At 65.9% G+C, this 56,797-nt stretch carries 50 protein-coding genes and 2 tRNA genes (2 of these 52 running past the window's edge); 20 read left to right on the top strand and 32 right to left on the bottom strand.

Features of this window, described 5'->3' with window-relative positions; translation table 11 throughout:
- Positions 1 to 1,461, bottom strand: partial view of a dihydroxy-acid dehydratase gene (gene ilvD / locus M1D32_RS08120; protein ID WP_458781736.1) — the 5' portion only. It extends 261 nt beyond the left edge of the window; 1,461 of the gene's 1,722 nt are visible here — the first part of the coding sequence; it begins with the start codon at positions 1,459 to 1,461; the stop codon falls past the left edge of the window.
- Positions 1,462 to 1,791: 330 nt separating this feature from the next.
- Between ilvD and M1D32_RS08115 the strand changes: the two genes are divergently transcribed.
- The gene (locus tag M1D32_RS08115) at positions 1,792 to 2,877 is read left to right on the top strand and encodes a sunset domain-containing protein (RefSeq protein WP_458781735.1); all 1,086 of its coding nucleotides are present in this window, start codon (positions 1,792 to 1,794) and stop codon (positions 2,875 to 2,877) included.
- Between the two features lie 319 nt (positions 2,878 to 3,196).
- Positions 3,197 to 3,272: transfer RNA gene (locus M1D32_RS08110), tRNA-Lys, on the top strand.
- Positions 3,273 to 3,473: 201 nt separating this feature from the next.
- Here M1D32_RS08110 and M1D32_RS08105 read toward each other — a convergent pair.
- Positions 3,474 to 3,932: a MarR family winged helix-turn-helix transcriptional regulator gene (locus M1D32_RS08105; protein WP_458782136.1), complete on the bottom strand. Its 459-nt coding sequence runs from the start codon at positions 3,930 to 3,932 to the stop codon at positions 3,474 to 3,476.
- Between the two features lie 96 nt (positions 3,933 to 4,028).
- Here M1D32_RS08105 and bcp point away from each other — a divergent pair, with 96 nt between their 5' ends.
- The 8 genes from bcp to M1D32_RS08065 all read left to right on the top strand — a co-directional run bounded on the left by bcp (position 4,029) and on the right by M1D32_RS08065 (position 14,034).
- The gene (gene bcp, locus M1D32_RS08100; protein WP_458781734.1) at positions 4,029 to 4,502 is read left to right on the top strand and encodes a thioredoxin-dependent thiol peroxidase; all 474 of its coding nucleotides are present in this window, start codon (positions 4,029 to 4,031) and stop codon (positions 4,500 to 4,502) included.
- Positions 4,503 to 4,618: 116 nt separating this feature from the next.
- Positions 4,619 to 4,700, top strand: a tRNA-Leu gene (locus M1D32_RS08095).
- Positions 4,701 to 4,964: 264 nt separating this feature from the next.
- The gene (locus tag M1D32_RS08090) at positions 4,965 to 5,639 is read left to right on the top strand and encodes a fasciclin domain-containing protein (RefSeq protein ID WP_458781733.1); all 675 of its coding nucleotides are present in this window, start codon (positions 4,965 to 4,967) and stop codon (positions 5,637 to 5,639) included.
- 158 nt (positions 5,640 to 5,797) lie between these two features.
- Positions 5,798 to 7,468 (top strand): ABC transporter substrate-binding protein, encoded by a 1,671-nt coding sequence (locus M1D32_RS08085; protein WP_458781732.1) that lies wholly within the window; start codon positions 5,798 to 5,800, stop codon positions 7,466 to 7,468.
- Positions 7,469 to 7,547: 79 nt separating this feature from the next.
- The gene (locus tag M1D32_RS08080; protein WP_458781731.1) at positions 7,548 to 9,050 is read left to right on the top strand and encodes a malate:quinone oxidoreductase; all 1,503 of its coding nucleotides are present in this window, start codon (positions 7,548 to 7,550) and stop codon (positions 9,048 to 9,050) included.
- A gap of 70 nt (positions 9,051 to 9,120) precedes the next feature.
- Positions 9,121 to 12,339: an efflux RND transporter permease subunit gene (locus M1D32_RS08075; RefSeq protein WP_458781730.1), complete on the top strand. Its 3,219-nt coding sequence runs from the start codon at positions 9,121 to 9,123 to the stop codon at positions 12,337 to 12,339.
- 115 nt (positions 12,340 to 12,454) lie between these two features.
- Positions 12,455 to 13,564 (top strand): LLM class flavin-dependent oxidoreductase, encoded by a 1,110-nt coding sequence (locus M1D32_RS08070; RefSeq protein ID WP_458781729.1) that lies wholly within the window; start codon positions 12,455 to 12,457, stop codon positions 13,562 to 13,564.
- Entirely contained in the window at positions 13,564 to 14,034 is a 471-nt protein-coding gene (locus M1D32_RS08065) for a MarR family winged helix-turn-helix transcriptional regulator (protein WP_458782135.1), read from the top strand. Before M1D32_RS08070 ends, M1D32_RS08065 begins: the two co-directional genes overlap by 1 nt.
- A gap of 16 nt (positions 14,035 to 14,050) precedes the next feature.
- Here M1D32_RS08065 and M1D32_RS08060 read toward each other — a convergent pair whose 3' ends face one another.
- Complete coding sequence (locus M1D32_RS08060) at positions 14,051 to 14,857, bottom strand: transglutaminase-like domain-containing protein (RefSeq protein ID WP_458781728.1); 807 nt, start codon at positions 14,855 to 14,857, stop codon at positions 14,051 to 14,053.
- A 74-nt stretch (positions 14,858 to 14,931) separates the two neighbouring features.
- Positions 14,932 to 15,213, bottom strand: coding sequence for a hypothetical protein (locus tag M1D32_RS08055; protein ID WP_458781727.1), 282 nt, complete (start codon positions 15,211 to 15,213; stop codon positions 14,932 to 14,934).
- Between the two features lie 177 nt (positions 15,214 to 15,390).
- Here M1D32_RS08055 and M1D32_RS08050 point away from each other — a divergent pair, with 177 nt between their 5' ends.
- The gene (locus M1D32_RS08050; protein ID WP_458781726.1) at positions 15,391 to 16,050 is read left to right on the top strand and encodes a DUF1684 domain-containing protein; all 660 of its coding nucleotides are present in this window, start codon (positions 15,391 to 15,393) and stop codon (positions 16,048 to 16,050) included.
- Positions 16,051 to 16,126: 76 nt separating this feature from the next.
- Here the strand turns inward: M1D32_RS08050 and M1D32_RS08045 are convergent, their stop codons facing one another.
- Genes M1D32_RS08045 through M1D32_RS08025 form a run of 5 tightly spaced genes read right to left on the bottom strand, consistent with a single transcriptional unit; the run spans position 16,127 to position 22,098 of the window.
- Positions 16,127 to 17,281: a cysteine desulfurase family protein gene (locus M1D32_RS08045; RefSeq protein WP_458781725.1), complete on the bottom strand. Its 1,155-nt coding sequence runs from the start codon at positions 17,279 to 17,281 to the stop codon at positions 16,127 to 16,129.
- A 6-nt stretch (positions 17,282 to 17,287) separates the two neighbouring features.
- Complete coding sequence (gene nadC / locus M1D32_RS08040; protein ID WP_458781724.1) at positions 17,288 to 18,220, bottom strand: carboxylating nicotinate-nucleotide diphosphorylase; 933 nt, start codon at positions 18,218 to 18,220, stop codon at positions 17,288 to 17,290.
- Positions 18,213 to 20,069, bottom strand: a complete 1,857-nt coding sequence (gene nadB / locus M1D32_RS08035; RefSeq protein ID WP_458781723.1) for an L-aspartate oxidase — start codon at positions 20,067 to 20,069, stop codon at positions 18,213 to 18,215. The genes nadC and nadB overlap by 8 nt, the downstream gene beginning before the upstream one ends.
- Before the next feature lie 17 nt (positions 20,070 to 20,086).
- Positions 20,087 to 21,391 carry a quinolinate synthase NadA gene (gene nadA / locus M1D32_RS08030; RefSeq protein WP_458781722.1) on the bottom strand — a complete coding sequence of 435 codons (1,305 nt, stop codon included), beginning with the start codon at positions 21,389 to 21,391 and terminating at the stop codon, positions 20,087 to 20,089.
- On the bottom strand, positions 21,388 to 22,098 hold the full coding sequence (locus M1D32_RS08025; RefSeq protein WP_458782134.1) for an NUDIX hydrolase: 711 nt from the start codon (positions 22,096 to 22,098) through the stop codon (positions 21,388 to 21,390). The genes nadA and M1D32_RS08025 overlap by 4 nt, the downstream gene beginning before the upstream one ends.
- 264 nt (positions 22,099 to 22,362) lie before the next feature.
- Between M1D32_RS08025 and M1D32_RS08020 the strand changes: the two genes are divergently transcribed.
- The 3 genes from M1D32_RS08020 (at position 22,363) to M1D32_RS08010 (ending at position 25,498) form a co-directional block, all read left to right on the top strand.
- Positions 22,363 to 23,742 (top strand): amino acid permease, encoded by a 1,380-nt coding sequence (locus M1D32_RS08020; protein ID WP_458781721.1) that lies wholly within the window; start codon positions 22,363 to 22,365, stop codon positions 23,740 to 23,742.
- Positions 23,743 to 23,921: 179 nt separating this feature from the next.
- Complete coding sequence (locus M1D32_RS08015; protein ID WP_458781720.1) at positions 23,922 to 24,749, top strand: alpha/beta fold hydrolase; 828 nt, start codon at positions 23,922 to 23,924, stop codon at positions 24,747 to 24,749.
- A 101-nt stretch (positions 24,750 to 24,850) separates the two neighbouring features.
- A complete protein-coding gene (locus M1D32_RS08010; RefSeq protein ID WP_458781719.1) occupies positions 24,851 to 25,498 on the top strand; it encodes a phosphoribosyltransferase in 648 nt (215 codons plus the stop codon).
- 88 nt (positions 25,499 to 25,586) lie between these two features.
- Here the strand turns inward: M1D32_RS08010 and M1D32_RS08005 are convergent, their stop codons facing one another.
- Entirely contained in the window at positions 25,587 to 26,918 is a 1,332-nt protein-coding gene (locus M1D32_RS08005) for an MFS transporter (protein WP_458781718.1), read from the bottom strand.
- 286 nt (positions 26,919 to 27,204) lie between these two features.
- On the opposite strand from M1D32_RS08005, the gene M1D32_RS08000 reads away from it, so the two are divergent.
- Positions 27,205 to 27,939, top strand: a complete 735-nt coding sequence (locus tag M1D32_RS08000) for an IclR family transcriptional regulator (protein WP_458781717.1) — start codon at positions 27,205 to 27,207, stop codon at positions 27,937 to 27,939.
- 7 nt (positions 27,940 to 27,946) lie between these two features.
- Here the strand turns inward: M1D32_RS08000 and M1D32_RS07995 are convergent, their stop codons facing one another.
- From M1D32_RS07995 to M1D32_RS07980, 4 genes are all read right to left on the bottom strand, one after another.
- The gene (locus tag M1D32_RS07995) at positions 27,947 to 29,272 is read right to left on the bottom strand and encodes an MFS transporter (protein ID WP_458781716.1); all 1,326 of its coding nucleotides are present in this window, start codon (positions 29,270 to 29,272) and stop codon (positions 27,947 to 27,949) included.
- Positions 29,273 to 29,361: 89 nt separating this feature from the next.
- Positions 29,362 to 32,436, bottom strand: coding sequence for an AAA family ATPase (locus M1D32_RS07990; protein ID WP_458781715.1), 3,075 nt, complete (start codon positions 32,434 to 32,436; stop codon positions 29,362 to 29,364).
- Positions 32,433 to 33,623: an exonuclease SbcCD subunit D gene (locus tag M1D32_RS07985; protein ID WP_458781714.1), complete on the bottom strand. Its 1,191-nt coding sequence runs from the start codon at positions 33,621 to 33,623 to the stop codon at positions 32,433 to 32,435. Before M1D32_RS07985 ends, M1D32_RS07990 begins: the two co-directional genes overlap by 4 nt.
- Before the next feature lie 56 nt (positions 33,624 to 33,679).
- Positions 33,680 to 34,597, bottom strand: a complete 918-nt coding sequence (locus M1D32_RS07980; protein ID WP_458781713.1) for an MIP/aquaporin family protein — start codon at positions 34,595 to 34,597, stop codon at positions 33,680 to 33,682.
- Between the two features lie 160 nt (positions 34,598 to 34,757).
- Here M1D32_RS07980 and M1D32_RS07975 point away from each other — a divergent pair, with 160 nt between their 5' ends.
- A complete protein-coding gene (locus M1D32_RS07975) occupies positions 34,758 to 35,846 on the top strand; it encodes an ADP-ribosylglycohydrolase family protein (protein ID WP_458781712.1) in 1,089 nt (362 codons plus the stop codon).
- Here M1D32_RS07975 and M1D32_RS07970 read toward each other — a convergent pair.
- Together M1D32_RS07970 and M1D32_RS07965 are read right to left on the bottom strand one after the other, a co-directional pair.
- Positions 35,827 to 36,306 carry a DUF4395 domain-containing protein gene (locus M1D32_RS07970; protein ID WP_458781711.1) on the bottom strand — a complete coding sequence of 160 codons (480 nt, stop codon included), beginning with the start codon at positions 36,304 to 36,306 and terminating at the stop codon, positions 35,827 to 35,829. The two genes, M1D32_RS07975 and M1D32_RS07970, sit on opposite strands and share 20 nt — an antisense overlap.
- A 99-nt stretch (positions 36,307 to 36,405) precedes the next feature.
- Positions 36,406 to 37,416 carry a 3'-5' exonuclease gene (locus M1D32_RS07965; RefSeq protein WP_458782133.1) on the bottom strand — a complete coding sequence of 337 codons (1,011 nt, stop codon included), beginning with the start codon at positions 37,414 to 37,416 and terminating at the stop codon, positions 36,406 to 36,408.
- A gap of 148 nt (positions 37,417 to 37,564) precedes the next feature.
- Here M1D32_RS07965 and M1D32_RS07960 point away from each other — a divergent pair, with 148 nt between their 5' ends.
- Positions 37,565 to 38,341 carry a DedA family protein gene (locus M1D32_RS07960; protein ID WP_458782132.1) on the top strand — a complete coding sequence of 259 codons (777 nt, stop codon included), beginning with the start codon at positions 37,565 to 37,567 and terminating at the stop codon, positions 38,339 to 38,341.
- Positions 38,342 to 38,420: 79 nt separating this feature from the next.
- Here the strand turns inward: M1D32_RS07960 and rdgB are convergent, their stop codons facing one another.
- The 6 genes from rdgB to clpS form a co-directional block, all read right to left on the bottom strand.
- Complete coding sequence (gene rdgB, locus M1D32_RS07955) at positions 38,421 to 39,077, bottom strand: RdgB/HAM1 family non-canonical purine NTP pyrophosphatase (protein WP_458781710.1); 657 nt, start codon at positions 39,075 to 39,077, stop codon at positions 38,421 to 38,423.
- Positions 39,074 to 39,832, bottom strand: a complete 759-nt coding sequence (gene rph / locus M1D32_RS07950; protein ID WP_163162542.1) for a ribonuclease PH — start codon at positions 39,830 to 39,832, stop codon at positions 39,074 to 39,076. Before rph ends, rdgB begins: the two co-directional genes overlap by 4 nt.
- Before the next feature lie 71 nt (positions 39,833 to 39,903).
- Positions 39,904 to 40,701, bottom strand: a complete 798-nt coding sequence (locus M1D32_RS07945; RefSeq protein WP_458781709.1) for an MBL fold metallo-hydrolase — start codon at positions 40,699 to 40,701, stop codon at positions 39,904 to 39,906.
- Positions 40,698 to 41,696 carry a glutamate racemase gene (murI, locus tag M1D32_RS07940; RefSeq protein WP_458782131.1) on the bottom strand — a complete coding sequence of 333 codons (999 nt, stop codon included), beginning with the start codon at positions 41,694 to 41,696 and terminating at the stop codon, positions 40,698 to 40,700. Before murI ends, M1D32_RS07945 begins: the two co-directional genes overlap by 4 nt.
- Before the next feature lie 123 nt (positions 41,697 to 41,819).
- Positions 41,820 to 42,386: a DUF2017 domain-containing protein gene (locus M1D32_RS07935; protein ID WP_458781708.1), complete on the bottom strand. Its 567-nt coding sequence runs from the start codon at positions 42,384 to 42,386 to the stop codon at positions 41,820 to 41,822.
- A complete protein-coding gene (gene clpS, locus M1D32_RS07930; RefSeq protein WP_458781707.1) occupies positions 42,379 to 42,759 on the bottom strand; it encodes an ATP-dependent Clp protease adapter ClpS in 381 nt (126 codons plus the stop codon). Before clpS ends, M1D32_RS07935 begins: the two co-directional genes overlap by 8 nt.
- 169 nt (positions 42,760 to 42,928) lie before the next feature.
- Between clpS and M1D32_RS07925 the strand changes: the two genes are divergently transcribed.
- A complete protein-coding gene (locus M1D32_RS07925; protein WP_458781706.1) occupies positions 42,929 to 44,257 on the top strand; it encodes a nicotinate phosphoribosyltransferase in 1,329 nt (442 codons plus the stop codon).
- A gap of 9 nt (positions 44,258 to 44,266) precedes the next feature.
- Positions 44,267 to 44,905, top strand: a complete 639-nt coding sequence (locus tag M1D32_RS07920; protein WP_458781705.1) for an isochorismatase family protein — start codon at positions 44,267 to 44,269, stop codon at positions 44,903 to 44,905.
- A 56-nt stretch (positions 44,906 to 44,961) separates the two neighbouring features.
- On the opposite strand, the gene M1D32_RS07915 is transcribed toward M1D32_RS07920, so the two are convergent.
- The 9 genes from M1D32_RS07915 to M1D32_RS07875 all read right to left on the bottom strand — a co-directional run bounded on the left by M1D32_RS07915 (position 44,962) and on the right by M1D32_RS07875 (position 54,652).
- A complete protein-coding gene (locus M1D32_RS07915; protein ID WP_458781704.1) occupies positions 44,962 to 46,752 on the bottom strand; it encodes a DEAD/DEAH box helicase in 1,791 nt (596 codons plus the stop codon).
- Positions 46,752 to 47,093, bottom strand: a complete 342-nt coding sequence (locus M1D32_RS07910; protein ID WP_458781703.1) for a DUF3039 domain-containing protein — start codon at positions 47,091 to 47,093, stop codon at positions 46,752 to 46,754. Before M1D32_RS07910 ends, M1D32_RS07915 begins: the two co-directional genes overlap by 1 nt.
- 120 nt (positions 47,094 to 47,213) lie before the next feature.
- A complete protein-coding gene (gene nagB / locus M1D32_RS07905) occupies positions 47,214 to 47,996 on the bottom strand; it encodes a glucosamine-6-phosphate deaminase (protein WP_458781702.1) in 783 nt (260 codons plus the stop codon).
- A 16-nt stretch (positions 47,997 to 48,012) separates the two neighbouring features.
- Positions 48,013 to 49,584: a transporter gene (locus tag M1D32_RS07900; RefSeq protein ID WP_458781701.1), complete on the bottom strand. Its 1,572-nt coding sequence runs from the start codon at positions 49,582 to 49,584 to the stop codon at positions 48,013 to 48,015.
- Complete coding sequence (locus tag M1D32_RS07895; protein ID WP_458781700.1) at positions 49,566 to 50,360, bottom strand: ABC transporter ATP-binding protein; 795 nt, start codon at positions 50,358 to 50,360, stop codon at positions 49,566 to 49,568. Before M1D32_RS07895 ends, M1D32_RS07900 begins: the two co-directional genes overlap by 19 nt.
- A 134-nt stretch (positions 50,361 to 50,494) precedes the next feature.
- Positions 50,495 to 50,782: a DUF3253 domain-containing protein gene (locus tag M1D32_RS07890; RefSeq protein WP_458781699.1), complete on the bottom strand. Its 288-nt coding sequence runs from the start codon at positions 50,780 to 50,782 to the stop codon at positions 50,495 to 50,497.
- A gap of 14 nt (positions 50,783 to 50,796) precedes the next feature.
- On the bottom strand, positions 50,797 to 51,894 hold the full coding sequence (locus tag M1D32_RS07885; protein ID WP_458781698.1) for an NADH:flavin oxidoreductase/NADH oxidase: 1,098 nt from the start codon (positions 51,892 to 51,894) through the stop codon (positions 50,797 to 50,799).
- Positions 51,894 to 52,886, bottom strand: a complete 993-nt coding sequence (locus M1D32_RS07880; RefSeq protein ID WP_458781697.1) for a co-chaperone YbbN — start codon at positions 52,884 to 52,886, stop codon at positions 51,894 to 51,896. Before M1D32_RS07880 ends, M1D32_RS07885 begins: the two co-directional genes overlap by 1 nt.
- A gap of 53 nt (positions 52,887 to 52,939) precedes the next feature.
- Positions 52,940 to 54,652: a hypothetical protein gene (locus M1D32_RS07875; protein ID WP_458781696.1), complete on the bottom strand. Its 1,713-nt coding sequence runs from the start codon at positions 54,650 to 54,652 to the stop codon at positions 52,940 to 52,942.
- Positions 54,653 to 54,843: 191 nt separating this feature from the next.
- On the opposite strand from M1D32_RS07875, the gene M1D32_RS07870 reads away from it, so the two are divergent.
- Positions 54,844 to 56,154 carry an AI-2E family transporter gene (locus tag M1D32_RS07870; RefSeq protein WP_458781695.1) on the top strand — a complete coding sequence of 437 codons (1,311 nt, stop codon included), beginning with the start codon at positions 54,844 to 54,846 and terminating at the stop codon, positions 56,152 to 56,154.
- 39 nt (positions 56,155 to 56,193) lie between these two features.
- Here M1D32_RS07870 and M1D32_RS07865 read toward each other — a convergent pair whose 3' ends face one another.
- Positions 56,194 to 56,797: the 3' portion of an alpha/beta hydrolase gene (locus M1D32_RS07865; protein WP_458781694.1), read on the bottom strand. Its footprint extends 197 nt past the window's final position; the window shows 604 of its 801 coding nt (coding positions 198–801); its start codon lies off the right edge, out of view; it ends in the stop codon at positions 56,194 to 56,196.

Below are 56,797 nucleotides of genomic sequence, written 5' to 3'. Positions count from 1 at the left end.
GCGGCCGTCGGTGAGCAGCAGGACGTCCTTGCCCAGCCCGGCGCCCTTGATGGCGCCGGTGATGGCCAGCATTTCGCGCATGCCCGGGCCGCCCTTGGGTCCTTCGTAGCGGATGACCACAACGTCGCCGGCGTGGATCTGGCCGTTGTCCAGCGCGTCGAGGGCACCCTGTTCGCGCTCGAAGACACGGGCGGTGCCTTCGAAAACGTCGGCGTCGAAGCCTGCGCTCTTCACGACTGCGCCCTCGGGGGCCATGGAGCCGTGCAGGATGGTGATGCCGCCGGTCTTGTGGATCGGGTTGTCCAGTGCGCGCAGGATCTTGCCGTCAAGGTCTGGCGGGTTGATGGCTTCAAGGTTTTCGGCAACCGTCTTGCCGGTGACGGTGAGGCAGTCGCCGTGCAGCAGGCCGGCGTCGAGCAGTGCGCGCATGATGACGGGCACGCCGCCGATCTTGTCGACGTCGGTCATCACGTAGCGGCCGAAAGGCTTCAGGTCACCGAGGTGCGGGATGCGGTCGCCGATGCGGTTGAAGTCGTCGAGGGTCAGCTCGACCTCTGCCTCGCGGGCGATGGCCAGCAGGTGCAGCACGGCGTTGGTGGAGCCGCCGAATGCCATGGTGACGGCGATGGCGTTTTCGAAGGCCTTCTTCGTCATGATGTCTCGGGCGGTGATGCCCAGGCGCAGCAGGTTTACCACCGCTTCGCCGGACTTGCGGGCGAATTCATCACGACGGCGGTCTGCCGAGGGCGGGGCGGCCGAGCCGGGCAGGGACATACCCAGGGCCTCGCCAATGCAGGCCATCGTGTTGGCCGTGTACATACCGCCGCAGGCGCCTTCGCCCGGGCAGATGGCCTTTTCGATGCGCGTCAGGTCTTCCATGCTCATCTTGCCGGCCGCGCAGGCACCGACGGCCTCGAAGGCGTCAATGAGGGTGACTTCCTTTTCGGAACCGTCCTCCAGCTTTACCCAGCCGGGCATGATGGAGCCGGCGTAAAGGAAGACGCTGGACAGGTCCAGGCGGGCGGCGGCCATAAGCATGCCCGGGAGGGACTTGTCGCAGCCTGCCAGCAGGACTGAGCCGTCGATGCGCTCGGCCTGCATCACGGTTTCAACGGAGTCGGCAATGACTTCGCGGGAAACGAGCGAGAAGTGCATGCCTTCATGGCCCATGGAGATGCCGTCCGAAACGGAGATGGTGCCGAACTGCATGGGGAACCCGCCGCCGGCATGAACGCCTTCCTTGGCGCCCTGCGCGAGCCGGTTAAGGGAAAGGTTGCAGGGAGTGATTTCGTTCCAGGAGCTGGCGACACCGACCTGGGGCTTGGCGAAGTCATCATCGCCCATGCCAACGGCGCGGAACATACCGCGCGCGGGGGCAGCGTGGATGCCGTCAGTTACTACCCGGCTGCGGGGCTTGATGTCAGGCTTGTTGTCGGTCGTGATCAGGGTGTCCTCACTCATACGGGAAATTCTATGGCTCCGCGGAAGGACCCAGCGACAGGGCGGTGTCCGTTAAGCGGAAAACCGGGAATATTTCAATCAGATAGTGGACTGCTATCTCGAATAATGAGATCCCAGGTTCCAGCGCACCCTCGGATCTGTGGCACACATCATCTCCATTGCCTCCATGGAGTTTCAGCCCGAGCCCGAGCAGGGTTTCCGACCAGGAAACGGAGCTCCCGCTGCCGGGCGCAGCCGAGCGTCCGGGCAGGTCAAAGAGCTAGACAGCGCTGTGGAGCCGACGTAGCGTCGGGGGAAAGTGCACCCTGCCATCCGACCGAAGGACCCGCCATGGATTTTGTCTTCTGGATCATTCTGCTCGTTGTGATTGCCGGCGTTGCCTGGTGGTGGTTCAACCGGAGAAAGTCGTCCTCGACATCCGGTGGCGGCGGGCATGCGGAGGGCAGCCGCCCTGACGGAGGCGTCCGGGCGGACGGCGCCCTTGCCGGCGGCGGCGCAGCAGCAACCGCCGAAGCGGCCGCTACAACGGGAATTGCCGGTTCCGCCGGATTCGGTGCCCCGGCGGAGCCCGCAGCGCCGACCACTGCAGATGAACCGGCGGAGACAAAGGCGCCGGCGGCAAGCACTCCGGCCGCACCGCAGGGCCACAGCCGGGCGGGTGCAACCGCCGTCGGTACCGGAGCCGGGACGGACCGTGCAGAAGCAACGGCACGGGATGAAGGCCGGGTACAGGATGACAGTGAGTGGGAAACCCAGTGGTCGGAGGCGTCTGGCTCCCCCCACGCCCATGAAGGAGCCAGCCTCCGGGAAAGTTCGGCAGCGGCATCGCCTGCCGGCGCGCAGCCCAACGGCGCGCCGTCGGCAGTTGCGGCTGATGGCACCGGGGCGTCACGGCCGGTCCACCACCCCGAGTACACGGAACCCCATGCCCCCACCCTCCCGGGCGCCGAGACAGCGGCTGTGGAAGACGTGGACGACGCCGGCACCGCAGTTTCCGCCCCCGTCCCCTTCGGCAGCACATCCGGCTCCGAAGACAGTGGAGAGAGTGGTGCTGCCACCGGCCTCCGCCTCCCCAGCGATGCCGGAGCAACAGAAACCCAAGAGCGCGCGCAGTCCTCGGCGCTGGTGGAAACCGAGGCCAACCATAGCCAGGACACAAGGGGCGGTTCTTCCCCGGGCGCGCAGGAGCCTGCAGGGCACCTGGCAGCGGAAGAGCCGTATGGTGCGGGTTCGGCGTCCGCGGGGGCCGACGGCAGCGGACCGGCCGACTACACCGTCAAGGGGGACGCCGGTGCCATGGTCTATTACGAGGAGGGACACCCCGAGCATGAGCAGGTCCGGGCAGACGTGTGGTTTGAATCGGCTGCCCACGCTGAGGCGGCAGGGTTCCGGGCGCCACGGCGGAAGCGGATCTAGCTGTACTTCCAGCGCAGCAGGCCCGGCGGCCGGCGGATGTGGCCGCTGGCTCCCGCCTGGAAAAGCGGCCGGCACCCCTGTGGCCCGTTTCACACGGCAGTGTGGGCGGACCCGGGACGCAGTTTGCACGCCCGAGGTCGGTTTTTGACTGTTGACGAACAGCAAAAACCCCGACTTTCTGCTGGTTTTGCCCCCTTCGGGATAAGCCGGAAGTGCTGGCGGCCGCCGATTTCACATGCACCAAAAGTTCGTGTAGAGTTTCATGTCGTTGCGGAGATCAACCGGGAAATAAAAAGCCCAAACGATTGAAACAAAAGATGCACCTCTAGCTCAATTGGCAGAGCAATTGACTCTTAATCAATGGGTTCCGGGTTCAAGTCCCGGGGGGTGCACCACTGGGAAAACAGCCCCCGGCTCGCGGAAACGCGGGCCGGGGGTTGTTTTGTTTTGCCGTGTACCTGCCGCGCTCATTCCGCCAGCACTCCGTTGGCTGCCATTAATGGCGTGCAGGCAAGAGAAAGGCGCGACCCCGGCTTCGAAGGAAGCTGGGATCACGCCTGGGTGCCGTTAGTTCCGGCGGTACGGTCAGCGACGTTTCAAGGGGTCATGGACGGGTTGTCCAAAAGTGCTCCGGTTGCGGGCGATCCAAACTGGCTTGCCAGCTCCCTGACAACTGCCTGAAGTTCCTGCCGCAGGACATCGGGGTCGATCGTGGCTGCCGCAAGCACCGAGCGCTCCATCTCCACGGCAGCTGCAACGGCTTCCTTGCCCCGTTCGGTGAGCGACACCACGTGACTCCTGCGGTCCGACGTGCTGCGGACCCGGGCAATGTGGCCGTGGGACTCCAGCCTGCTGAGGGTTTTGCCCATGGTCTGCGCCTGAACGCGCACGTACTGGGCAAGCTGCGCCTGCGTCATGGGGCCTTGAGCGTTGAGAACCTCAATAGCGATAACACCTGCATGGGTGAGGCCTATAGCCCCGAGTTTTTCATTCCATGAGTGTTCGACGAGGCGCGCAGCAGTGGACAAGAGGCGCCCTGTGGGCCAGTGATCCATATCAGGCATAGCAGCAAGTATAGCCAAGTGTCGATTAGCACTCCTCCAGACTGCTTACTAGGCTGGTGTGTCCCGCCTGCGACAAGGAGAAAAACATTGGCTGACAAACTCGTAACCGGTGACGACGCGCCCGCGTTCACGCTCAAGGATTCAGCCGGTAAGGACGTCAGCCTGGCACCGCGCCCAGGCCGCCACACCATCGTCTACTTCTATCCTGCAGCGTCAACACCGGGGTGCACCAAGGAGGCCTGCGATTTCCGCGACAACCTGGCCTCACTGCAGTCTTCGGGATATGACGTGCTGGGCATCTCGCCGGACCCGGTGGAAAAACTGGCCAAATTCGCCGCCCAGGAAGAGCTGAGCTTCCCGCTGCTCTCGGACGGGGACCACACCGTGGCCGAGGCCTACGGGGCATGGGGCGAAAAAAAGAACTACGGCAAGACCTACCAGGGCCTGATCCGTTCCACCATCGTGGTTGATCCGGACGGCAAGGTGGCGCTTGCCCAATACAACGTCCGCGCCACGGGACACGTGGCCAAGCTGCGCCGGGACCTGAAGCTGGAAGCCTGACGGGCTGCCGCTGACCCAGGCCCCGCCTGCGCGACGCTACAATAAAAACTGGCATCCGGCGTCGTACGTTTAGCAGCCTTGTTATTGACGGACTGAAACACACGATGCCGGGCCACGCGCGAGTGGTGAAATTGGCAGACACGCAGGATTTAGGTTCCTGTGCCTTCGGGCGTGGGGGTTCAAGTCCCCCCTTGCGCACACTGAAGAGAAAAGATCCTTGGCTCCGGCCGGGGATCTTTTCTCGTTAAGGCCCGACGCCCTCACGCACTCTGCCGGGGCCGGAAACGCCGCACCGTCGGAGCCCGCCGAAAACTCCTGGACCTTTGACCCATCCGTTGTCGCGCAACTGCCGAATACCCATTGAGACACCAGCCAAGGGCAGGTGCCCACCAGCCAGACGCAGACACTGCCCAGGACATCCTGTCCGTGGCAGGCGAAACGCTAAACCCAAGGAGAACCGAAATGCAGACCATCAAGCGCACAACTTTCACCGTCGCAGGCGTTGCCGCTGCAGCTCTGCTGAGCCTTACGGCCTGCGGTGGCTCGGCCAGCACCTCAAGTTCGTCCGCCCCCGCAGCCGCGCCCTCCGCTACCAGCATGGCTCCTTCACCGTCAGCCAGCTCCTCCGCCGGCACCATGGACCCGGCCGCAAACCTGGTTGGCCCCGGCTGCGCAGGCTACGCCGAGCAGGTCCCCACGGGTGCGGGATCCGTTGAAGGAATGGCGCTGGATCCCGTGGCTGTCGCAGCATCCAACAATCCGATCCTCACCACCCTGACCTCCGCGGTTTCCGGCAAGTTGAACCCGAAGGTGGACCTGGTGGACACGCTCAACGGCGGTGAATTCACGGTCTTCGCACCGGTCGATGACGCCTTCGCAAAGATCGATGCGGCCACCATCGAAACGCTCAAGACGGATGACGCCCTCCTGAGCAAGATCCTCACCTACCACGTGGTTCCGGGCCAGATCACCCCCGACAAGATCGCCGGCACCCACGCCACCGTCCAGGGCGGTTCCGTCACGGTTACCGGCAGCGGCGACGCCCTCAAGGTGGATGACGCCAGTGTGATCTGCGGCGGCGTCCAGACGAAGAACGCGACCGTTTACCTGATCGACTCGGTGCTGATGCCCAAGTAGCCCGTAAACGTGGCCGGGGCCTGGTCCGTCTGGACGGGCCCCGGCCTTTTTACGTTTCCCGGGCCCGGCGCGGGCCCGGGAAACGGGAGTATCAGGTCAACTAGACTGGGCTTCGGCCCGCAGATGGCGGGGCCGCAAGATCCAGAGGTGATAAACGAGTGCCCAGCAGTCCATCGCGGCGGACGGTCATCACGACCGGCGCCGTCCTCCTGGCGTTGAGCGTCACCTCATGCACCGGCGTTCCAGCCCCCTCGCCGTCGTCAACCCCGCCAACCCCCAGCGCCTCTGCCGAACCCAGTGCAACGTTCAACTTCGGCACCGCAGTGCAGCCGCTGGGCCTGGACCCCGCCCTCTCCAGCGACGTTGAATCACAGCGCATCACCCGGCAGATCCTCGAGGGACTGGTGGGCGTGGACCAGACCACCGGGAAGCCCACCCCGTTGCTCGCCACAGAGTGGAGTGAGTCCAACGAGGGCCGGTCCTACACCTTCAAGCTGCGCAGCGGCGTTACATTTTCGGACGGCACCCCGTTCAACGCTGACGCGGTCTGCACGAACTTCAACCGCTGGTTTGCCTTCTCCGAAGACCTGCGCCGGCAGGCTCCCGGCAGCTCCTTCAAGGGCGTTTTCAAGGCGCACTCCGATGAGCCGGGGCTGTCGATCTTCAAGAGCTGCACCGCGTTGTCCCCGGACACCGTGCAGATCGACCTCACCCAGCGCTTTACCGCGTTCCTTCAGGCCCTGACCCTGCCTGCTTTCGCCATCGCCTCCCCCGCCGCGCTGGCTGCGGGCACCGCGGATGTACTGGACCAAAACCGCGGCGGCCAGGCCGTATCCGCTTTCGGCACCAATCCCGTGGGAACCGGGCCCTTCAGCCTGAAGTCCTGGGACGAAGGAAGCGTCACCCTCATCAGTAATGCGTCCTACTGGGGAGACCGCGGACAGATCGGCATCATCAACTTTGTGGCCTACAACCATCCCCAGGCGCGTCTCCAAGCACTGCTGGACGGCAAGATCGACGGGTACGACGCCGTCACGGTGGGCAACTTCGACCAGCTGGTAAAGCGCGGAAAACAGATTGTGCAGCGCGATCCGTTCTCGGTGATGTACTTAGGGCTCAATCAGGAGATCCCGGTCCTGCAGAACCAGAAAATCCGGCAGGCCATCGAAATGGCGATCGACAAAGAAACGCTGATCCGGAAATTCTTCATCGACAACACCGCCGTGGCCACCCAGTTTGTCCCGCCGAAAATCAGCGGATTCAACAATGATGCCCCTGCCCTAGGCCACGACCCCGCCAAGGCCAGGGAGTACCTCAAGGAGGGCGGATACGCCGGCGAAGCGCTGAGGTTCTACTATCCGATGAGCGTCACCCGGCCGTACCTTCCAACGCCGGAGAAGGTTTACGCTGAAATCAGCCGCCAGCTCACGGCTGTGGGGCTCAACATCCAGCCTGTGCCCGTCGACTGGTCTGACGGTTATCTCCAAAAGGTCCAGTCCCCGGGGGACCACGCGCTTCACCTGCTGGGCTGGAATGGTTCCTATTCGGACGCCGACAACTTCGTTGGACCCCTCTTCGGGGAGAAAAACGGCGAGTTCGGATACCAGGACCCGCAGGTCTTCTCGAAGATCAACCGCGCGCGGGGGCTGCCGGAGGGAGAGGAACGCGATGGGCAATATCACACCATCAACGCCCAGATCGCGGCGTCCGTGCCTGCGGTCCCCATAGCGTTCCCCATTTCGGCGCTGGCCCTTTCAGACCGCGTAGTGAACTATCCGGCGTCGCCTGTCTTAAATGAAGTTTTCACTAAAGTGCAACTGAAGCCTTGACGGGCCCGCCCAATTTCAGTAGTAGGGCTGCCCGGGGATATTCTGTGACAGCCAGAGCCGCTGCAATCGGAGACTGATCGTGACCTTCATTTCCAAGACCCCACATGCCGACGTCGTCCTGATTGGCGGCGGCATCATGAGCGCCACGCTGGGGGCATTCATCAAGCAGTTGGAACCGGACTGGACCATCTCCATGTTCGAGCGGCTGGACGAGCCCGGGCTGGAAAGCTCCGGCCCGTGGAACAACGCCGGAACCGGCCACGCCGCCCTCTGTGAACTCAACTACTCCCCCGCAGCCAAAGACGGCTCCGTGGACCCCACCAAAGCATTGCTCATTAACGAGCAGTTCCAGCTTTCCCGCCAGTTCTGGTCCCACCTCGTGGACCAGTCCCTAATCGGTTCGCCCAAGGGCTTCATCAACACCGTGCCGCACATGAGCTTCGTGATCGGCGAGGAGAACACAAGGTTCCTTAAGACCCGCTACGAGGCGCTTAAGCCGCACGCCCTGTTCCGCAGCATGGAGTACTCGGAGGACCACGGCCAGATCGGCAAGTGGGCTCCGCTGATCGTCAAGGGGCGTGATCCCAAGCAGCGGATCGCCGCCACCCGCGCCACCGAAGGCACCGATGTGGACTTCGGTGCACTCACCCGTGAGCTGACCACGTACCTGGGGAACAACGGCGTCGAGATCAACTACGGCCACGACGTCACCGGTATCTCCCGGGCGTCCGACGGCGGCTGGAACCTTTCGCTGAAGTACCCCAAGTCCGGGGAGCACGGCAAGATCCACGCCAAGTTTGTCTTTGTGGGGGCCGGCGGCGGCGCACTCCACCTCCTGCAGGCCTCCGGCATCCCGGAAAGCAAAGGCTACGGCGGGTTCCCGGTCTCCGGCCAGTTCTTCCGCTGCACCGACGAAACCCTGGCGGCACAGCACAGCGCCAAGGTGTACGGACAGGCGTCGGTGGGAGCTCCCCCAATGTCCGTACCCCACCTGGACACCCGTTACGTCAACGGCAAGCGTTCCCTGCTCTTCGGCCCTTACGCCGGCTTCTCCACCAACTTCCTGAAGAGCGGCTCCTACCTGGACCTGCCGCTGTCCATCCGGCCCAGCAACATCATCCCCATGCTGGCCGTGGCCAAGGACAACATGGACCTCACGGCCTACCTGGTTAAGGAAGTGGCCAAGAAGCACACCGACAAGGTGGAGGCGCTTCGCGAGTACTACCCGGAAGCCAAAGCAGGCGACTGGGAACTGATCACGGCCGGCCAGCGTGTACAGATCATCAAGAAAGACCCGCAGAAGGGCGGTGTCCTCCAGTTCGGCACGGAAGTGATCGCCGGCCGTGACGGCTCCATCGGCGCACTCCTCGGTGCTTCGCCCGGAGCCTCCACAGCGGTGCCCATCATGATCGAGCTCCTGCGGAAGGCCTTCCCGAAGAATTTCAAGGGCTGGCAGTCCAAGCTGAAGGACATGATGCCCGGCTACGGCGTCAAGCTTGATGACAACCCGGAACTTGCAATGGAGCTCGAAAGGGCAACGGCCAGGTCCCTCCAGCTGGAGACTGTTTCCGCCAACCACTGACCCCTGAGGGGTGTGTTGGCCGGCTTCCGGTACCGCAACAGTAAGTTAAACCCCACAGGAGACCGATTCGATGTTCCGGCTGGCACAACTCTCACTGGCAAACCGGGCATTGATCGCTCTCATCACCGTGTTCGCTTCCGTCTTCGGCGTGATCACCATGTCGTCCCTGAAGCAGGAACTCATCCCTTCGATCGAGTTCCCCCAAATCACGGTGCTGACTGCCATGCCCGGCGCCTCCCCGGAGGTGGTGGACAAACAGGTCAGCGGGCCGCTGGAAACCGCACTGAACGGCGTGGAGGGGCTGGAATCCACCTCCTCCACGTCGCGCAACGGCGTCTCGCAGATCACCATGGTCTTCACGTACGGGTCCAACCTGGACAGGGCCCGGAACCAGATCGACCGCGCCATCTCCAACGCCAAGCGGTCCCTGCCCGAGGACGTCCAGCCGCAGGCCTTCGCCGGCAGCATCAATGATTTCCCCATCGTGTTCCTGGCGGTGTCCTCGGACAAATCCCTGAGCGAACTCAACGCGGACCTGCAGCGCCTGAGCGTGCCCCGGCTGCAGAAGATCGACGGCGTCCGGGGCGCCGACGTGACCGGCGGGGCCACCCAGCACATCGAGATCCTTCCCCGCCCGGAAGCCATGGCTTCGGCCGGCGCCACCATCACCGCCATCCGCGATGCCTTGGGCAACAACGGCACCCTGGTTCCGGCCGGGACCCTTGAAGAGCAGGGCAAAACCCTGTCCCTGCAGATCGGCAGCCCGGTGGATTCACTGGATTCGATCAAGGCACTCCCCCTCGCCGGGGCAAAGAACGCCGCCACCATCGGCGCGGTGGCCGACGTCTCGCTCAAAGACGACGAACGCACCTCCATCACGCGGACCAACGGCGAGGAGACGCTCGCCGTCTCCGTCATCAAGAAGCCGGAAGGCGACACTGTTGGCATCTCGCATGCCGTCCGGGACACACTTGCCGAGCTTGAAGCCGAACTGGGTTCGAACGCGAAGTTCACGCCGGTATTCGACCAGGCCCCTTTCATCGAAAAATCCATTAAGGACCTCACCACGGAGGGCCTGCTGGGACTGGGCTTCGCCGTGGCAGTCATCCTGGTGTTCCTGATGTCTGCCCGCTCCACGCTGGTGACGGCCGTTTCCATCCCGCTGTCGCTCCTGATCACCTTCATCGGCCTGTCGGCCACCGGCTACTCGCTGAACATCCTGACGCTGGGCGCCCTCACCATAGCCATCGGCCGGGTGGTTGACGATTCGATCGTGGTCATCGAAAACATCAAGCGGCACCTCAGCTATGGGGAAGACAAAGTCACTGCCATCCTGACGGCGATCAGGGAAGTGGCCGGCGCCATCACAGCCTCCACCCTCACCACTGTGGCCGTATTCCTTCCCATAGCCTTCGTAGGCGAACTGGCCGGCGAACTGTTCAGGCCGTTCGCACTCACCGTCACCATGGCACTGCTGGCCTCCCTGCTGGTCTCGTTGACCATAGTTCCGGTGCTCGCGTACTGGTTCCTGCGGAATCCCGGCAACACCCCGGGCAGCGACGCAGCCCGGCAGAGCGCAGCCGAAGCCCGCGCCAAAGCCCAGGAAGCGGAACAGCGCAGCAGGCTCCAGCGCGGGTATCTGCCCATCCTGTCCAGGACCCAGAAGCATCCGGTGATCACCCTCGTGGCCGCCGGCCTGGTCCTCGGCGCGACCGCCGCCATGACGCCGCTGCTGGCAACCAACCTGCTGGGCAATTCCGGCCAGAACAGCCTGACCGTCCGCCAGGTGCTCCCCGCGGGCACCGGCCTGGCGGACACGAACGCCGCGGCGATCCGGCTGGAGGAGGTCCTGCGCGGAATCGACGGCGTCCGGGACGTCCAGGTGACGTCCGGCAACGCCCAGGCCGGTTTTGCCGCGCTGACCTCCACCGGGTCCTCCAACTCAACGTTCACGGTAGTGACGGATGAAAAGGCAGACCAGGAGCAACTGCAGGAGACGGTGCGGAACGAACTGGCAAAGGTGCCCGGCTCGGGGAAGGTTTCCGTGGGCACCCAGCAGGGCGGCTTCGGCACTTCCTCCACGGTGGACATCACTATCAAGGCCGCCAGCACGGCCGACCTGCAGGCCGCGAGCGACACCATGGTCCAGGCCATGAGCGGGGTTCCGGGCACCAGCGAGGTGGCCACCAACCTTGCATCCAGCCAGCCGGTGGTTCAAGTGAAAGTGGACCGGGCGAAAGCCGTCGCTGCCGGACTCAACGAAGAACAGGTAGCCGGCGTCCTCGCCTCAACCATCAGCCCCATCCCCGCCGGAACGGTTCGGATCGACACCGACGATTTCCCGGTCCAGATCGGCCAGGGCACCAGGTTCACGAGCATCGACGCTGTCCGAAGCATCCCCCTGCCTGCCGCCCGCGGGCCCGTTCCGCTGGCCAGCATCGCTTCGGTGGAACAGGTGGACGTACCGGTATCCATTACTGCCAGCAACGGCCAGCGCACAGCGCGTGTCTCCGTGACGCCGTCGGAATCAAACCTGGGTGCAGTCAACGCGGAGGTCCAGAAACGCCTGGCGGAGGTGCAGCTCCCGGCCGGCGTCACCGCTGAACTTGGCGGCGCCACCACCCAGCAGCAGGAGTCATTCCAGCAACTCGGCTTGGCACTGTTGGCCGCCATCGCCATCGTCTACGTGATCATGGTGGCCACCTTCAAGTCATTGATCCAGCCGCTGATCCTGCTCGTCTCGGTGCCGTTTGCGGCCACCGGTGCCGTTGCCCTGCTCCTGGTAACCGGGGTTCCGCTGGGACTGCCCTCTCTGATCGGCATGCTGATGCTGGTGGGAATCGTGGTCACCAACGCCATTGTGCTCATCGACCTCATCAACCAGTACCGGCAACCCCACGACGGCCGGCCGGGCATGAACGTCGCTGATGCCATCACGCATGGTGCCCGCCAGCGGCTCCGCCCGATCCTCATGACCGCCCTGGCCACAGTCTTTGCCCTGACCCCTATGGCGCTGGGCCTCACGGGCGGCGGCGGCTTTATCTCGCAGCCCCTGGCCGTGGTGGTGATTGGCGGTCTCATCTCTTCCACCGCCCTGACCCTGGTGCTGGTGCCTGTGCTCTACCGTCTGGTGGAGGGCCGACGCGAAAGGAAGACTCTGCTCCGGGAGCTGCAGGAACGCCCGGAGTTTGGCCACGGAGCAGACGTGGACGAGGAATTCCGCGACTGGACCACCGGGATGGTCCCCAAGGTCAGCGGGCGCCGGGCCGCACCCGGAAGTCCCGAATAACAAAAGCGGAATAATTTCCGGCGGGCAGCGTTGTATCCGGCGATAGATGCAAATGCATCTAAATTGGCCTATACTTGAACCAAGGCCAGCAAGTCCAGCAACGGAAAGGCACATCATGCAGATCGGTGTTTTCAGCGTCAGCGACATCACCACGGACCCCACCACGGGCCGGACCCCCACCGAGAACGAACGCATCAAGGCCTCCGTGGCTATCGCCAAAAAGGTCGAGGAAATCGGCATGGATGTCTATGCCCTGGGCGAGCACCACAACCGGCCCTTCTTCTCCTCCTCCCCCACTACCACCCTTGCCTACATCGCGGCGCAGACCGAACGCATCACTCTGTCCACGGCCACCACGCTGATCACCACCAACGATCCCGTGAAGATCGCCGAAGACTTCGCGATGCTCCAGCACCTCGCCGACGGCCGGGTGGACCTGGTCCTGGGCCGCGGCAATACGGCTCCCGTCTACCCGTGGTTCGGCAAGAACATTCAGGACGGCGTTGAGCTCGCGATTGAGAACTACAGCCTGCTGCGCAAGCTGTGGGACGAGGACACCGTGAACTGGTCCGGAAAGTTCCGCACGCCGCTGCAGAACTTCACGTCCACCCCCCGCCCGCTCGACGGCGTCGCCCCCTTCGTGTGGCATGGTTCCATCCGCACCCCGCAGATCGCCGAAGTGGCGGCCTACTTTGGGGACGGCTTCTTCGCCAACAACATCTTCTGGCCCAAGGAGCACTACCAGCAGCTGATCGGTCTCTACCGGGAACGCTACGAGCACTACGGCCACGGTACGGCAGACCAGGCAATCGTGGGCCTGGGCGGGCAGTTCTTCATGCGGAAGAACTCGCAGGATGCCGTCAAGGAGTTCCGCCCGTACTTCGACAACGCTCCCGTATACGGCCACGGGCCCTCCCTGGAGGACTTCACTTCGCAGACGCCGCTGACCGTCGGCAGCCCGCAGGAGGTCATAGAGAAGACCCTGACGTTCCGGGAGTACTTCGGTGATTACCAGCGGCAACTGTTCCTCATCGACCATGCAGGCCTTCCGCTGAAAACAGTACTGGAGCAGCTGGACCTGTTTGGCGAGGAAGTCCTACCCGTCCTGCGCAAGGAGTACGCGTCCCGCAAGCCGGCCCACGTTCCCGAACCGCCGACCCACGCCGGCCGGGTGGCTGCCTTGCTGGCGGCCCAGGACGCCGAAAAGTCCGCTGCGGAGGCATGATGGCTGCCGGCAATGCAGAGTCACCGGTACGCCTCGCGGCGGAAACCTGGGAATCGCTGTTCCGGGCCCAGGTGGCCGTGATGCGCAAGCTGCAGTCCGGCCCGGCCTTCCGGAAGCTCGCGGTGAACGAGTATGACGTCCTGTTTACGCTCTCACGGTGTCCAACGGGATGGCTCCGCCTCAACGAGCTCAACGACAACGTCCTGCTGAGCCAGTCCAGCCTCAGCAGGCTCGTGGAGCGGCTCGAGAAACGCGGGCTCGTGGCCAGGATGCCCGCGCCGGAGGACGGCCGGGGCGTGCTCCTGCAGCTGACGGACGCCGGCCGGGAACTGCAGAAGGAGATCGGGCGCGAGCATGTCCGGGACATCTCCACCCTGATGGGTCCGGCACTGACCCCGGCTGAGCAGAAGGAGCTGCGACGGCTTACCGAGAAGCTCCGGAGCTCGCTGGGTCCCCGCCCCCTGCGCTAGAGATACCCTGCGCCGCCTAGCCCAGCTGCAGCAGCCGGGCAGGGTCCTCAACCGGCAGGGCGCCGTTGACCACCGCGGTGACCTGCAGCTGGTTCAGGATGAGGCTTCCCCCCACCGTGGAGAGGAAGGCTGTATCGGCAGAGTCTCGGCCGGCCGTGATGCGCAGCATCGATTCCCGCGGGGCAAGGCCCGTGGGATCGATGACGTGCCAGGCCCCTTCCACGTAGGCCTCTGCCACGGCGTGGAAATCCATGGGGCTCAGGCCCGGAGCGTAGACGGCGGCCAGCCTGGCCGGGATGTCCTTGGACCTCAGCAGCGCGATGGCCAAGTGGGCAAAGTCCCGGCAGACCCCTCGGCGGCTGAGGAGCGTCTCCACCGCACCGTCCGTGCCCCGGGAGGACCCACTGAGGTACCGCAGTTCCCCGTTCACCCAGTTCCGCACGACGTGCAGCAGCTCGCCGCCCTGGACTCCTTCGAACTCTGCATAAGCCGTGGGCAGGAGGCGGTCGGATTCGGCGTAGCGGCTGGGACGGACGTAGCGGATCCTGTCGGCGAGCCCGGCGTCCTCGGGCTCCGCCTTACCGGCCACCGTGGCCGAGTATTCCACCGTTACCTCCGCCGGCTCGGCGAACTCCATGTAATGGAACCTGCCCCCGTGGTGGTCCGATACCTCGGTGAGGGGAACATCGCCTCCCCCGGCTGTCACGGACAGGGACTCCTCGAACGAGGAGTAGCCGTTGTTCCGCGCTGCGGCGATGGCCATGGCCACCTTGGTGTTGGCTACGGTCTTGAAGACCAGTCGTGCGGAAACACTGCGTTCCATGGCTCTCCGGGGGTGTTCGGCGGCGGAAGATAAGTCCCCGCTCTGCCCGGCGCATGGTGGGGCCGGAAACGGGACTAGTTTTTGATCTCCAGAGACATTAGCATCCGCTGGACGTTGGCGAATTCATTGCCTTCCGAGGCGTACCGGGCGGCCTGGTCCACGGTGTCGAAGGCCTTGGCCGGAGCCACTTTCTCGTCCGGGGCAAAGGCCTTGACGGAGACGACATCGCAAAAGTCGTAGTCCCCTTTCGCGGCCGGGCCACGGACGATGTTGTGGAGCTCGCATGCCTGCCCGCCAGCACCGGCGACCACGTTCGTGATGCCGTAGGAGCCGAAGTAGCGGTACGCCTGGATCACCCGGAAAACCAGCCGACGACGGCGGCAGTCCTGTCCGCAATGCTGCCAGGAAAGTTCCGTCCGGCTTCTTCACCTCGACCTTCAGCGCGGAAGGCGTTTCGCGTGCCGGAGGGGCAGGCAGATGGACGCGTGTCGCGGTCGGCTGGTATACCCGTGCCCTGGGACTAGGCTGGGGTCATGGAAGAGCATCGGGGAACAGCCGAGGAAGACCGGACGGACATCTCCGCCGTCGATATCGCTGACTGGCGCCTGCGGACCTTTGCCTTGTACCAGAACGTCCGGAAGCTTTCGCTGGAAAGCCCGGCCGAGGCACACTCCTACTGGCGCCACCAGCGGGACCTGATGTTCGCCACCCACCCTGCCTCGGCACTCAATACGCAGGACAAGGCCCGCTTCTCCGGGCTGAAGACCGCCGACTACGATCCCATCTACCGCTTCCATGTGCCGCTGACCAAAGAGGGCGCCGGGAGGGAAATGACCGTAGACACCGGCACTGACGGCGTGGTCCGGTTTGTCCGGCTGGGAACGTTCGACCTGCCGGAAATGGGCCAACTGGCAGTGTGGAAGCTGCAGGGCTACGGCGGCGGTATTTTTGTACCGTTCCGGGACGCCACCGCCGGCCAGCCCGGTGGCAGCTACGGGGCCGGACGGTACCTGCTGGATACTATCAAGGGCGCGTTCCATGGGGTCCAGGGAACCGGCCCGGACGCCGAGTTCGTCCTGGACTTCAATTTCGCGTACAACCCGTCATGCGCCTACAACGAGGCCTGGGCCTGCCCCTTGCCTGGACCGTCAAACCGGCTGGCCGTGGAGATCCCGGTGGGGGAACTTTACTGACGGAGCACGTCATAAGCGGGCCGCTGCGGCTGGCGTTTGGGCTTCCGGACGCCTGCTCCCACCAGGTTCCGTTGGGTTAGCCGCCCAGCGCCCTGATCCGGCCGACGGCGTCGAGCACCGCGGCTGCCGCCGATTCGAGGTCCGTACCGGCTACCTTTGTGTCGAAGCTGAACCGCACGGCTGTCTGGGCCGTCTCCGGGGGAATTCCCATCGCCGTGAGCACCGGTGACGGCGCGTCCGAACCCGCCGCGCAGGCTGACCCGCTGGAGCACACTACGCCCTGGCGTTCCAGCTCAAGGAGCACGGATTCGCCGCTGGTTCCGGGGAAACAGAAGGAGGCAACGGAGGGCAGCCGGTCTACGGGATGCCCCGTCAGGACTGCACCGGGGACACCGTCGAGCACGGCGTTGATGAACGTGTCCCGCAGTGCCTCCACCCGGCGTCGTTCCTCCGCCTGGTGGGCCTGGGCCAGCGTGAGCGCGGTGGCGAGGCCCACGGCTCCCGCCACGTTCTCTGTTCCGGACCGGCGGCCCCGTTCCTGCCCGCCGCCGTGGACCAGCGGCTCCAGCGCAGTACGCCCACCGACGAACAGCACCCCGCAGCCCTTGGGCGCCCCGATCTTGTGCCCCGACATGCTCATCGCATCCACGGCCAATGCCTTGGTGTCCAGCGGCAGCCACCCGGCCGCCTGCACGGCATCAGTGTGGAACGGGATGCCGAGTCCGCGTGCCAGGGCGGCCAGTTCGGCAACGGGCTGCACCGTTCCCACTTCATTGTTGGCGTACATAACGCTGGCCACCGCCGTTTCCGGCCGCAGCACAGCCCGGAAGGCCTCGGGCGTTACAACTCCCTTCCCGTCAACGGGAACCACATCAACGGCGAAACCATGGAAGCGCTCCAGGTACCGGGCAGACTCCTCCACCGCGGGATGTTCGACGGCGCTGATTACCACCCTGTTGAGCTGCGGATTAGCGGCCTGCCGGGCCAGGGCGATCCCTTTGATGGCAAGGTTGTCCGCTTCCGTTCCCCCGGACGTGAAGGTGATGTTCCCGGCCCGGCAGCCAAAGACGGCTGCGACGGACGCCCGGGCACCGGCGAGCGCATCGGCAGCAGCTTCGCCCAGGGTGTGATGGCTTGAGGGATTGCCGAACTCACCGGTCAGGTATGGCCACATCGCATCCAGCACCTCACGGCGTACAGGGGTGGTGGCAGCTGCATCAAGGAAGATCACCGCAGATCACCTGACCGTCAGTTCGACGTCCAGCCCGAGGTCCAGGGCCGCCACTGTGTGGGTGAGGGCGCCAACGGAAATGACGTCAACTCCCGTGGCTGCTATGGCGGCCACCGTCGAGACGTTGACGTTTCCGCTGGCCTCCACCCGCGCTCGGCCGGCTATCAGGGCCACGCCTGCCTCCAGCTCCTGGACCGTGAAATTGTCGAGCATGATGGTGTCCACGCCGGCCGCCAGGACGGGCTCAATCTGGTCCATCCTGTCCACCTCCACCTCAAAGTGCGTGGTGTGCCCCAATTGCGATTTGGCTGCGGCAAGGAGTGCGGTGAGCCGGTCAGGATCCCCACCCGTCATCACGGCAAGGTGGTTGTCCTTGGCCAGGACCGCGTCGGAAAGGCTGTACCGGTGGTTGGCGCCACCCCCGCAGCGGACGGCGAACCGCTCCAGGATCCGCAGCCCGGGCGTGGTCTTGCGGGTGTCGGTGATCCGGGCCGACGTGCCTTCGGTCAGCCGGACAAACTCTGCTGTCCTCGTGGCGATGGCCGACATCCGCTGCACCAGGTTCAGGGCCACCCGCTCGGCGAGCAGGACAGACCTGGCCCGGCCGCTGACCCGCGCGAGGTGGGTGCCGGCGTCGAACTCTTCTCCGTCCTCCAGCAGCAGCTCCACATCCGTGTCCGGATCCACCATCAGCATGGCGTCCCGGAACACCGTGGCGCCGCTGAAAACTCCAGGCACCCGTGCATTCAGTACAGCCGTGGCACGTGCGTCAGCGGGAATCAGCAGCTGGGAGGTGATATCCCCGGCAGGAGCATCTTCCGCGAAGGCCCTCTCAAGGATTTCCCGCACCGGCGCCGACGGCAGGGTGAGGTCGAGGCGCGTCCTGCCGGCCGAGGCAGTCTCGATCACGGAACTTTCAGGTAGTGACACATCAGTCATGGACAAGGCTCGCTTTCAGGCGCATTCGGGACGATTCTTCAAGTTCAATGGCGATGCCGGCAGCATCAGCCGGGCTGTCGCTCCGGTAGTGGGCACCAAGGGACTCCGTGCGCTCCTGCGCCGCTGCCACCAGCAACTGTGCGGCCAGCAGCAGGTTGCGGTCCTCGTGTTCCCGGGCGTCCCCGCCGGCGGCAGCAGCTTCAGGACGTACGACGGCGGCCCACCGGCCGAGAGCTTCCGCCGCCTCCCCAAGCAGCACCCCATTGCGAAGCACCCCGGCCTTGGCAGTCATCAACCGCCGAAGCGCCTCGCGGGAGAACGGGGTCTCATTCCCCTCGCCCCGACCGACGCTGGCCAGCCGGCTCCCGGACAAGGCGCCCGATTCGGCCGGCTCGCCTCCTAAAGCAGCAGGGAAGGTGACGTCACTCTCAGCGTCGCGGGGCAGCGGTGCGGAAGCGTGCGTCAAGGGGAGGCCGCCCGCGGCCGAGACAGCACGCGGAGCATCGGTGCCTCGGGGCGCGTCCCAGCCACGGTCACCAGACAAAAAGTCCTCAACAGCCCGGCGGCCAAAAACGAGTCCTTCGAGGAGCGAGTTGCTGGCCAGTCGGTTTGCGCCCTGGACTCCTGTGCACGCCACTTCCCCGGCTGCATACAGGCCGGGAACGGTGGTCCTGGCGTGCAGGTCGGTGAGCACACCGCCCATCCAGTAGTGCGCTGCCGGTGCAACGGGCACCAACTCGCGGGTCCAGTCAATGCCCGCCGCAAGCGTCCTTTGGGTGAGGGTGGGAAAGCGCTTGGCCAGGAATCCTTGCCCTTTGGCCGAGTCAATGACGCGGGCGTCGAGGTAGACGTGGCCGTTGGGGTCGCCGAGCTTCGCCAGGTGCAGGGCGATGCTGCGCGACACGACGTCGCGCGGGGCCAGTTCCGCGTCCGGGTGGTAGGCCGGCATAAACCGTTTCCCGTTGCCATCGACGAGGAAGGCCCCTTCGCCGCGGACAGCCTCGGAGATGAGCAGCGGATCCTGGTCCAGGCCGGGTGCCGCCGCCGGATGTGAGTCCAGGGAGCCGGAAACCAGGCAGGTGGGGTGGAACTGGAAGAACTCCAGATCGGCTACCTCAGCTCCCGCGTTGACCGCGAGCGCAAAGCCGTCGGCGGTGGCCACTGCCGGGTTGGTTGTTTGGGCAAAAAGCTGCCCTGCTCCTCCAGTTGCCAGCAGGACGGCGTCCCCGTGAACGGCTGCCCTGTTCCCGTGCAGGAGGAACTCCACTCCGGTGGCTTTGCCGTCCTGCTGCAGCAGGGATGTTGCGTGGGCTGAGGTCAGGACCGTCAGGGTCCCCTCCGCCTGCCGCGCGAGCACTGAGCGGATCAGGGCCCCGGCCACCTTCGCCCCGGTGGCATCGCCCCCGGCGTGGAGGATGCGGGGTGCGGAATGGGCCGCTTCCAGGCCAAGCGCAGGGCCGCCGCCGGAACTGGAATCGAAGGTCACACCAAAGCGTTGCAGCCCTGTGATGTCGCGGCGTGCCTCCGCGCACATCAGCCGGACGGCGGCTTCATCACAATGCCCTGCTCCAGCGTGGAGCGTATCCGCGATGTGGGCAGCTACCGTGTCACCCGGAGCAGGGGCGTCAAGCACCGCAGAAATTCCTCCCTGCGCGTACCAGGTGTTGCTTTCGCGAAGCTTTCCCTTGCTCAGGAGGACCACATCGGCACCGGCATCCGCTGCCAGCAGGGCAGCGTACAGCCCGGCGATGCCACTGCCGACGACGACCAATCGCGGGCGCCCCGTGACGGTGCCGCCGGGGGCCACACCGCCCGGTCCGGAAGTACCGCCACCTTCACGAGGAGGCATAAAAGCCGGCCTTGTCATTACGGCCTGGCCGCGAGCATGCGCTCCAGCGCTGTCCGGGCGTGGTCCTGCACTGAATCTGCGACCGTGATCCGGTTGACCACCCGCCCGGCAACGAGTTCCTCCAGGACCCAGGCAAGGTAGCCGGGGTGGATGCGGTACATGGTGGAGCAGGGGCAGATGACAGGATCAAGGCAGAAGATGGTGTGCTGCGGGTACTCTGCCGCGAGCCGGTTCACCATGTTGATTTCCGTGCCGATCGCGAAGGTGGCGGGTTCCGTGGCAGCCGCGATCGCTTTCTTGATGAAGTCCGTTGAGCCGGCAGAGTCGGCTGCGTCCACCACCTCCATGGGGCACTCAGGGTGGACGATCACCTGGACACCGGGAAAATCGGCCCGGGCCTTTTCGATCTGGGCTACGTTGAACCGCTTGTGCACCGAGCAGAACCCGTGCCACAGGATGACCCTGGAATCCAGCAGGGCCTGTTCGTCATTGCCGCCCAGGTCCTTCCGCGGGTTCCACATGGGCATCTGCTCCAGCGGCACGCCGAGCGCCTTTGCGGTGTTCCGGCCGAGGTGCTGGTCCGGGAAGAACAGCACCCGCTGGGCCCGCTGGAACGCCCATTCAAGGACAGTCCTGGCGTTTGAGGAGGTGCAGACAATGCCGCCATGCTCACCGCAGAAAGCCTTCAGGGCTGCGGAGGAATTCATGTAGGTGACGGGAATGACCGGAACCCGCCCTTCGGCGTCGGGCTCGGTGCCGTAAATTTCCTCGAGCTGCTCCCAGCACTCGGCTACGGAGTCGGCGTCAGCCATGTCCGCCATGGAGCAGCCGGCTGCCAGGTTGGGCAGGATGACGGCTTGGTCGGGCGCGGAAAGGATGTCAGCGGTTTCGGCCATGAAGTGGACGCCGCAAAACACGATGGCCTCAGCGTCCGGCCGGGTCAGCGCGGCGTTGGCCAGCTGGAAGGAGTCACCGACGAAGTCGGCGTACTGGATGACCTCATCCCGCTGGTAGAAGTGCCCAAGGATGACGGCCCTGTCCCCCAGGGCAGCTTTCGCGGCCAGGATCCGCTCACCCAGCTCGGCGTCGCTGGCCAGCTTGTACTCTTCTGGCAACTGCCCCTGGCGGGGGGTTGCAGGAGGTGCAACGTCAGCGCTGGAAGCGCCCGGGCCGTAGGCCGGAATGCCTGCGAGCGCCTCTGCAAGGTCGTAGTCCCACGGACCCTTGGCCAGCGCAGGGCTGCAGGTGCTGCCCTTTGCGGTTGCGCCTTTTTCGGCCTGTTCGCGTGTGATGAGCTGGATTGCTGTGTTGACGCTGCTCATGGTGTGCTCCTGTTGTCTGGGTCAAGGCCGGGCCGGCCGGTGAAGCGGTAGAGACGGGGAGGGCGGTGCTTGCCGCCCTGGAGGTACTCGCCGGTTTCCTCGATGTCCGGGGTGGATTTGAGCTGCCGGCGGAAGTTGGCGGGGTCCAGTTGCCTGTCCAGCACTGCCTCGTAGACCTCCCGGACCTGGGCGAGGGTGAAGTATTCCCCCAGCAGGTGGTAGGCCACTGAGCCGTAGGCGAGCTTGTTGCGCAGCCGCCAGAGTGCGTAGTCCACGATCGCGTTGTGGTCGAAGGCCAGGTCCCCCAGCCGGTCCGCCCGGAACCACCGGACGTTTTCCGACTCGTCCGCGAGCGCGGCTTCAGTGGGTTGGACCAGCGCCCAGTAAACGATCGAGACCACCCGCTGGGTGGGCGAGCGGTGGAGTCCGCCGAAGGCATACAGCTGCTCGAGGTAGCTGGGTGCCAGGCCGGTGGTCTCCCCCAGGTTCCGCGCTGCCGCGTCCTGCAGTGATTCGGCGTGGCTGAGGGGCCCACCGGGCAGCGCCCAGAGTCCCTTGTAGGGCTCCCGGATCCGGCGCACCAGCGGCAGCCACAGTGTTGGCCGGCCGGAGCTTTCGCTGGGGCGGAGCGCAAAGATGACAGTGGAGATAGCCAGCGACGGCGGCGCCGCCTGGCGCTCCGAGACGTTTGCCGAGCTCTGGTACATGGGTCCACCGCCTTCCGGCTTGCGGGACCACGGCTGGCATCCCATTTTAGTTATGGTCATCTTGACCAAAACTAAGTCTACGGCCAGCTGCCACGTAATTGCCAAATGTTTCCGCCGGGCCTGCAGGTGTTTCGGCCGGATTCGTCCTGTATCCGTCGTGCAGCGCTCCTGGCGCCGAATACCGGCTGCAGGACCGGAGACGGTAAATTCAAGTGGTCCCACAAGGAGCTCCCACCCACAACCCCAAGAAGGTCCAGCAGCACAATGACGATGAAGTCCACAGAACTGAGTCCGCAGGGCCACCTGGGCCACAGCATGAAAACCCGCCAGCTCACCATGATGGGCCTGGGCAGCGCCATCGGGGCCGGGCTGTTCCTGGGATCCGGCGCCGGCGTTCAGGCCGCGGGTCCGGCGGTGCTGATCTCCTACCTGGTGGCCGGCACCTTGATCATCCTGGTGATGTGGGCGCTGGGCGAGATGGCTGCCGCCAGCCCGAACAGCGGCGCCTTCTCCGTGTATGCCGAGCGTGCGCTTGGCAAAACAGCCGGTGCCACCATCGGCTGGCTGTGGTGGCTGCAGCTGGTAGTGGTGATCGCCGCCGAGGCGCTGGGAGCCGCGGGGCTTCTCTTTACGATCTGGCCGGTCATTCCCGTCTGGGCGCTGGCGCTTGTTTTTATGGTCGTCTTCACCGCCATCAACCTCACAGGGGTCCGGAACTTTGGTGAGTTCGAATTCTGGTTCGCGATCCTCAAGGTCGCCGCGATTGTCCTGTTCCTGGTGGTGGGCGCCGCCCTGCTGCTGGGCCTGCTGCCCGATGTGGCGTCTCCCGGCCTGGCCAACCTGACGTCGGACTTTGCCCCCGCCGGCCTGGGCGGGATCGCCTCCGCGCTCTTTGTGGTGATCTTCGCCTTTGGCGGCACGGAGATCGTCTCGGTGGCGGCGGCAGAGACGGAGGATCCGGAACACAGCGTAGGCAAAGCCATCAGGACGGTTGTGTGGCGCATCCTGGTTTTCTACATCGGCTCCGTTTTTGTGATCACCGCCGTCCTTCCGGCAACGTCCGACAGCCTGGCATCACCGTTCGCCGGCGTTCTGGACGCCGCCAGGATCCCCGGCGCCGCAACGGCCATCACGCTGGTGGCCGTCGTCGCGCTCCTTTCGGCGTTGAATGCAAACCTCTATGGGGCCTCCCGCATGGTCTATTCCCTCGCCGAGCGGGCCGAAGCACCGCGGTTCCTCACCCGGCTGAGCGGCGCCAGCGTGCCCATGCTGGCCGTTGGGGTGTCAGTGGCATTCGGATTCGTCGCCACGGTCCTGGAACTGCTGTTCCCGGAGCAGATCCTTCCTGCCCTGTTCCAGCTGGTGGGATCCACCTGCCTGGTGGTGTGGGGCAGCGCGCTGGTCTCGCAACTGATCCTGCGCCGCCGGGCAGACCGGGAGGGCACGCCGCTGCCCCTGCGGATGAAGGGCTTCCCGGCCCTGACCATCGTGGGGCTGGTGTTGCTGGGCCTGATTTTCGCAGTGGGCTTCAGCGCCGAAAGCAGCCGCATCCAGCTCTTCAGCACCATTGGACTGATTGCCGGGATCGCGGTGGCCTGCGCCGCGGCCGCCCGGTTCAAAACGGGGACCAACCGGCCGAGCTAGGCCGCGCCCAGTGCGTTCCGGCCTCCGAAAACGGGTCTGGGGGCCACGCGGCCTGGGGGTGCCGGCCAGGAGAATCCGGGGTGGAATTACCCGGACTTCAGGCAGGTAGAGTAGTCCCGAAGGACGAGCTTCCACGCGTCGGGTCCGCCTTGGCGCCGTAGTTGATGAGGACTGGCACCATGAGCGGCAGGCACACCGGCGAACAGCATTCGCACACGGTAGAGGGAACTGATCCCCAGTTGTATGTGGGGGTGCATGATCCTGCCGCGGACGCCGGCCTCCGGCCCATTCTGCTGCTGCACGGCTTCTCGTCCTCCAGCAAGCTCAATTGGGAAGACACCGGCTGGGTGGCCGCGTTGCTCGACGCCGGCCGCCGCGTTATCACTGTGGACTTGCCCGGGCACGGCCGCAGCGGGGCGCCGGAGGACATGGACTCCTACTCCCCCAGCAGGATCCGGGCGGACTTGCTCCAGGTAGCGTTCGACGCCGGGGTGCGCCCCTTGCAGGATGGCGACCCTTCCAGCGGGCTGGACATCGTGGGCTATTCCCTGGGTTCCCGGCTGGCCTGGGAGTTCGGTGCCACCCAACCCGAGATCGTGCACCGGCTGGTGCTGGGCGGCCCGAACGTCGCGGATCCGCTCGCGGCCTTCGACCTCGTCGCGGCGCAGGATTATTTAGCTGACGGAACCCCGATCGCTGACGAATCCAGTGCCCGGCTGCTGAAAATGGCCCTGCTGCTGCCCAGCAACAACATCTTTGCGCTGCTCTCGCTGGTTGAGGCCATCAAGGCCGAACCCTACGACCCGGCCGAAGCCGTGCCCCACGTACCCATGCTCCTGGTGGCCGGCGACAAGGATGAACGCGCCGCCAGCCTGCCGCAGCTCGCCGGGCTGGCCCGCACCGCCGGGGCGATGGTTGAAGAGGTCATGCTGCCGGGCCGGAACCACACCAATGCCGTTACCAGCCGGGCCTTCAAGCAGGCGGCCATCTCCTTCCTCGCCGTCTAAACACTTCCGCCACGTACTCCCGCGCGCCTGCCGGCTATCTCCTGCTGCGCCTTTCCCGGCGGTAGGCTGAAGCGAGGGCTGGAGCGAGCCGGGAGGGAACCATGGTGACGCGCTTTGAAGACCGCACAGAGGCCGGCGAGAGGCTGGCCTCTGTACTCGGGCAGTTCCGTGAGCGGCCCGGCACGGTTGTCCTTGGCCTTGCCCGGGGCGGCATCCCCGTCGCGGCGTCAGCCGCCAAAGCCCTCTACCTCCCGCTGGGAACCGTCCTGGTGCGCAAACTAGGCATCCCTGGACACCAGGAAACGGCGTATGGAGCCCTGGCTTGGGCACGGGGCCGGACGGTCCGCCTGCTCAACAAGCCACTGATGGACCGGGTCCTGGAGCATGGTGTGCGCCAGGAGCTGCTGGACGAGGTGGAGCAGCGGGAACGCGCCGAACTGCTGCGCCGGGTGGACCGCTATCCCGGGACTGACCACCACCTTTCCGGCCAAACTGTCCTGCTGATCGATGACGGCCTGGCCACCGGCGCCACCATGCGCGCCGCTATCGAAGCCGTCCGTGAGGGTGGGGCCAGAGCAGTGGTAGCCGCCGCCCCCGTGGGCTCCATTGAAGCGGCGTCCTCTGTAGAGCGGGTATGCGACGCCGTCCTGTGCCTGCATCTGCCGGGCAAGTTCCGCGCCGTGGGCAGCTTCTACCGGCACTTCGAGCAGCTTACGGACGATGACGCCATCAGCTTCCTGACGCAGTAGCGGTCTTCAAGCAGTTCCAACGCCCCCGGATACGCAGCCGGGCCCGGACCATTGTGGTCCGGGCCCGGCGGTCGTTAGGGAATTGGCCCTAGTGGTGGCTCACGCCCAGCGGCCGGCCCTTGGTCTCCTTGGCCAGCAGCACGCCAATGGCCGAGATGACGCAGAGGACCATGATGTAGATACCGATGGACCCGGCCCACTTGGTGGTCTGCAGCAACGTTTCAGCGATGGTGGCGGCGAAGGCTCCGCCGAGGATGGCGCCGAAAGCGTAACCGATGGAGATGCCGGAGTACCGGACGTTGGCCGGAAACATCTCGGCGTACATCGCGGACATGGGCCCGTAGGACAGGCCGAGACCGATGGTGAGGACGAACAGCGCCAGGCCGTACAGCCAGATGTTCCTGGTGTCGATCAGGGCGAACATGGGAATCATCCACACGAAAATGATCGCGTAGCCGGTGAGGAACGTCTTGACCCGGCCGATGCGGTCTGACAGCCAGCCGCCCGCCAAGGTGAAGATGAGCCAGCCGAACGATGCCAAGGTGGTGGCCAGGAGGACCTGCGGCGTAGGCATCTGCAGGGTCCTCGTGGCATAGGCGATGAAGAAGGCGATCAGCAGGTAACCGGCTGCGTTGTTGCCGATGAAGATCAGTGTGGAGTACAGCACGGGCCTCTTGTGGCTGCGGACCAGTACCCCCAGGGGTGCCTTGCTTTCCTGCTTCCGCGCGGCCATCTCCTGGAAGACCGGGCTTTCTGCGACAGCGCGTCGGATCAGGTAGCCCACCACGATAAGGACGATGGAGAGGAGGAACGGTACCCGCCAGCCCCAGGCCGCAAAATCCTCCCTGGACATGCTGGTGTTCAGGAAGAAGAGGAGTCCGGTGGCCAGGATCATGCCAATGGGGACACCGATCTGGGGGTAGGCACCGAACAGGCCGCGTTTGTTCAGGGGTGCGTGCTCCACAGCCATCAGGGCTGCGCCGCCCCACTCGCCTCCTGCCGAGAAGCCCTGGATGATGCGCAGGGTGATCAGGAGGATGGGCGCCCAGGCACCGATCTGCGCGTAGGTGGGCAGCATGCCGATCAGCGCGGTGGCGGCACCCATCATCACCAGGGTGAAGACGAGCATCGCCTTGCGGCCCAGGCGGTCTCCGAGGTGGCCGGCCACCACTGCGCCGAGCGGACGGAACAGGAAGCTGATGCCGATCAGGGCAAAGGAAAGGATTTGGGCCAGGCCCGGGTTGGACTCGTTCAGCGGTGCTAGGAACAGGGGTGACAGCAGCGTTGCGGTCAGCTGGGCAAAGATGAAGAAGTCATACCACTCGATCGTTGTTCCGACCAAGGTGCCGGCAAGGACTTTGCGCTCCTCCCGCCGGGTGCTCGGACCGGCGAGTGTATCCACCTTCGAGGGTGTGGTCATTGAAACTCCATTGTTTATTCGGCAGGCAGGCTGCCGGGCGCCTTCAGGATTACCGACAGAACGGTCAGTTAGTTAGAAGGGTACTACGAAAGTGTGAGGCAGGACACGGCTTGGCCAAATTTGCGGCAGATGCTTCAACCGCCCGCCTCAGGGTCTATGGTCCGGTGGACTGCTTGAAAGATGAGTTCTATATTTGAACCGTCGTTTCTCATTGCGGAACGAAAGTCTGGGCGGCAAGCAGCATCAAGGCCGCGGTACCGAAGCGAGCGCACCTAGGATGGACAGCATGACTCCCACCGCCGCAGCCCCGGCCGGAGCAGCGCCGGCGCAGGCTTCACCCTCCCAGACACTGTCCCGCGGTATCCGCGCCCTCGAGATCCTGGCAGCTGCGCCCGGGCCGATGAGCATCGCCGAGCTCGCCGATGCCATGGGTGTCCACCGTTCGGTGGCGTACCGGATACTGCGCACCCTCGAGGACCACTCGCTGCTGGTGCGGGACGACGCCGGCCGGGTCCAGCCCGGACCTGGCCTCGCCGTCCTGGCCAGGAGCGTTTCCCGGAACCTCCAGAGTGCCGCGCTTCCCGAACTGACACATCTGGCCAACACGCTGGACATGACGGCTTTTGTGGCGTTGTGGGACCATCACGACTGCATCACGCTGGTCACTGTGGAGCCGCGGCACTCAGGGGCGACGGTGGCCCAGCATCCCGGCACTCGCCACCCCATCAACGCGGGTGCGCCCGGCATCGCCATCCAATCCGCGCTGACGGAAGCTGAATGGGACCGGCTGGAGACCGGCGTCCCCTATCGTCCCGAGGCCGCCGAAGCCCGGCGCGCCGGGTACTCCGCCAGCCATGACGAAGTCATCGCCGGTGTTTCCTCATTGGCCGCGCCCGTGCGGGTGCCGCGCGGGCGCCCGGCAGCACTGGCCGTCGTTTATATCCGGTCCGCGCACGAACCCTCAACGGTGGGCGCGGCGCTGGCCGAGAGCGCGGCGAGAATCGAACGCCAGCTGGCCTGAAGCGCTGTCAGCGCGCGGACCGGCGGCGAAGCACGACGACGGCGGCGGCCCCGAGGAGTGCCAGCGCGGAGGCAGCGCAGGCGGGAACGAGGAAGGCCGCCGCGTAGCCGTGGTCCTGCGCCAGCCCGCCGCCCAGGGACGAGCCGATCGCGGTGCCGGCGACGATGCCGCTGGCCAGGGCGGTCATAACGGTGCCCAGCCGTCCCTCCGGTGCCACCACTCCGCCGACGGCGAAGACGGTAACCATAACCGGGCCCACCGGGACACCCAGGATCAGCAGCACGGCCACCATCGCGCCTAGTGACGACGGCACCAGCAGGAGGACGGCCAGTCCTGCCATCAGCGCCGCGGACACCACCCAGCGCAGGGAAAGGCTGAAACGCTGCGGCCAATAGGCAACCGAGAGGGCGGCAGCGGCGGAACTGAGCCCCATTGCCGCATACAGCAGTCCGGCCAGTTCCGAGGTGGCATAGCTGGCGGAGAAGGAGCTCAACGCCGCCTGCGTTGAGCCGAAGAACGTACCCATGCACACCATGGCGACCACCGGGAGAAGGACGGCCGCCGGTATCCTGGCCCGCTCCCGGCGTCCCGGTCCCCTTGGCGTGCGGCGTGACATCGGCACTGCCCTGTGGGTGCGGTGGGCGGCGAAGGCAGGGACCAGCGTGATGGTCATGGCTGCGGCCAGCGTGAGCGGAAGCCAGGGTGCCAGGAGGCTGGCGAGGATTCCCACAAGCGCAGGTCCCAGCACAAACGTCACTTCGTCGGCTGTGCTTTCGTAAGAGAGTGCCGTGTCCAGGTCCCGCCGGTTGTCCGGTGCATTCCCCTGCGACGTCAGCGCCATCCACCGGACCCGGGCCAATGGGCCCACCTGCGGGCAGCTCGCTCCTGCCAGGAAGGCAGCAGCCAGCACGGCACCAGGAAAGTTCGCAGGTGCCGCCATGGCAGAGGCTGCAAGGATCAATGCCACGACGGTCAAAGTATTAAGGGCTGCAGCCAGCAACAGGACCGGACGTTGGCCCCGCTGGTCCGCCAGGGATCCGAGGAGCGGAGCGCCCAGGGCGGATCCGATGCCCACTGCACCCGCCGCCGTTCCGCCCAAGGCATAGGAACCGCTGTTGGACGTGACCAGGGTGAGGGTGCCTACCGTGAGCATGGCCAGGGGCAGCCGGGCAAGAAGACCCAGGGGAAGGAAGCCGCGGCCGGCAAGGTGTGGAAGCCTGGCGAACCGGCCACCGGAGGAAGGGTGCGGATTGGCGGGAGCCTGCGCGGCAGGAGGGGCAGGCTGCCCCGATGAAAAGGGCTGGCCAGGTGAAAGGGAAGTAGAGGATTTCAATTCCGGGCTCGTTCAGTCATGCGCATCGTCCCTCCTCCCGATGCGCTGAACCCGGTAACCATCCAAGTATATCCGGCCTTTTCGCTCCCTCAGACCCGGACCTCCAGGGCTTCAGCTATCCGCAGGGTGGACCCGTTCCTGGTCTTCACCACCTGCAGCTGGGTTCCAATCCGTTGCTTCATCTCCCCGACGTGGCTGACAAGTCCCACTACCCTCCCGCCGTCCCGCAGGCCTTCGAGGGCATCCATCACCTGTTCCAGGGACTGCTCGTCAAGGCTGCCGAAGCCTTCGTCAACAAAAAGTGTTTCGATCTCGACGCCGCCCGACTCCTGCTGGACAACATCCGCCAATCCGAGTGCCAGGGAAAGCGACGCCATAAAGGATTCACCCCCGGACAGCGTGGACGTGTCGCGGCGGTGCCCGGTCCATTGATCCACCACTTCAAGGCCCAGCCCTGATTTTGCGCCGCGCGCCGCCTTCGCGTCGGTGTGCTGCAAAAGGTACCGGCCGTCGCTCATCGCCACCAGGCGCTCAGAGGCAGCCAGAGCCACCTGCTCCAGCCGCGCTGCCAGTACGTAGCTGTTCAGGCTCATCCGGTATGTGTTGTCTCCCCTGCCCGCCGCCGCGTCCGCCAGGCCGGACAGCATGCGGGCACGCTCTGCAGGCCCACGGGCGGACCCGGCCAACTCCTCATAACCGGCACGGATGGAGGTCAGCGACTCAAGGCAGCGCCTGGCCAGGCCTGCCGCCAGATCCGCATCACGTGCGGCCTTCGCTGCAGCGGCAGCTTCGTCCTGCAGGGCGGCGAGCTGCTGTTCATCCGGCGCAAGTCCGGCAGCCGCCTCCGCCAGGGCAAGCACAATGTCCTCCGATGCGAACAGCTCCGCCACCCGGGCGGCTTCATCCTGGGCTGACCGCATCGCGGCTTCAAGGGCCGCAGCGTCATCGGCGGCCAGCAAGTGTTTCCGGGCCTCTTCAGCGGTCGCGAACCCGGATTCCGGCAACGCCTGCTCCAGCTGCTCCAGCGCCTCCGCGGCCTGGGCCTTGGCAGAGCCGAGCTCGGCCTGGGTGTCAACGGCTTTGCCCAGCATCGCTGCAGCGTTTTCCAGGGCACGCAGCCGATGGGCCAAACTGCGGTGGCCTGCCCTCAGCCCTGCCAATGCCTGGTTTAGCGAGGACGATTGTTCGGCCACGTCCGCAATGGAGGACTCGACCTGGGCCAGCTCGGCCTCTCCTCGGGAGCGGGACGCCTGTGCTGCTGCAAGGCCTGCTTCAAGTGTTTCAAGCCGCGACCGTGCCGCCGCAAGTTCCTTAACTGCCTTTTCAGCGTCGGCCGCGGCGCGGCGCGCTTCCCGGGCCGCAGCGAGGGCCTCTTCCTTGGCTGTTTGTCCACCTTGGCCGGCGAGGACGGCTACCAGCTGGTTAGCTTCTGCCAGCTTGTGGCCGGCCGCTGCAAATTCTGCTTCGGCGGCTTCATGGAGCGTGTGGGCTGTTTCCTCCTCCTGGGCAAGTCCCGGGCCACCGCCGTCCGTCGCAGCCGGCAAGGGGTGGTCGGGGCTTCCGCACACCGGGCACTGTTCTCCCTCGACCAGCTTGGCAGCGAGCTCGGCGGCGGCATTAACCAGCCGCTGCTCCCTGACATCAAGCCAGCGCTGTTTGGCCTCCAGCTGGTTCTCCCGGGCGGCGGCGTGTTCCAGCTTTGCTGCGTCGCGGACGGCAACGGCCGCAGCGAAGCGCTGGACCACGTCCAGCAACTCGTCGGCCGCCGTTGCTTCCTTCGTGCGCAGGGCTGCCACTCCCGCACGCACCTCCAACGGCCCCAGGCCGTCCGTGAGGCGGGACCGTTCCTCGGCAAGGCCCTCCATTCGTCTGGCCAGTACCGCGCCAGTCTCGGCCAGCTCCTGCTGTTTGGATACCAGCTGCTGGTGTTTTGAGCGGAGCGCCTTGAACCGGTCCTCGTCCGGGAGCCTTGCTTCGACCACCGCCAGCAGGGAACGGATCCGGTTCAATTCGTCGACTGCGCCGGGAACGGCCGCGGGGCCGGACAGTGCCAGGGCGTCCTCTGCCGGGAAGGCGAGGTCCAACTGGGCAAGTTCAGGGTCTTCATCAGCGGCCAGTCGAAGCAAGGTAAAAGCCGATTCCATGGCGTCGGCTGCACCCCGGACCTTGACTGTCCCCGCGTCCACGCTGCGCAGTTGTCCGGCGAGGACCTCTGCCTGGCGGTGCCGGCCAAGCCGCAATCTAAGGCTCTCCAGCTGCGGCACGGCGTCCTGCACGGCTGTCTGCCGCGCCGTCGCTTCCTCCAGCCTGCGGTGCCGTTCCCTGCGTGCGGTCTCGGCGGCGACACTCCTGGCACGTTCGCGGCTTGCCGACTCCGCGCTTTTTGCCTGGTCAACCAGTTTCCCCAACCGTTGCCCGGCAGCATCCTTCAGCCACTCAAGCCGGGCAGCAGGGCTGTTCGCGGCCTGGCCAGCGGCCTCGTCAAGCTGCAATATTGCCGCTTCCGACTCGGCCCGGGCCGCCAGAAGCTCAAGCTGGCCGGCAAGGACAGACACTTCCTCCCTAGCTGCCTGCGCCTGGCGGGACAGCTCCTGTTCGACCGCTTCGAACCGCTCCGTGCCAAAAAGCTTCTGCAAAAGCTCAAGCCGGTCAGTGGCCTTCGACCGCAGGAATGCAGCAAAGTCACCCTGGGGCAGCATCACCACCCGGGTAAATTGCTCACGGTCCATTCCCAGCAGGGCGAGTATCTCCGCCCCTGCCTCGTCATTGCGGGCCGACTTCTCGATCCACATCCCGTTCATGCGTTCCCGCAGGAGGGTTTTGGCCTGCTGGGTGGTAAACCCATTCCTGCCCCTGGCGCTGGGCTTTTCCCAGGCAGGGGAACGCGTCACCTCGAAGCGGCGGCCCTGCGCGGAAAATTCGCAGCTGACGGCGGGTTCCTGGCCCGGCTCGGCATGGTCGCTGCGCAGCCGCTTGCCGTCCTGGCGTGCTCCGGGAACCGAGCCGTACAGGGCGAAGCAGATGGCGTCCAGCACACTCGTTTTTCCCGCACCGGTGGGGCCGTTGAGCAGGAAAAGTCCGTGCGCGCTGAGCCTGTCGAAATCCACCTCCTCGGTGCCGGCAAAGGGACCGAACCCGGAAATTCGGAGCCTGTGGATCCTCATCGCGAAACCTCCTGAAGGCGGATGTTCTCCAGGGCATCGGCGAGCGCGGCCTTCTCGGCGTCGTCCGGGTTCCGGCCGCGCACGTGCTCCAGGAAGCCGCAGCATACGGCAAGGTCATCGGGCGCTTCGGCGAGCCTGCTGCTGTACGTTGAGGCTGCGGCGCCAGGTCCGCCCTCCGGATCGAACCCCAGCACGAGGGTGTCGGGGAAACGTGAACGAAGACGGTCCATGGCCCGGGCAGGACGCTGGGCGTCAGTCAGTGTCACCTGGCAGTAGGCGGTTTCGGCCCATGAGTGTTCAGGCGATTCGAGCAGATCAGCCAGGGGACCACGCAGCACGGCCAGGGTTCGCGGGGCATCCCACAGGACTTCCTCCACACCGGCCACGCCGTCGGCATCAATATCTATGAGCCATGAACCTTTTTGGTGGGAGGCTTCGGAGAATGAGTAGGCGAGCGGGGATCCGGAGTACCTGACCTGCGGCGACAGGGACTGGCGCCCGTGCAGGTGGCCCAGCGCCGTGTAGCTGAAGCCGTCAAAGAGGTCCAGCGGGACGGCACCCACGCCGCCGATGCTGAGGTCGCGCTCGCTGTCCGAGCTGATGCCTCCGCTGGCAAAGGTATGGGCGAGCACTACCGAGTGCACCGTTTGCGACGCTGAACGGCGCTCGATGTCCTGGCGGATGAGTTCTGTTGCCGCGCGGGTTACCTCGAAGTGGCTGGCGGCCTGGGCGCCCAGCTGTTCAGCCACGAGCCGTGGTTCGAGCCAAGGTATGCCGTAGATGGCCACGACCGGTTCACGTGCGGATCCTTCTCCCGCAGGCGCAGTACCCACTGGCACGAGCAAGGGCCGGTCAAGGTTCTCCAGCCTGGTCCGCAGATGCACTCCGCCGCGCTCCAGCAAACGCGAGGCGAAGCCCAGGCGGATGGCGGAGTCGTGGTTACCGCTGGTAAGCACCACTTGGGCTCCCGCCGACGTAAGCCGGACCAGGGCGTCATCGAGCAGGTGCACCACATCCACACCGGGCAGGGCGCGGTCGTAGACGTCCCCGGCGATCAGCACAATGTCCACTGCATGCCTGCCGACGGCGTCCACGAGCTGGTCGACAAAGGCCCGTTGCGTCTCGAGCATGCCGACGCCGTGGAAGGACCGGCCCAAATGCCAGTCCGATGTGTGAAGTAGCCTCATGTTTCTAAGCTATCGGCTGCCACTGACACTTCCGGCAACCCCTGCCGGTGCCGGGATCAGCCACGCTTGCCCTTGAAGAACTCCTGGGCTTCGCTGGCCTCACCGGCTGCATCTTCTTCTCCGCTCCGCGCAACTTCTCCAGTACTTGCAACTTCTCCAGTACTTGCAACTTTTCCGGCCACTGTCTCCACTGCGGACTCCCCGGACCCGCCGGGAGTGGAGCCGTTGCCGAAACTCTTGAACACCAGCCCGGCCACGGCAGCGCCCACCAGCGGAGCGGCCACGAACACCCAGACCTGTCCAAGCGCCCACCCCGAACTGAAGACGCCAGAGGCAACGGCCCGGGCGGGATTGAAGGGCAGGTTGCCAACGGACTGGCCCAGCTGCAGGAGAACGGCAAAAGACAGGCCCACGGCGACTGCGGCGGCGGAGCGGCTGGTGGTGTTCCTGTCGGCCGTACCCAGGAAAACGGCCACAATGATTGCGGCTCCCATCATTTCCAGGAGGAGCACTGCCGCCAGCGGCGCCTGGATGATGGAGTGATCGCCAAAGCCGGCCGCTACGGTGTCGAACGCTGTCCGGCTGTCCGCTATCCCCGGCAGCGTGCGCAGGATGCCGTAGAGGGCCAGGGCCGCCACCATACCGCCGGCCACCTGCGCCCCGGCATAGGCGGCGGCTGTGCCGGCACGGATCCGGCCGGCGAGGAGATGGCCTGCAGTGACAGCAGGGTTAAAATGGCCGCCCGAAACGTGTCCGAAGGCGAGCATGGCGGCGGTAACCGCAAGGCCAGCGGCAAGGGCGGCAGGCAAAGGACTGGATTGGGGAATGCTGAACAGCGGCACACCGAGGCCTGCCAGGGTCAGGAAAAGGCTGCCGAAGGCCTCCGCCGTCAACCGTGGCAGGAGCCCGGGCCGGGCTGCTCCAGAGCCGGACGGTTGCGGTGCATTGTGACGGTCCGGGACGGGCGTGCTCATGGTGGCAACCTTCAGGTAGGCGGACGGGGGGTGCTTTCAGGCAACCCGGGCATTATTCCAGCGCAGGCTGTGCGTTCGCTGGAATGGAGTTTTAGGAGCGGTGGGAAGCTCTCGCGGGCATGCGTCAAAGGGCCCCGGTACACCACGGTAAATTTACTGCATGAGCATCGACCCGGGCACTTCCACGCCCTCCCTCAAGTCCCGCATCCACGGCTGCCTCCTGGGCGGCGCACTTGGCGACTCCCTGGGCTACGCGGTGGAGTTCGACTCCATCGACCAGATCCGCGCCCGCTTCGGTGCATCCGGTGTGACCGGGTTCGAGGCCCTGGCAGGAACGAACCATTTCTCCGACGACACACAAATGACGCTCTACACGGTGGACGGCCTCGTGGAGGCACTGGAATGGGCGAACTCGGGGGTGGGCGCCGACGTCAACGCCTGCCTGTGGCTCGCGTACCTGCGCTGGCTCGCAACGCAGGGAGAAGCGGCCCCGGCATCGGCCCCGGTGCCCCAGCCGCGCTGGATTGATGGGCAACCGGTCCTGCTTCAGCGGCGGCATCCCGGCAAAGCCTGCATCTCCGGCCTGGCCACGGGCGAAATGGGCACCTCGGTCCGGCCGGTGAACCCTGCGTCGAAGGGCTGCGGGACAGTGATGCGGTCCGCTCCGTTCGGGCTGATCCCGCATATAACGCCCGACGCCGTTTACAAGCTGAGTTCCGACGCCGCCTCCCTGACGCACGGCCACCCGTCAGCGCGCCAGAGCGCAGGAACCTTCAGCTTCCTGATCCATCGGCTCGTGGCCGGTGACGGCTTGCGTGAAGCGGCCGCCGAAGCCCTCGCCCACGCCACCGGCTTCGAAGGGGTGGCCCCCGAACTGCCCGAGCGGCTGGAGGGCGCACTCCGGCTGGCCGGCAAGGGCGTCGTGACGCCGGAGGAACTCGTCCAGGCACTTGGCGAGGGATGGGTGGCTGAGGAAGCACTCGCCGTCGCACTTTACGCTGCCCTGGCCACCCTTCCCGACGCCGGCGCCCCCGCTGCGGACCCGGTGCAGCACTTCCGCAATGCGGTGGCCCTGGCCGTAAACCACAGCGGTGACAGTGATTCCACCGGCTCCCTGGCCGGGAACATCCTGGGCGCCTTCTACGGCGAGGCTTGCCTGCCCGTCGAATGGCTTGGTGCCTTGGAGGCGCCGGAGGTCATCCGGGGCATGGCCGACCAGCTCGTGGCGGTTACGTCTGCCGAAGGCTGATGTTGTTGCAGGCCTCGCAGACTTCTCCCGGTATCAGGCCGCGGCGCTGCAGGAAGCCGAAGACTACACAACCAAGGCAAAAGCCGGCGAAGGCTTCAAGCGACGCCGCCACGATGAGGATGCCCAGCACCGTCCAGGCGGCGGGAACCGCACCGGCAATGAACAGGACGAGGGCCACGGTGGAGACCACGGCTCCCATGCCTTGGGCAAAGCGTTTGGGCGGCCCCGGAACCAGCCGGACCCGGCCCAGCCGGGGCGCAATGACTTTGACGGAGAGCAGTGCCAGCGGCGAGACCCGGGGGCCGAAGAGCAGCCGCAGCCAAAATCCGACCGCGATGGCCAGCAGCCCCCATCCTGACCCCGTGGCTGCCGTAACCAGAGCCAGCAGCACCACAAGGCCTGCCGTCACGCGGGCGGCATACTCGTTGACGGGGTTGGGGAAGGCAAACAGCGGGCGCATGAGCCAAGGCTAGGGGCAGGCGACGCCGGGAGTCAGCTTTGTTGCGCCGCGTGAATCTGGACGGCGCTATGCCTAAGGCGCTGTCAACTGCTCTGCGCCTCAGGCACCGACGGCGGCGGCGAAGCTGCCCACCATCTGCAGGAATTCCCCTTCGGACAGGACCTCGATGGCCTGGCCGCGCTCGTGGAGCTCAAGGACGCGCCGGGCTTTGCCCGTGAGCCTTCCGGAGCGGAGGTCCGAGGCAACGAAGCCGTCCCCCACCACCAGCACGGTGGTGCGTCCGGTGACCCTGCTCTCGGGCCGGGCACCGAGCTCCGCCGACCTCAGCTTCGCTTCCGGCCGGGCCATGGACAACTGTCCCGTAAAAACAACCGTCTGGCCGTAGAGCGGGTGGCCGGGGTGGGCATCCGGGTTGGGCTCCGGGTTGGCTCCCTCCTCCGGCCAGCCTGACTGGAACTGCCTGACCAGCGCGGCCCCGCTGCCGGCCGCACTCGAGACCGCGGCCAGGCTCGGCTTCGACAACCCGTCCAGTGCCGGGTCGAAGGCCTCCTGGCGCGGCATCACGAGCCCCAGGGAAAGGTAGAGCTCTGTGACGCTGTTGGCTCCGTTGCGGCGGGCGATGTCGATGAGGATACCCGCGCAGGCACGCGCATCTTCGGCGGCGTCGTGGTGCTTGACCAGGGGCACGCCGGCTTCCTCCGCTGCAAACGGCAGGGAGTTTGAGACCAGCGAGTAGCACCGGCGGGACAGCATCACTGTACAGACGTAGTCGTAGGCCGGGCCCGCCAGCCCCGAGACCTCCAGTCCGGAGCGGATGACGCCCAGGTCAAAGGAGGCATTGTGGGCGGCAAGGATGTCATCACCGATGAACGCCCCGATCTCTGGGAAGAGCTCCCCGAAGCGCGGCCTCCCGGCGACGTCGCGTGCGCTGATGCCGTGGATACGGACATTGTGGTAATCAAAATGGTCGTGGTTGGCCGGCGGCCGCATTAGCCACGAAGCTTCCTCGACGATCCGTCCGCCCCTGACTTTCGTCAGACCTACGGCACAGGGCGAGCCCCGGAATCCGTTCGCAGTCTCGAAGTCGATCGCCGTAAAGTCCAAACCCACGGGGCTAACCATACCTCCGGGGACGATCCTTCCTGTGTCAGCCGTGCCGTCCTGTCACGGATATCACCAGGCCGGCCCGTGGGGGAAACCCCTCTGCGGCTGGGGGCTGAAGTGCGTCAAGTACCCTTGAGTGGTGAACTTTCCTGTGATGAACGACTTCGCTGTGTCCATGCTGGGTGGTGCGGGACCGGTGCAGCCACAGCTGGCATCCTTCCTGCCCGACTGGCTGAACCCCCAGGTCTTCCTGGCCGATCCTGCCCTGGCGCCCTGGGTGGTCCTGCTGGTGTGCGGCATCGTCTTCGCGGAAACCGGCCTGCTGGTGGGCTTCTTCCTGCCGGGAGATTCCATGCTTTTCACCGCAGGCCTGCTGGTTGCGACTGACACCATCAAGTTCAACGTGTGGCTTTTTGCGCTGCTGATCATGGTGTCGGCCATTATCGGCAACCAGACCGGTTACCTGATTGGTTCCAAAGCCGGCCCGGCCATCTTCAACAAGCCCAATTCGCGCCTCTTCAAGCGGGAGAACGTTGAGAACGCACACGCCTTTTTCGAAAAGCATGGCGGCAAGGCGCTGATCCTGGCCCGCTTCGTCCCGATCATCAGGACCTTCGTTCCGGTCATCGTCGGCGTCGCCCAGATGAACAAAAAGAAGTTCTTCGTCTTCAATGTGATCGGCGCTGTCCTCTGGGGCGGCGGCGTGACGCTCCTGGGTTATCTGCTGGGTGACCGCATCCCCTGGGTCCGCGACAACCTGGACATCATCTTCATTGCCATCGTCCTGGTCTCGGTCCTGCCTATCGGCGTCGAGGTCCTTCGCGGCCTGTCCGCAAAGCGCCAGGCGAAGGCTTATGGCACCGACCCGGTGGACGAGTTCATCGAGGAACACGCCCCCGAGAACGAGCAGAAAACACCGCGCCTCCCGTAGTGAGGGAATGAACAAAGGTGTGCTCCCCCGGTTCAGCGGGGAGCACACCTTTTTTATTCAGGGACTATCGACGGCGGTCTCAGGTGTCGGCAGCCCGCAGGGCCTCAACGACGGCCGGCAGGAGCGCCCGGAAGGCCTTGCCGCGATGGCTGATGGCGTTTTTCTCGTCGGCGGACAGCTCTGCACAGCTCCGCTGTTCCCCTACCGGCTGCAGCACGGGATCGTAGCCGAACCCGCCGTCGCCGCGGGGCTCACGCAGCAGGACGCCCTCCAGCTGGCCGTATTCCACCACCTCGCGCCCCGGTCCGCTGTCAGATCCGGGTACTGCCAACGCAGCTGCGCAGACGAAAGCCGCGCCCCGGTGGGCGTCCGGCACGTCGGAAAGCTGGTTCAGCAGCAGCCGCAGGTTCGCTTCATCGTTGCCGTGGCTTCCGGCCCACCGTGCCGAGAAGATTCCCGGGGCTCCGCCCATCACGTCCACGGCAAGGCCGGAGTCATCGGCAATGGCCACCAGGCCTGTCGCTTCGGCGACAGCGCGGGCCTTCAGCAGCGAATTCTCGGCGAAGGTGACACCGGTTTCGACGACGTCGGGGGCACCTGCCGCAGCGGCATCCACCACCTGCGTGTCGACGTCGAGCCCCGGCACCTGTCCCCGCAGCAGTTCGCGCAGCTCTCGCAGTTTTCCTTTGTTATGCGTGGCAAGCACCAGGCGCGGGGCGGGGGGCGCCGCGCTCACAGGGTATCTGCCAGGGTTTCGCGCTGGATTGCGGCGAGCTGCGTGGTGCCCAGGAGAGCCAGATCCAGGAGCTGGTCCAGTTCAGCGCGGTCGAAGGGGGCACCTTCGGCGGTGCCCTGCACCTCCACGAATTTGCCGGAGCCCGTAACCACCACGTTCATGTCGGTCTCCGCCCGGACGTCCTCAACGTAGGGCAGGTCCAGCATGGGAACGCCGTCGATGATGCCCACGGACACTGCAGCGATGGTGTCAATGAGGGGCTGGGCGTTCTTCGCGATGAGCTTGTTGTCACGGGCGAACCTGATGGAGTCAGCGAGCGCAACGTAGGCGCCGGTGATGGCTGCGGTCCGGGTTCCGCCGTCTGCCTGGAGGACGTCGCAGTCCAGCACGATGGTATTTTCGCCCAGCGCCTTGGTGTCGATGATGGAACGCAGGGAACGGCCAATGAGCCGGGAGATCTCGTGGGTGCGGCCGCCGATTTTGCCCTTGACCGATTCGCGATCGGACCGGGTGTTCGTCGCCCTTGGCAGCATGGCGTACTCGGCCGTCACCCAGCCGCGGCCCTCACCCTTGAGCCAGCGCGGTACTCCCGGAGTGAGGGAGGCGGTGCACAGGACCCGGGTGTTGCCGAACTCGATCAGCGCGGATCCTTCAGCCTGGTTGGACCATCCCCGGGTGATGCTGATGGGCCGGAGCTGGTCCGGGGCGCGGCCGTCGGCGCGCACAATGGGCACTGCAGTTGCTTCAGAAGTCATGCCTTTAGCTTATCCACTGCAGGCCGCAGCCGGACTCCAGCATCCACCCCGGTGCCGCCTGGTAGTGCCGCCTAAATGGTGTAATGCACGCCGGCCACTGCCACAGCGACGTCACCGCCGAAGACCGGACGGGCCTCCGCCATCACGGTGGTCTGCGAGGTCCACACCGGAATATGTGTCAGCAGGAGCCGGCGCGCGCCGGCAGCGGCAGCGGCCTCCCCTGCGCGCTTGCCAGTCAGGTGGACGTCCTTGATCCCGTCATCGCGGCCTTCCTCAAACGCGGCCTCGCAGAGGAACAGGTCCGCGTCCTTGGCAGCCTCTTCCAGCCCGGAGCAGGAGTCGGTGTCACCCGAGTAGGTCAGGATGCGGGAAACGGAGTTGCCTTCCTTGTCCGGCTCCACCACTTCCACCCGCAGGGCGTAGCACTCCTCGATGGGGTGGTTCACGGCGAAGGGTGTCACGGTAAACGGGCCAACGGTCACCGCTTCGCGTTCGGCCCAGTTGGTGAAGTCGAACTCCTCATGCATCCCCGGGTCCAGCTCCAGGCCGTACGCGGTGGCCATCCGGTCCGCCGTGGCGGCCGGTCCCCACACCGGGATCCGCCCGCGGCCCCAGCCGCCCGGCTTCCACCGGACCGCCACGTGCAAACCGCAAAGGTCCATGCAGTGGTCCGGATGGAGGTGGGTGAGGAAGATCGCGTCGATGTCCTCCAGGTCGGTGTAGCGCTGGATGGCACCCAGTGCACCGCTGCCCAGGTCCATCACCACTTTCCACGTCCGCTCGCCATCGTTCGCCGTCAGGAGGTAGCACGACGCCGGGGAGCCGGGGCCGGGGAAGGATCCGGTACAGCCTACGATGGTGAGCTTCACTGGCCGGTGCCTCCGGTCACTGAGCTTCCCACGAAGTTGGAAATCCGGGGGCGGCTGCGGGCACCTTGCGCGGCTGCGATCATTTCGGGGGTGATGCGGGCCAGGCTGCCGGTGGGGTACTGCGCGGATACGTGGTCAACATGGCGGACAGAGAGCACTTCGGGTCCCAGGAACCGGCGCGCCAGTGCCTCGAACTGGCGTGCGTCCCCGGTGGCCACGAAATGGTGTTCCGGCGGCGCGGCGTCCGTGCGCTGCAGGTCGTGGGTGGCCAGGGCCCGGTAGACATCCTTGGCCGTCTCCTCGGCACTGGACACCAGGGTTACGTCCGCCCCCATTACGTAGGAGATGACGCCGGTGAGCAGCGGGTAGTGCGTACAGCCCAGGACCACGGTATCCACCCCGGCAGCTTTGAGCGGAGCGAGGTACTCCTCTGCGACAGCCAGCAGGGCGGGGCCGGTGGTGATCCCGGCTTCCACGTAGCTGACGAACTCCGGGCAGGCCACCGAGGTGATGTGCAGGTCCGGGGCTGCTGCAAAGGTGTCCTCGTAGGCCCGGGAGCCCACGGTGGCCGATGTGCCGATCACGCCTACCCTTCCGCTGCGCGTGGCGGCCACGGCACGGCGCACCGCGGGCTGGATGACCTCGATGACCGGAATGCCGTACCTGGCGGTATACCGCTCCCGGGCATCGCGCAGCACAGCGGCCGACGCCGAGTTGCAGGCTATGGTGAGGAGCTTGACTCCGGAGTCCACCAGTTCGTCCATCACACCCAGGGCGTTGGCCCGGACTTCCGCGATGGGCAGGGGGCCGTACGGTCCGTGTGCGGTGTCCCCTACATAGAGGATGGATTCGTTGGGAAGCTGATCGATGATGGAGCGCGCCACCGTCAATCCGCCTACGCCGGAATCGAAGACACCGATGGGCCGTGATTCCACGGCGGCGGCCGGGAGGTCGCTGGCTGCGGATACCGCTGCAGCGCCTGCTGACGGATCCATGCTCGAGGCTGTTGTCATGATTATTCGAGGATAGGTCTTCAGCGCAGCGTCAGGCACCATCTTGTGGCCTGTGACTCATGTCTAATTTGTCACAGGCACGGGCCGGGAATCGCCGGCACCTGGTCAACGGCCGGTGTCCAGTGACTGCAGCATGGCCTGGACCAGCGATTCCTGCAGCCAGGTGGCGAAGTTGTAGACCAGGGCCAGGTAGCTTTCCACATCCTCGGCCTGGGACCAGTCCTGCATCAGGTGGACGTGCTCGGCATCCTCCTCATCCTGGATGTCCAGCCTCTCGGCCAGGACAAGCCGGACGTCGTTCAGGGCCATCGACCAATGCCGCGCGCCGTCAGCGGTGAGCACAATCTCGTCCTTGTCCAGGTCGAGTGCCGCCGCACGCAGGGCGCCGATCTTTGTCTCCCGGAGCGAACGCTCGGTGAGCTGGCGGAACTCAAGGGACGCGGCGCCGTCGTCCTTCATCACGTTGGGCAGAAGCCGCTTCACGGCCCGGTCCGAGGGCTCAGAAACATCCATATCCAGGCCGATCAGGGCAGCCAGCGGATCCTGGCCCTTGCGCTCCTCCGGCTCGAGCATGGAAATGACGTCGTCGATGAGGCTGCGCAGCAGTTCCCGTTCGGCCGGCTCCAGGTAGCCGGTGATGCCCTTAAGTCCGTACTTGAAAGCCTTAGCCACGTTTCCCCTTACCCTGGCCCGGCCCGCCGGACCTGCCTGAGCCGCCTGACCCGCCACTCGCCTTTTCCACCGTGGCCCACAGCCCAAAGCCGTGCATGGCGACGGCATGGCGCTCCACCTGTTCCTTGCTGCCCGAGGCAACAATGGAGCGGCCCTTTTTGTGGACCTCCATCATGAGCTTGTTGGCTTTGCTTTCCGGGTAGCCAAAGTAGCTTTGGAACACATAGCTGACATAGCTCATGAGATTAACGGGGTCATTCCAGATCACCAGGTTCCAGGGGATGTCCGGTGCGGCAAGGAAGTCGGTTGACTCCGCGGTTCCGGTCCGGGTGCCCTCTTGCGTATCAGGGCCGAGCGCAACGCTTAAGGTCATCTGTCCATTCTATGGGGAGGACGGGCCACGCCGGATGGGCCCACGCCGGCGAGGGACCCGCGGCGAAGCGAAGCGAGACGTGGGAGCCGGCGGATGGGCCCACGCCGGCGAGGGACCCGCGGCGAAGCGAAGCGAGACGTGGGAGCCGGTGGGGACTAGAGTGACTTCCGTGAGCACCTCAGCCGGCTGGGACCATCCCCGCACGTCCTTTTACACTGACCACTATGAGCTGACCATGCTGCAGGCGTCGCTTCATTCAGGCGCCGCGCACCGCAAGTCCGTTTTCGAAGCCTTCGCCAGGCGGCTGCCGGACGGACGGCGCTACGGCATTGTGGCAGGCACCGGCCGGCTGCTCGAAGGCATCGCGAATTTCCGCTTCGGCGAGGCCGAGCTCGATTTCCTGGCCCGCACCAAGGTGGTTAACGAACAAACGCTGGAGTACCTCGCGTCCTACCGCTTCTCCGGTGACATCTGGGGCTATCCGGAAGGTGAAGCGTACTTTCCGAACTCCCCCATCCTCATCGTCGAGGCCACCTTCGCCGAAGCCTGCATGCTGGAGACGTACCTCTTGTCCGTGCTGAACCACGACAGTGCCATCGCCTCCGCCGCCTCCCGGATGGTCAGCGCCGCCGGCGGCCGCCCCTGCATTGAGATGGGTTCCCGGCGCACCCACGAGGAAGCGGCTACTGCCTCCGCCCGGGCAGCCATCATTGCCGGGTTCGACAGCACGTCGAACCTGGAGGCAGGCATCCGCTACGGAATCAAGACAGTGGGCACCGCCGCCCACTCCTTCACCCTCCTGCATGACACGGAGCGGGATGCCTTCGAGGCCCAGATTGCGTCCCTGGGCGACGGCACGGCCCTCCTCGTGGACACGTACGACGTCGAAACCGCGGTGCGCACGGCGGTGGACCTTGCGGGGCCGCGGCTTGGGGCGGTCCGGCTGGATTCGGGCGACCTCGTGGCCCAGGCCCAGTGGGTCCGCCAGCTCCTGGACAACCTCGGCAACGAAAACACCAAGATCGTGGTCACGTCGGACCTGGACGAGTTCGCCATCGCTGCCCTGCAGTCCGCCCCCGTGGATTCCTACGGGGTGGGCACATCACTGGTCACCGGCTCCGGCGCCCCGACCGCCAGCATGGTCTACAAGCTGGTGAGCCGCACGGACGACGACGGCGACTACGTCTCCGTCGCCAAAGCCGCAAAGAACAAGGGCAGCGTCGGCGGGCGCAAATACGCGCTGCGGAAACTGGATGAGCGCGGCATTGCCACTGCGGAAGTAGTGGGGGTGGGCCACCGGCCCGAGGACGACGGCAATGACCGTCCGCTGCTGCAGCAGTTTATGAAAAACGGTGAACTGATGCCCGGCTGGACCGGCCATGAAGGCGTGCTCCGGGCGCGCAAGCGCCACGCCGAGTCCATGGCCGAACTGCCGGCCGTGGTCAACCGCCTCCAGCGCGGTGAAGCCGCCATCCCCACTCTCTATGAAGAAAACTGAGGAGAACTGATGTCCCGCGTCCTGATCATCGTTGACGTCCAGAACGATTTTTGCGAAGGCGGTTCCCTCGCGGTGGCCGGCGGCGCAGCGGTGGCCGGTGCCATCAGCGAGTACGTGGATGCCCACCACAGCGAATTCGATCACATCGTGGCCACTCAGGACTGGCACATCAACCCGGGAGACCACTTCTCCGAGACCCCTGATTTCGTGGACAGCTGGCCACCGCACTGCGTCGCGGGGAGCCGCGGTGCAGAGCTTCATCCGGACTTGGACACCGAGTACGTCGACGCCTATTTCCAGAAGGGGCAGTTCGCTGCCGCCTACTCCGGTTTCGAGGGACTGCAGGCGCCGGAAGACGCCGTGCCCACCGGGGAACGGCAGCCCGGCGCGCTTCCGGCCGCCGGAGACGCGGACAGCTATGCCGCTGCTGAAGATGCCATCGGCCTGGACGACTGGCTGCAGAGCAACGACGTCGAGGACGTGGTGGTGGTGGGCATAGCCACCGACTACTGCGTCAAGGCAACCTCCCTTGACGCCGTGCAGGCGGGCTACTCCGTGACGGTCATCCGGTCCCTCACGGCCGGGATCGCCGAGGACCTTGAGGAAGCCATCACCGAAATGGAACTCGGCGGCGTCGAGGTCGCCTAAGCGGGCGAATTCAGGCCCGGCCACTACCTGCGGCCGGGCCTGCTGCCCACCTGCCGCTACTTGCGGCCGATGAACCAGTCCTGAAGCTTCCGCAGGCGGGACTGCAGCTGTTCCTCGTTGGCCTGTGCCACCGGGGGGCCGCCGCAGACAGTCCGGAGCTTGGTGTGGACCACGCCGTGGGGCGTGCCGGTCCGTGCCGACCAGGCAGCCACGTTTTTGGCCAGCTCGTTCCGAAGGTCCATGAGCAGCCGGTGGTCCGGGACGGCCGGGGCCGCGGGTTCCGTTCCAATCGACGACGCGGACGATTTCCGGTTCTTCCGGTTGAGCTGCTCGTGCTGGCGCTGGCGGAGCAGCGTGCCCACCTGTTCGGCATCCAGCAGTCCGGGAATGCCGAGGAAGTCCATCTCGTCATCGGAGCCTACCTCGCCGCCGGTGCCGAACTCGCCGCCGTCGAACAGGACGCGGTCAAAGGACGCCTGCGAGTCCAGGGCCTCAAACTTTCCCTTCGTCAGGCTGTCCGAGGCCTTGTCCTCGCGGTTGGCTTCCGCCATCAGCGAATCCTCAGGGGTGAAGAGGCCGTCCCCGTCTTCCTTCTCCGGCCGGTCCAGGGCGTGGTCCCGTTCGGCCTCCATGGAGTTGGCCAGGGCCATCAGCTGGGGAACGGACGGCAGGAAGACCGACGCCGTTTCGCCCCGCTTGCGGGCACGGACGAAGCGGCCCACCGCCTGGGCGAAAAACAGCGGGGTGGAGGTTGACGTGGCGTACACGCCGACGGAAAGCCGGGGCACGTCCACGCCTTCGGACACCATGCGGACAGCCACCATCCAGCGTCTGTCGCTGGCAGTGAACTCTTCGATCTTGCTGGACGCCTTCGCGTCATCGGAAAGGATGACGGTGGGCGACTCCCCCGTGATCCTCTTCAGTTGTCCGGCATAGGCCCGGGCGTCCTCGTGGTCGGTGGCGATCACCAGGCCACCGGCGTCGGGAACAGTGCGGCGCACCTCGCTCAGCCGCTTGTCCGCCCCGGCCAGCACGGCGGAAATCCATTCGCCCGCGGGGTTCAGTGCGGTTCGCCACGCGTGGGACGTAATGTCCTTGGTCACCGCGGCCTCGCCAAGCGACGCGGCCATTTCCTCGCCCGCGCTGGTCCGCCAGCGCATCTGCCCGGAATAGGCCATAAACATCACCGGCCGGACCACGTGGTCCCTCAGCGCGTTGCCGTAGCCGTAGGTGTAGTCCGCCTTGGACCGCCGGATCCCGTCCCGGTCCTCGGCATACTCCACGAACGGAATGGGCGAGGTGTCCGAGCGGAACGGGGTGCCGGTCAGGGACAGGCGGCGCGCCGCGGGGTCAAATGCTTCACGCAGTCCATCGCCCCAGGACAGCGCCTCGCCGCCGTGGTGGATCTCGTCCAGGATCACCAGGGTCCGAGCGGCCTCGGTTTTGGCCCGGTGCAGCAGGGGTTTGCTGGCCACCTGGGCGTACGTGACCGCGACGCCGATGAATCCGCGGCCGTGCTGGCCGTCGGAATTTTTGAAGTTGGGGTCGATGGCGATGCCCACCCTGGCCGCCGCATCCGCCCATTGGCGCTTGAGGTGGTCCGTGGGCGCGACGATGGTCACCCGATTAACGGTGCCGGACTCGATGAGCATGGACGCCACACGGAGCGCGAAGGTGGTTTTACCGGCGCCGGGCGTCGCCACGGCCAGGAAGTCCCGGGGACTTGTCCTCAGGTAGAGGTCCAGGGCTTCCTGCTGCCAGGCACGGAGTTTCGGGGCGGTTCCCCAGGCTGCACGTTCCGGATAAGCCGGAGGCAGGGTGGGGCCGCCAAAGAGCGTCTCCGTCACTATTTGTTGTTGCCTGAGTCCCCTCCGGGACCCTTGCCGCCGTCGTTGCCCGGGCGGAGGCCGTCATAGACCTCTTTGCACATCGGGCACACCGGGAACTTCTGCGGATCCCGGCCGGGCGTCCAGACTTTGCCGCACAGCGCGATGACGGGTTCCCCGGTCAGCGCCGACTCCATGATCTTTTCCTTGCGCACGTAGTGCGAAAAGCGCTCCCGGTCTCCGGGCTCCACCTCCTGGCGCAGTTCCTCGCGCTCAATGGTGGCCGTGGACGTTCCAGCCCCGGAAAGCTCGCGCATCGGGTCGTTTTCGAGAGGGTCCGTCATGCTAGTCATGCCAACCATCTTAGCCTTTCCGGCCGTGCGGCGTTCGACGGCGGCGCATCCCCCGCAGGAGGAAAGAGGCGCCCCCTGCCTGCCGTCGTCGTACTCTTCCCCTGCCGGACCGCCCTGGAAACCGCGCGGCTAAAGGCCCTGCCAGGCGGGTTTGTTGTCATAGGTGTGCCGGTAGAAATCCGCCAGTTTCAGGGCCGAGGCCGCAGCTTCGTCCAGCAGGACGGTGGCATGGGGATGGAACTGCAGCACGGACGCGGGGCAGATGGCGGACACCGGCCCTTCAACGAACTCCCGGACGGCCTGCGCCTTCTGCGCGCCGGTTGCCACAAGGATCACATGGCGGGCATCCATGATGGTCCCCAGCCCCTGGGTCAGGACGTGGTGCGGGACCTCGGCGAGGCTGGCAAAAAACCGGGCGTTGTCCCGGCGTGTCTGTTCGATGAGGCTCTTGATCCGGGTGCGGGAGGCGAAGGAGGAGCCGGGCTCGTTGAAGCCGATATGGCCGTCGGTGCCCACGCCGAGGAGTTGCAGGTCTATGCCCCCGGCAGCCTTGATGGATTCCTCGTAGGCGCTGCAGGCGGCCAGGATGTCCTGCGCCGTACCGTCCGGTCCGTGGACGTTTTCCGGAGCGATATTCACCCTGTTCGTGAACTCCCGCCGGATCACTTCCCGGTATGACTCGGGGTGGCCCGCGGGCAGGCCCACGTACTCGTCCAGGGCAAAGCCGGAAGCCTGGCTGAAGTCCAGCCCGTCCCGCTCATGGCGGGCAGCGAGTTCATCGTAGACCGGCAGCGGCGACGACCCGGTGGCAAGGCCCAGGACCGCATTGGGCTTGCGCCGGAGGAGCTCCTCGATGGCGTCCGCGGCAAGTTTCCCGATCTGCTTACTGCCGTTGAGGATTACTACTTCCATGCTGTTCCTTCCGGGCTCAGCGGTTCACGGTGACCTGGGCGAGCAGTTCAGGGCCGCGGCCGTCCAGCCATTTTCCGCCCAGCCTGACACCGGCCACAAACAGGCCCACGCCCAACAGGAGCCCGACGGCCAGGTTCAGCCAGCCGAACAGGGAGTTTCCGGTCACGAGCTGTGCGATCAGGAGGGCGGCCTCCGGCAAAACCAGGACCAGCAGGACTCCCAGCCCGGCGAACTGGACTGCAAGGGTCTGGCCCACATTTCCGGGGGGTTTCTTGAACGGGCTGTCACCCGGCAAGGGAACCGCCACGGTGTACCGGGCCGAGACCACGGAGGACAAGCCCAGCCCGGTGAAGAGGATCCCCAGGCTCAGCCCCAACTGGCCGGGCAAGGAGTGCCAGTCTCCGGTGAAGGCGGCGGCCCCTGCGGCGAACACCAGTACCACCGGGAGTGCGAAGGCGAGGCAGGCCAGTGCGCGGCCCAGCCTGTCGTCCACTCCCCTGACGCCGCTGGCCAGGTGCAGCGCGAAGGCAGTGTTGTCGTAGGACACGTCAGCGGAGATGGACCAGGCAAGGATGAACGCCGAAAGCGGCGCCAGGAGCGCCAGAGTGCTGAAGTCGGCGGCCTGGCTCCCCTGGAACAGAAGCACCACTGGAAGGAGCGGTAGCACGATGAGCGAGCCGGAGTACCTGGGGTCACGGAACCAGTACGTGAGCGCCCTCGCCATCACAGCTCCGGCAGGAGTAGCGGGCAACAGCCCGAGCAGCCCCAATTTTCCGCCCTTGCGCTTACCGCTGCTTGAGTATGGCGGCGTGACCAGGGCACGTTCCAGGAGCAGCTTCCAGCACCAGGCGAGGCCGGCGAGCACCGCAGCGGAAAGGAGCAGTTTCAACGCCGCTTCTCCGGGCCGCCCGGCCGCTACGTCGCCGGGCAGTGACCACGGAGCACCAAGCGGAGTCCAGGACATGGTCCGGGCGAAGTCGGGCAGGAAGCCGCTGGAGGCTGTGATTCCGCGCCCCACCCCGGCCACGATAGGGCCCAGGAGGACGAGGGGCACCATAAACGCGACGGCGCTGACGTCCTTGAAGCGGCGGGACGAGGCCAGGCTTGCCGTTGCCGTAGTTACCACTTTGGACAGCACGATGCAGGTCAGGACTCCCAGCACTGCGCCCACCAGGGCTGCGAGAGCCGGCAGGACGCCCCGGGACCACGTCACCACCGTGGACAGTGCCACCAGGGCTGTGGCCAAACCCGGAATGCCGATCAGCCCGCCCAGCGCCAGTCCAGCGAGCATCTGCTTCATGGGGACGGCGAAAGTGGTGAAACGGGCTGGATCGAGGGTCATGTCCGTGGCCGAGGCAACCACCGGAATGATTCCCCAGCCGAGTACGGCCGCGGAGCCGCCGAGCACCACGGCTGTGTACACCAGTTCGGGTTCCGCCTGGCGAAGCAGGACCAGGACAACCACCAGGGTGGCGACAACACTGAGGGCGTAGAGCCCCGCAAAAGCCATTCCCACCAGTTGCCAGGGACTCCGGCGCAAACCGTTGCGCAGCAGGGTCAGCTTGAGCCTTAGAAGGTGCGCAACCATTCCAGCCCTTCCGTGTGGCTGCGGCCGCCCACCAGCTGGACAAACCGGTCTTCCAGGGAAACACTGCCGCGCACCTCGTCCACGGTTCCCGCGGCCAGCAGCCTGCCGCCGGCCACTACCGCCACGTGGTCACACATGCGCTGCACCAGGTCCATCACGTGGCTGGAGACGATCACGGTTCCGCCGGACGCCACGTAGCTGTCCAGGATGGAGCGGATGTTGGATGCCGAGACAGGGTCAACGGCCTCGAAGGGCTCGTCCAGCACCAGCAGCCGCGGCGCGTGGATCAGGGCTGAGGCCAGGGCAATCTTCTTGGTCATGCCTGCCGAGTAGTCCACCACCAGCGTGCCGGCGTCCTGTGCCAGGTCCAGGGCTGCCAACAGCTCGCCCACGCGGCTGGCCACCACGTCCTTGTCCATTCCCCGCAGCAGCCCGGCGTAGGTAATCAGCTGTTCGCCGGTCAGCCGGTCAAACAGCCGTACGCCATCCGGCAGGATCCCCATCAACCGCTTGGCCTCCAGGGGCCGGGCCCAGACATCCACGCCGTGGACGATGGCGGTGCCGAAGTCCGGTCGCAGCAGTCCGGTCGCCATGGAAAGCGTGGTGGTCTTGCCGGCGCCGTTGGGGCCCACGATTCCAAAGAAGGAGCCCGCGGGAACGTCCAGGCTGATGCCGTCCACGGCGATCTTTTCGCCGAAGCGTTTGGCGAGTCCCCGGATGGACAGAGCGGCTACGGGACCGGCGGGCGGCGCCGGATCTGGTTGCTGAGCAGTCATGAAGCCAGACTAGTCCTCAGGGTGCGGCAGCGGGGTCCTCCTGCAGGAGTAGCGTCAAAGGAGTAGGAAGGCTTCTGCCGGGGTTCTGACCTGCACAAACGAGCTGCAGGAACCGGCGGACGGGCTGCCGGTTCCTACCGGACCTTGCGGATCCGGATCGGCCCTTTTGCTGTGGCGGGATCAACCACCGAACCGCCCTGGGTGATCTCCACCTCGCCGGAATCCACGAGCCGCCGCGCCGCCCTGCGGGCAAGCTCCATCAGGTCGCGCCAATTCTCATCGCCGACGGCGCGGGCGGCATCCGACGGACAAATGGTGGATGTTGCGGCCCTGGCAGCCAGAAGGTCCAGGATGGTGGCTTCCAACTGCCGGTCAATCGAGCCAGCAGGGGCTGTCCTCTGTTCGCGCCGTTCGTGGGCCATTGTGGGCGCGGCTGTCAGAATGTCCGGCGGGGAACAGCACGCTCATACTGCGGCGCCCATTGGATGTCATGGCCCAGTTCGAAGGCCGCGCGAAGCCACCAGTGCGGATCCCGCAGTGCCGCCCGGGCGATGAAGACGCCGTCGGCCTGGCCGGTGGCGATGGCATGCTCGGCCTGGCCGGCGGACGTCAGCAGGCCTACCGTTCCGGTGGGCACGCCGGCGTCCCTGCGGATGGCGGCGGAGAAGCCTGTCTGGTACCCGGGTCCCGCCTTGATCTGCTGATGGGAAACGGCTCCCCCGCTGGACACATCCACGAGATCCACGCCGCGCTCCGCCGCCTCGCGTGCCAGCCGCACCGAGGCAGCGAGGTCCACCCCGCCGTCAGCCCAGTCACTGGCGGAGATCCTCAGGAGCAGGGGCATTGAGTCCGGGATGACAGCCCGCACAGCATCAACCACCGCAAGCATCAGCCGGTTCCGCCCGGCCTCATCCCCGCCCCAGGCATCGGTCCGCGTGTTGATCAGCGGACTCTGGAACTGGTGCAGGAGGTAACCGTGCGCCCCATGGATTTCCACGGTATCGAACCCTGCATCAACGGCGCGGACGGCGGCGTTCGCGAAATCGTTGATCACTCCCTCGATCTGCTCCCCGCTCATGGCGGCGGGTTCGGCGTAGCCGTCAAAGGCAGACGGCGAGGGCCCCACCGTGGTCCATCCGCCGTCGGACTCCGGGACGGTGCCGTGCTTGCCGGAGAAGGGCCAGTAGGTGGAGGCCTTACGGCCCGCGTGGGCCAACTGGACGCCGATTTTTGCCTCCGCCGCCCCGTGCCGGTGCACGAAGGACGTAATCCGCTGCCAGGCTTCGGCCTGGGCATCGTTGTAGAGGCCGGCGTCGCGGGGGCTGATCATGCCTTCGTGGTTAACGGCGGCAGCCTCGGTGAGGATCAATGCCGCGCCGCCGGCGGCGAACGAACCCAGGTGCATCAGATGCCAGTCGTGCGGAACACCGGGAGCGGCGTCGGCATCGCAGCTGTACTGGCACATCGGGGAAACCCAGCCCCGGTGCCGGAGCTCCAAAGAGCGGAGCTTCAGCGGCTCGAACAGCGCAGACACTAGAAAAGCACCCTGGCGAGTGCCTGCCGCGCCTTGGCCACCCGCTCATCCGCCGCGCCCACCACGTCGAACAGTTCGAGCAGGCGGACCCGGGCGCTCTCGCGCTCCGGCCCGAAGTTCCTGCCGATGAAGCTGACCAGGCGGCTCAGCGCATCCTCCACATGGCCGCCGGCAACGTCCAGGTCGGCGACAGCAAATTGTGCCTCCAGGTTGTCCGGCTCATTGGCTGCCTGCGCACGCAGTGCTTCGCTGTCCTCAGAGGTGAGTGGCTGGAGGCGCTCCATCAGCTCCACCTGGGCCAGCCCCGCCTTCGCCTCGTGGTCGGCGGGCATCTCCTTCAGCGCCTGCCGGTAGGCTTCTGCCGCCGCCGCGTAGTCACCTGCTTCGATGGCGTCAAAAGCGGCCTGGTGCAGCGGCGGCAGCGGTGCCGGTTCCCCTTCCTGGGCAGCGCCGCCGCCAAGGCTTCCGGTCACTCCGTTCGCCGCGGCCACCTTCAACAGTTCATCAAAAAGGCTGCGGACCTGCTGTTCGTCAGCGCCGCCCTGGAAAAGCGGCACAGGCTGGCCCTTCAGTACCGCAACGGCGGTAGGTACGGCCTGCACCTGGAACGCCTGGGCCAGCTGCGGGAAGGCTTCGATGTCTGCGGCACCGAGAACCAGCCTGCCGCCGTAGCTGTTCACCACGCGTTCCAGGACGTCCAGCATGGTTGATGACTCGGGTGAGTAGGAAGCCCAGAGGGCGAAAACCACGGGTACCTGCGCGGACAACTCCACGAGTTGCTGGAAGTTGCCCTCGGTTACGTTGACCACCAGTTCCGGAGCTCCGGGAGCGGCGCCGGGCTGCTCTCCGCCCGGCGTACCAGTACCGGCCGGCGGCACGGAGGGGGCCGGGGCGGCGGGGCGCTGCTTCAGCGAGGAAAGGTCGACGGCGCCGCGCAGGTTAAGCAGGTTGGCAGCGGCAGGAGGGACTGGGCGGGAAGCTGGCGAACTCATGCTTTCCACTCTAGCCACTCCGGCCGCTGCCGGGGGTAATGCAGGTACAGCGTCTACTTGAAGCTGGCGCCCACCAGGCCGCGGGTGGCAGCCACAAGCTTCATGGGGTCGGTGGAACCTGCCGGCGGAACGTATACCGCCATGGACTCGGCGAAGTTCAGGACCATGCCCGTGGTGGTTTCCTTGCCGCCGGCGAGGGCCGCAGCGTCGTCACCGATGGTGAGTTTGTCACCGGCAGCTTTCGGCGTTCCTTCGAAGCCGAAGTTGATGCGGCCCAGGACCAGTGCGCCGCCGTCGGCGGTGCGGAACACCACTGTGCTTTCGGGAACCACCTTGTGGGTGAAGGAGAAGTTTCCGTTCTCGCCTGCCTTGACCACCTCGGCCTGGTAGGACAGCGTATCCGCGATGTAGGGCGAGGACTCGCCCTCCACGAGCTTGTCCTTGAAAGCCGACTCGGCGGAGGTGAGGCGGTCGGCAAGGCCGGCCATGGCCTCTTCGCCGCTGTACAGCAGCCCGGTCTTGTCACTGGGAGCAAGGGTTTCCGTACCGTCACGGTTGATGGTGGGGAACGTGGTGCCCGGCTGCAGCGGATTCGTTTCCACCAGCTTGTAGTTCTCGCGCGGCGAGGCCTGGACGAGCGTGAGGAGCTGCGGCACAACATTGCCCTCGCCCTGGGTCACGGCGAGGACGGACCGGGGCCAGACGCGGTTGCTGGTGACCACAGTGGTGAGGAGCTTGGTGGATCGCACAGGCATGCGGGCCTCGTACGATCCCACCTGCGAGCGGATCTTGTAGTTCTGGGTGCGGACTTCAAGTTCTGTCCCGCCCACGCGGTCCGCCAGCTTTGCCGCATCCTTTGCTGCGTCGCCGGCGTCCGCGGCGCTGGAGACCTGCTCCAGGATGCGGCGGAACTGGGCGTCCAGCAGCACCGGCGAACCGGACGGTTCCTGCGCTACGGCCGAAGCCGTCGATGACGAATCCGGGGAAGGCTCAGGCGCCGGTGAAGTGGCATGTGCGGCGGCGCCGGTTCCGGCCACCACGGCTGCAGCCACCACGCCCGCTGCAACCATGGACACCCGGGAGGATGAACGCGCCTCGCTCGTGGCGCGGGCACGCTGGGCGAAGCCGCTGCCCTGGCCGTCGCCGTCACCGTTGCGCTTGCGGAGGGAAAGCAGGGCCAGGACGATCCCGCCGAGGATCAGGAGCGAGCCCAGCACCATCAGCGGAATGGCCCACGGAGTGGAAGTATCGTTCGGGAACGTCATGGAGATGGATGCCGGAGCAGGCTGGGTTCCGTCAGAGGCAAGGAGGAGGGTCCAGTCGCCATCGGCGGGCGGGGTCCAGGAATACTCGAGCTGGCCGCTGGCGTTCTCCGTGGAAACCCAAAGATCGGAGCCGGCGGGGTTGGGGGCTGTGGTGTCGCCCTCGGCGTGTTCCACCTGAAGCGCCTTGCCGTCCTCCGAGACCCCCGTGACGGTGTTGTGAGCCGTCTGGCCTACCCAGGCATCCACGTCATCGGGACGCCCTGCTGCCAGCAGGAAGTTGCCGTCGCCCTCAATGTTGATCTTGACGGTTCCGCCATGCAGGGTGCGCAGGTTCTGGTCTATGACGGTCAGCGGCGCCGCCTCGGCATCTGCGGGCGCAGAGGCCGTGAAAGTCTCGGACGGGGCCCAGATAGTTTTCTGGCCGATGCCGGCCAGCAGTGTCAGGAGGCCGAGCAGCACGAGTGCGACTGCAGTCTTTAAACGCAAGGGAACACCTATCATCAGCGGGGGTTTACCTTCAATAGTAACGGTTTGGTTACCGGGGCCCTGGTCCCGGAGCCGGATACTCATCTTCCGCTGCCACCGGAGCGGTCCCCTCCGCGGGTGTTGACAAGGCTGCTGATAGTGTTTGCGATGATCATCACACCGGCCCGCGCCAGCGGCGCCACGCATCGAACAGGCCCTAAATTCCAGTGACTGACAAGACGGACGAGTCCTCCGCGGCACACGAGAATCCGGCGGGCGCTGAGCCTTCGGCAAACGCTCCGCAGGATCCTGCACCAGTGCGCCGGAAGGGGGCCGCGGCCGCTGCCCTCGGACTGGTGGTACGCCGTCTTCGCCAGCCGTTGCCGGGGGCCCAGCCGAGGATCCGCTTCGAAATGCCGCCGGAATACTCACACCAGGACAACCAGGTTGGCCACCAGCCCGGCGAGGTGGAGCCCCAGTTCGGCGATCCCGGGCCCCGGATGTCGCCGCAGCATCCCCTTTATATGGGTTTTATGGGTACCGTGGGCGTGGGGCTGGCCCTGCTGGTCTACTGGATCGGGTCCAACACCACGCAGCTGCTGTTGTGGATTGTTGCGGCGTTGTTCATTGCCCTGGGGCTGGAGCCCGTGGTGGGCTGGCTGGAGAGCCGGAAGATTCCCCGCCCGGCAGGAATCCTGGTGTCCGTCACCGTCCTGGTGAGTGCCGTCGTCGGATTCTTCGCCACCCTGATCCCCACGATCGTTGAGCAGGTAACGGAGATCGTCCAGCAGGCGCCCATCTGGGTGCGGGACTTCATCGATTCCGAGTTCTTCCGCAGCCTGGACGACCAGTTCGGCGTCCGCGACCGGCTCACGGAGGAACTGGACAAGTTCGTTAACGATCCCGCTGCAGTGGGCGGGATCTTCGGCGGCGTGGTGACCTTCGGCTCAACGGTGGCCAACGGCCTGTTCGGCACCCTGATTGTCCTGGTGCTGAGCCTCTACTTCCTGGCCGCCCTGCCGGCCATGAAGAAGTGGGGCTACCGGCTCGCGCCGCGTTCCCGCCGCGCCCGGGTTGAGGCTTTGTCCGAGGAGATCACGCGGTCGGTGGGCAACTATGTCATCGGGCAGGCCTGCGTGGCCCTGCTCAATGCCACCTTTGCCTTCATCGTGATGTCCATCGTGGGGATCCCTTTCGCCCTTCTGCTGGCGTTTGTAGTGGCCCTGCTCGCCTTTATCCCGCTGGTCGGCGGTTTGATTGCCGGTGTGCTGGTAGTCCTGATCGCGCTCACCGAAGGCTGGCAGACCGCCGCTGTCTACGCCGTGTGCTACTTCGCCTACCTGCAGTTCGAGGCCTACTTCATCTCCCCGCGCATCATGCAGAAGGCCGTGGCGGTGCCGGGGGCGGTGGCAGTCATTTCCGTCATTGCCGGCGGCAGCGTGCTCGGTGTCCTCGGCGCCCTGATCGCCATTCCCACGGCGGCCGCTGTCCTGCTGCTCATCCGGGAAATCTACATCGTGCGGCAGGACAAGCACTGACCCCCAGGACCTGGTGTTCCGGGCCCTGACCCTTCCGGCCTACGCCGGTGCGGTGGCCACCGGCCCGTCCCATTCCTGCGGCAGGCCCGTGCCCCCGATGTCTGCTTCGGTGACCTCTTCCACAATCTCGTTCAGCACGCGCCCCGCGTACTTCTCCCCCACCCACAGGTGCTTCGCGCCTTTGACGCCCACCACGCGCGCCTGGGGCACCAGGCTGAAGCGCACTGCTGCAGCCTCGGGCCGGAGATAGTCGTCGTGCTCGGGTACCAGTACCTTGAGCGGCTTTCCGGACTGCGCCCACTGCAGCAGGTGTTCGTCCTTGGCCCGATGCAGCGGAGGGGACAGCAGCACGGCGCCCTCGATCTGCGGGGCGACCGGCTCCGTTGCCCCGTACATCAGGGCAAGTTCGGTGCCGAAGGACCAGCCCACCAGCCAGCGGTTGGGCAGGCCGCGTTCGACGGCGAAGCGGACCGCCGCCTCCACGTCGTGCCGCTCACCAACACCCTCCTCGAACGTCCCCGTGCTGGTACCCCGCGGGGATTCGGTTCCGCGGGTGTTGAACCGCAGCACCGCAATGCCGGCGAGCGCGGGCAGGCGGTAGGAGGCCTTGCGGTAGACGTGGGAATCCATAAAGCCGCCGTGC

It is taken from the genome of Arthrobacter sp. D3-16 (assembly GCF_054408515.1).
The sequence above is the reverse complement of the archived record's forward strand: the minus strand, read 5'-3'. Positions and strand labels throughout refer to the sequence as shown.

What these genes read in the sequence shown, in the direction of transcription:
- M1D32_RS08115 (WP_458781735.1), top strand. Translation starts at nt 1,792, where the DNA reads ATGGATTTTGTCTTCTGGATCATTCTGCTCGTTGTGATTGCCGGCGTT.
- M1D32_RS08105 (WP_458782136.1), bottom strand. Translation starts at nt 3,932, where the DNA reads ATGGATCACTGGCCCACAGGGCGCCTCTTGTCCACTGCTGCGCGCCTC.
- M1D32_RS08090 (WP_458781733.1), top strand. Translation starts at nt 4,965, where the DNA reads ATGCAGACCATCAAGCGCACAACTTTCACCGTCGCAGGCGTTGCCGCT.
- M1D32_RS08075 (WP_458781730.1), top strand. Translation starts at nt 9,121, where the DNA reads ATGTTCCGGCTGGCACAACTCTCACTGGCAAACCGGGCATTGATCGCT.
- M1D32_RS08070 (WP_458781729.1), top strand. Translation starts at nt 12,455, where the DNA reads ATGCAGATCGGTGTTTTCAGCGTCAGCGACATCACCACGGACCCCACC.
- M1D32_RS08065 (WP_458782135.1), top strand. Translation starts at nt 13,564, where the DNA reads ATGGCTGCCGGCAATGCAGAGTCACCGGTACGCCTCGCGGCGGAAACC.
- M1D32_RS08060 (WP_458781728.1), bottom strand. Translation starts at nt 14,857, where the DNA reads ATGGAACGCAGTGTTTCCGCACGACTGGTCTTCAAGACCGTAGCCAAC.
- M1D32_RS08050 (WP_458781726.1), top strand. Translation starts at nt 15,391, where the DNA reads ATGGAAGAGCATCGGGGAACAGCCGAGGAAGACCGGACGGACATCTCC.
- nadC (WP_458781724.1), bottom strand. Translation starts at nt 18,220, where the DNA reads ATGACTGATGTGTCACTACCTGAAAGTTCCGTGATCGAGACTGCCTCG.
- nadB (WP_458781723.1), bottom strand. Translation starts at nt 20,069, where the DNA reads ATGCCTCCTCGTGAAGGTGGCGGTACTTCCGGACCGGGCGGTGTGGCC.
- nadA (WP_458781722.1), bottom strand. Translation starts at nt 21,391, where the DNA reads ATGAGCAGCGTCAACACAGCAATCCAGCTCATCACACGCGAACAGGCC.
- M1D32_RS08025 (WP_458782134.1), bottom strand. Translation starts at nt 22,098, where the DNA reads ATGTACCAGAGCTCGGCAAACGTCTCGGAGCGCCAGGCGGCGCCGCCG.
- M1D32_RS08020 (WP_458781721.1), top strand. Translation starts at nt 22,363, where the DNA reads ATGACGATGAAGTCCACAGAACTGAGTCCGCAGGGCCACCTGGGCCAC.
- M1D32_RS08015 (WP_458781720.1), top strand. Translation starts at nt 23,922, where the DNA reads ATGAGCGGCAGGCACACCGGCGAACAGCATTCGCACACGGTAGAGGGA.
- M1D32_RS08010 (WP_458781719.1), top strand. Translation starts at nt 24,851, where the DNA reads ATGGTGACGCGCTTTGAAGACCGCACAGAGGCCGGCGAGAGGCTGGCC.
- M1D32_RS08005 (WP_458781718.1), bottom strand. Translation starts at nt 26,918, where the DNA reads ATGACCACACCCTCGAAGGTGGATACACTCGCCGGTCCGAGCACCCGG.
- M1D32_RS08000 (WP_458781717.1), top strand. Translation starts at nt 27,205, where the DNA reads ATGACTCCCACCGCCGCAGCCCCGGCCGGAGCAGCGCCGGCGCAGGCT.
- M1D32_RS07990 (WP_458781715.1), bottom strand. Translation starts at nt 32,436, where the DNA reads ATGAGGATCCACAGGCTCCGAATTTCCGGGTTCGGTCCCTTTGCCGGC.
- M1D32_RS07985 (WP_458781714.1), bottom strand. Translation starts at nt 33,623, where the DNA reads ATGAGGCTACTTCACACATCGGACTGGCATTTGGGCCGGTCCTTCCAC.
- M1D32_RS07980 (WP_458781713.1), bottom strand. Translation starts at nt 34,597, where the DNA reads ATGAGCACGCCCGTCCCGGACCGTCACAATGCACCGCAACCGTCCGGC.
- M1D32_RS07975 (WP_458781712.1), top strand. Translation starts at nt 34,758, where the DNA reads ATGAGCATCGACCCGGGCACTTCCACGCCCTCCCTCAAGTCCCGCATC.
- M1D32_RS07970 (WP_458781711.1), bottom strand. Translation starts at nt 36,306, where the DNA reads ATGCGCCCGCTGTTTGCCTTCCCCAACCCCGTCAACGAGTATGCCGCC.
- M1D32_RS07960 (WP_458782132.1), top strand. Translation starts at nt 37,565, where the DNA reads ATGAACGACTTCGCTGTGTCCATGCTGGGTGGTGCGGGACCGGTGCAG.
- rph (WP_163162542.1), bottom strand. Translation starts at nt 39,832, where the DNA reads ATGACTTCTGAAGCAACTGCAGTGCCCATTGTGCGCGCCGACGGCCGC.
- murI (WP_458782131.1), bottom strand. Translation starts at nt 41,696, where the DNA reads ATGGATCCGTCAGCAGGCGCTGCAGCGGTATCCGCAGCCAGCGACCTC.
- clpS (WP_458781707.1), bottom strand. Translation starts at nt 42,759, where the DNA reads ATGACCTTAAGCGTTGCGCTCGGCCCTGATACGCAAGAGGGCACCCGG.
- M1D32_RS07920 (WP_458781705.1), top strand. Translation starts at nt 44,267, where the DNA reads ATGTCCCGCGTCCTGATCATCGTTGACGTCCAGAACGATTTTTGCGAA.
- M1D32_RS07910 (WP_458781703.1), bottom strand. Translation starts at nt 47,093, where the DNA reads ATGGTTGGCATGACTAGCATGACGGACCCTCTCGAAAACGACCCGATG.
- nagB (WP_458781702.1), bottom strand. Translation starts at nt 47,996, where the DNA reads ATGGAAGTAGTAATCCTCAACGGCAGTAAGCAGATCGGGAAACTTGCC.
- M1D32_RS07900 (WP_458781701.1), bottom strand. Translation starts at nt 49,584, where the DNA reads ATGGTTGCGCACCTTCTAAGGCTCAAGCTGACCCTGCTGCGCAACGGT.
- M1D32_RS07895 (WP_458781700.1), bottom strand. Translation starts at nt 50,360, where the DNA reads ATGACTGCTCAGCAACCAGATCCGGCGCCGCCCGCCGGTCCCGTAGCC.
- M1D32_RS07890 (WP_458781699.1), bottom strand. Translation starts at nt 50,782, where the DNA reads ATGGCCCACGAACGGCGCGAACAGAGGACAGCCCCTGCTGGCTCGATT.
- M1D32_RS07880 (WP_458781697.1), bottom strand. Translation starts at nt 52,886, where the DNA reads ATGAGTTCGCCAGCTTCCCGCCCAGTCCCTCCTGCCGCTGCCAACCTG.
- M1D32_RS07875 (WP_458781696.1), bottom strand. Translation starts at nt 54,652, where the DNA reads ATGATAGGTGTTCCCTTGCGTTTAAAGACTGCAGTCGCACTCGTGCTG.